This is a genomic window from Algibacter sp. L1A34, assembly GCF_009796805.1.
Classification (GTDB): Bacteria; Bacteroidota; Bacteroidia; order Flavobacteriales; family Flavobacteriaceae; genus Algibacter.
In genome coordinates this window covers 1607229-1664899 of the sequence record NZ_CP047029.1, presented here as the reverse complement: position 1 = coordinate 1664899, position 57671 = coordinate 1607229, and the positions used below count along the sequence as shown (strand labels likewise).

Annotated in this window: 47 protein-coding genes (2 of these 47 cut by a window edge); 23 read left to right on the top strand and 24 right to left on the bottom strand. The window is 33.6% G+C overall.

The genetic code is table 11. The annotated features are described in order from the left end of the window. Positions 1 to 1595 carry the 3' portion of a GNAT family N-acyltransferase gene (locus tag GQR97_RS07120; protein WP_199269916.1) on the top strand. The gene continues 238 nt to the left of window position 1, outside the view, so only the last 1595 of its 1833 coding nucleotides appear in the window; its start codon lies beyond the left edge, outside the window; its stop codon occupies positions 1593 to 1595. A 73-nt stretch (positions 1596 to 1668) separates the two neighbouring features. On the opposite strand, the gene GQR97_RS07115 is transcribed toward GQR97_RS07120, so the two are convergent. The 6 genes from GQR97_RS07115 to dgt form a co-directional block, all read right to left on the bottom strand. Beyond that, entirely contained in the window at positions 1669 to 2067 is a 399-nt protein-coding gene (locus GQR97_RS07115; protein ID WP_158846877.1) for an NINE protein, read from the bottom strand. A gap of 68 nt (positions 2068 to 2135) precedes the next feature. Continuing rightward, entirely contained in the window at positions 2136 to 2900 is a 765-nt protein-coding gene (locus GQR97_RS07110) for a sulfite exporter TauE/SafE family protein (RefSeq protein ID WP_158846875.1), read from the bottom strand. 31 nt (positions 2901 to 2931) lie between these two features. Then, positions 2932 to 3315: a VOC family protein gene (locus tag GQR97_RS07105; RefSeq protein ID WP_158846873.1), complete on the bottom strand. Its 384-nt coding sequence runs from the start codon at positions 3313 to 3315 to the stop codon at positions 2932 to 2934. Between the two features lie 35 nt (positions 3316 to 3350). Further along, positions 3351 to 3806, bottom strand: a complete 456-nt coding sequence (locus GQR97_RS07100; RefSeq protein WP_158846871.1) for a DUF1801 domain-containing protein — start codon at positions 3804 to 3806, stop codon at positions 3351 to 3353. Between the two features lie 24 nt (positions 3807 to 3830). Further along, positions 3831 to 4766: a 2-hydroxyacid dehydrogenase gene (locus GQR97_RS07095; protein WP_158846869.1), complete on the bottom strand. Its 936-nt coding sequence runs from the start codon at positions 4764 to 4766 to the stop codon at positions 3831 to 3833. A 165-nt stretch (positions 4767 to 4931) separates the two neighbouring features. Further along, positions 4932 to 6272: a dGTP triphosphohydrolase gene (gene dgt / locus GQR97_RS07090; protein ID WP_158846867.1), complete on the bottom strand. Its 1341-nt coding sequence runs from the start codon at positions 6270 to 6272 to the stop codon at positions 4932 to 4934. A gap of 166 nt (positions 6273 to 6438) precedes the next feature. Here dgt and GQR97_RS07085 point away from each other — a divergent pair, with 166 nt between their 5' ends. From GQR97_RS07085 to GQR97_RS07075, 3 genes are all read left to right on the top strand, one after another. Then, positions 6439 to 6831 carry a carboxypeptidase-like regulatory domain-containing protein gene (locus GQR97_RS07085; protein WP_158846865.1) on the top strand — a complete coding sequence of 131 codons (393 nt, stop codon included), beginning with the start codon at positions 6439 to 6441 and terminating at the stop codon, positions 6829 to 6831. Between the two features lie 297 nt (positions 6832 to 7128). Then, positions 7129 to 8397 carry a hypothetical protein gene (locus tag GQR97_RS07080; protein ID WP_158846863.1) on the top strand — a complete coding sequence of 423 codons (1269 nt, stop codon included), beginning with the start codon at positions 7129 to 7131 and terminating at the stop codon, positions 8395 to 8397. 79 nt (positions 8398 to 8476) lie between these two features. After that, positions 8477 to 11302 carry a TonB-dependent receptor gene (locus tag GQR97_RS07075; RefSeq protein WP_158846861.1) on the top strand — a complete coding sequence of 942 codons (2826 nt, stop codon included), beginning with the start codon at positions 8477 to 8479 and terminating at the stop codon, positions 11300 to 11302. 77 nt (positions 11303 to 11379) lie between these two features. Here the strand turns inward: GQR97_RS07075 and GQR97_RS07070 are convergent, their stop codons facing one another. Further along, on the bottom strand, positions 11380 to 11694 hold the full coding sequence (locus tag GQR97_RS07070) for a nicotinic acid mononucleotide adenyltransferase (RefSeq protein ID WP_158846859.1): 315 nt from the start codon (positions 11692 to 11694) through the stop codon (positions 11380 to 11382). Between the two features lie 385 nt (positions 11695 to 12079). On the opposite strand from GQR97_RS07070, the gene GQR97_RS07065 reads away from it, so the two are divergent. The 3 genes from GQR97_RS07065 (at position 12080) to GQR97_RS07055 (ending at position 16015) form a co-directional block, all read left to right on the top strand. After that, the gene (locus tag GQR97_RS07065) at positions 12080 to 13270 is read left to right on the top strand and encodes a porin (RefSeq protein ID WP_158846857.1); all 1191 of its coding nucleotides are present in this window, start codon (positions 12080 to 12082) and stop codon (positions 13268 to 13270) included. Between the two features lie 72 nt (positions 13271 to 13342). After that, positions 13343 to 15649, top strand: a complete 2307-nt coding sequence (locus GQR97_RS07060; RefSeq protein ID WP_158851649.1) for an inorganic phosphate transporter — start codon at positions 13343 to 13345, stop codon at positions 15647 to 15649. A gap of 84 nt (positions 15650 to 15733) precedes the next feature. Further along, on the top strand, positions 15734 to 16015 hold the full coding sequence (locus tag GQR97_RS07055) for a pyrimidine/purine nucleoside phosphorylase (protein ID WP_158846855.1): 282 nt from the start codon (positions 15734 to 15736) through the stop codon (positions 16013 to 16015). Positions 16016 to 16102: 87 nt separating this feature from the next. Here the strand turns inward: GQR97_RS07055 and GQR97_RS07050 are convergent, their stop codons facing one another. From GQR97_RS07050 to GQR97_RS07030, 5 genes are all read right to left on the bottom strand, one after another. After that, complete coding sequence (locus GQR97_RS07050) at positions 16103 to 16843, bottom strand: succinate dehydrogenase/fumarate reductase iron-sulfur subunit (protein WP_158846853.1); 741 nt, start codon at positions 16841 to 16843, stop codon at positions 16103 to 16105. A gap of 10 nt (positions 16844 to 16853) precedes the next feature. Next, complete coding sequence (locus tag GQR97_RS07045) at positions 16854 to 18866, bottom strand: fumarate reductase/succinate dehydrogenase flavoprotein subunit (RefSeq protein ID WP_158846851.1); 2013 nt, start codon at positions 18864 to 18866, stop codon at positions 16854 to 16856. 11 nt (positions 18867 to 18877) lie between these two features. Continuing rightward, positions 18878 to 19549, bottom strand: a complete 672-nt coding sequence (locus GQR97_RS07040; protein ID WP_158846849.1) for a succinate dehydrogenase cytochrome b subunit — start codon at positions 19547 to 19549, stop codon at positions 18878 to 18880. A gap of 357 nt (positions 19550 to 19906) precedes the next feature. Then, the gene (locus GQR97_RS07035) at positions 19907 to 21523 is read right to left on the bottom strand and encodes an aspartate:alanine exchanger family transporter (protein WP_158846847.1); all 1617 of its coding nucleotides are present in this window, start codon (positions 21521 to 21523) and stop codon (positions 19907 to 19909) included. A 561-nt stretch (positions 21524 to 22084) separates the two neighbouring features. After that, positions 22085 to 23815 carry a T9SS type A sorting domain-containing protein gene (locus tag GQR97_RS07030; protein ID WP_158846845.1) on the bottom strand — a complete coding sequence of 577 codons (1731 nt, stop codon included), beginning with the start codon at positions 23813 to 23815 and terminating at the stop codon, positions 22085 to 22087. Between the two features lie 151 nt (positions 23816 to 23966). On the opposite strand from GQR97_RS07030, the gene GQR97_RS07025 reads away from it, so the two are divergent. Then, positions 23967 to 25259, top strand: a complete 1293-nt coding sequence (locus GQR97_RS07025) for an aminopeptidase P family protein (protein WP_158846843.1) — start codon at positions 23967 to 23969, stop codon at positions 25257 to 25259. Between the two features lie 131 nt (positions 25260 to 25390). Here the strand turns inward: GQR97_RS07025 and nadD are convergent, their stop codons facing one another. The 3 genes from nadD to GQR97_RS07010 all read right to left on the bottom strand — a co-directional run bounded on the left by nadD (position 25391) and on the right by GQR97_RS07010 (position 27490). After that, on the bottom strand, positions 25391 to 25969 hold the full coding sequence (gene nadD, locus GQR97_RS07020) for a nicotinate (nicotinamide) nucleotide adenylyltransferase (protein ID WP_158846841.1): 579 nt from the start codon (positions 25967 to 25969) through the stop codon (positions 25391 to 25393). Between the two features lie 12 nt (positions 25970 to 25981). Further along, positions 25982 to 26569 carry a guanylate kinase gene (gene gmk, locus GQR97_RS07015; protein ID WP_158846839.1) on the bottom strand — a complete coding sequence of 196 codons (588 nt, stop codon included), beginning with the start codon at positions 26567 to 26569 and terminating at the stop codon, positions 25982 to 25984. 63 nt (positions 26570 to 26632) lie between these two features. After that, entirely contained in the window at positions 26633 to 27490 is an 858-nt protein-coding gene (locus GQR97_RS07010) for a YicC/YloC family endoribonuclease (protein ID WP_158846837.1), read from the bottom strand. Between the two features lie 155 nt (positions 27491 to 27645). Between GQR97_RS07010 and GQR97_RS07005 the strand changes: the two genes are divergently transcribed. Then, positions 27646 to 28761, top strand: a complete 1116-nt coding sequence (locus GQR97_RS07005) for a formylglycine-generating enzyme family protein (RefSeq protein WP_158846835.1) — start codon at positions 27646 to 27648, stop codon at positions 28759 to 28761. A 92-nt stretch (positions 28762 to 28853) separates the two neighbouring features. Here GQR97_RS07005 and dinB read toward each other — a convergent pair whose 3' ends face one another. Next, entirely contained in the window at positions 28854 to 30071 is a 1218-nt protein-coding gene (dinB, locus tag GQR97_RS07000; RefSeq protein ID WP_158846825.1) for a DNA polymerase IV, read from the bottom strand. A gap of 302 nt (positions 30072 to 30373) precedes the next feature. Continuing rightward, positions 30374 to 32731, bottom strand: coding sequence for a S9 family peptidase (locus GQR97_RS06995; protein ID WP_199269915.1), 2358 nt, complete (start codon positions 32729 to 32731; stop codon positions 30374 to 30376). 299 nt (positions 32732 to 33030) lie between these two features. Between GQR97_RS06995 and nhaA the strand changes: the two genes are divergently transcribed. The 8 genes from nhaA (at position 33031) to GQR97_RS06955 (ending at position 42663) form a co-directional block, all read left to right on the top strand. After that, positions 33031 to 34338 (top strand): Na+/H+ antiporter NhaA, encoded by a 1308-nt coding sequence (nhaA, locus tag GQR97_RS06990; protein ID WP_158846823.1) that lies wholly within the window; start codon positions 33031 to 33033, stop codon positions 34336 to 34338. A gap of 162 nt (positions 34339 to 34500) precedes the next feature. Next, a complete protein-coding gene (locus tag GQR97_RS06985) occupies positions 34501 to 35004 on the top strand; it encodes a GbsR/MarR family transcriptional regulator (RefSeq protein WP_158846821.1) in 504 nt (167 codons plus the stop codon). An 11-nt stretch (positions 35005 to 35015) separates the two neighbouring features. Then, complete coding sequence (locus GQR97_RS06980) at positions 35016 to 36149, top strand: efflux RND transporter periplasmic adaptor subunit (RefSeq protein ID WP_158846819.1); 1134 nt, start codon at positions 35016 to 35018, stop codon at positions 36147 to 36149. A gap of 22 nt (positions 36150 to 36171) precedes the next feature. Beyond that, positions 36172 to 39309, top strand: coding sequence for an efflux RND transporter permease subunit (locus GQR97_RS06975; protein ID WP_158846817.1), 3138 nt, complete (start codon positions 36172 to 36174; stop codon positions 39307 to 39309). Between the two features lie 5 nt (positions 39310 to 39314). Then, on the top strand, positions 39315 to 40730 hold the full coding sequence (locus GQR97_RS06970) for an efflux transporter outer membrane subunit (protein WP_158846815.1): 1416 nt from the start codon (positions 39315 to 39317) through the stop codon (positions 40728 to 40730). 6 nt (positions 40731 to 40736) lie between these two features. Further along, positions 40737 to 41330 (top strand): TetR/AcrR family transcriptional regulator, encoded by a 594-nt coding sequence (locus GQR97_RS06965; protein ID WP_158846813.1) that lies wholly within the window; start codon positions 40737 to 40739, stop codon positions 41328 to 41330. 17 nt (positions 41331 to 41347) lie between these two features. After that, positions 41348 to 41743: a hypothetical protein gene (locus GQR97_RS06960; protein WP_158846811.1), complete on the top strand. Its 396-nt coding sequence runs from the start codon at positions 41348 to 41350 to the stop codon at positions 41741 to 41743. A 77-nt stretch (positions 41744 to 41820) separates the two neighbouring features. After that, positions 41821 to 42663 (top strand): DMT family transporter, encoded by an 843-nt coding sequence (locus GQR97_RS06955; protein ID WP_233267621.1) that lies wholly within the window; start codon positions 41821 to 41823, stop codon positions 42661 to 42663. Between the two features lie 170 nt (positions 42664 to 42833). On the opposite strand, the gene GQR97_RS06950 is transcribed toward GQR97_RS06955, so the two are convergent. The 4 genes from GQR97_RS06950 to GQR97_RS06935 form a co-directional block, all read right to left on the bottom strand. Further along, entirely contained in the window at positions 42834 to 43106 is a 273-nt protein-coding gene (locus GQR97_RS06950; RefSeq protein WP_317164134.1) for a GIY-YIG nuclease family protein, read from the bottom strand. Between the two features lie 322 nt (positions 43107 to 43428). Then, a complete protein-coding gene (locus GQR97_RS06945) occupies positions 43429 to 45555 on the bottom strand; it encodes a Tex family protein (protein ID WP_158846809.1) in 2127 nt (708 codons plus the stop codon). Positions 45556 to 45757: 202 nt separating this feature from the next. Next, positions 45758 to 46255 carry a peptidoglycan-binding protein LysM gene (lysM, locus tag GQR97_RS06940; RefSeq protein WP_158846807.1) on the bottom strand — a complete coding sequence of 166 codons (498 nt, stop codon included), beginning with the start codon at positions 46253 to 46255 and terminating at the stop codon, positions 45758 to 45760. A gap of 203 nt (positions 46256 to 46458) precedes the next feature. Then, complete coding sequence (locus GQR97_RS06935) at positions 46459 to 47403, bottom strand: nicotinic acid mononucleotide adenyltransferase (RefSeq protein WP_158846805.1); 945 nt, start codon at positions 47401 to 47403, stop codon at positions 46459 to 46461. 175 nt (positions 47404 to 47578) lie between these two features. Here GQR97_RS06935 and GQR97_RS06930 point away from each other — a divergent pair, with 175 nt between their 5' ends. Both GQR97_RS06930 and GQR97_RS06925 read left to right on the top strand, forming a co-directional pair. Continuing rightward, complete coding sequence (locus GQR97_RS06930; protein WP_158846803.1) at positions 47579 to 48580, top strand: NAD(P)H-dependent glycerol-3-phosphate dehydrogenase; 1002 nt, start codon at positions 47579 to 47581, stop codon at positions 48578 to 48580. 460 nt (positions 48581 to 49040) lie between these two features. After that, the gene (locus tag GQR97_RS06925) at positions 49041 to 49493 is read left to right on the top strand and encodes a DUF1569 domain-containing protein (protein WP_158846801.1); all 453 of its coding nucleotides are present in this window, start codon (positions 49041 to 49043) and stop codon (positions 49491 to 49493) included. Between the two features lie 82 nt (positions 49494 to 49575). Here GQR97_RS06925 and GQR97_RS06920 read toward each other — a convergent pair whose 3' ends face one another. Both GQR97_RS06920 and GQR97_RS06915 read right to left on the bottom strand, forming a co-directional pair. Then, positions 49576 to 49809: a hypothetical protein gene (locus tag GQR97_RS06920; protein ID WP_158846799.1), complete on the bottom strand. Its 234-nt coding sequence runs from the start codon at positions 49807 to 49809 to the stop codon at positions 49576 to 49578. Positions 49810 to 49849: 40 nt separating this feature from the next. Beyond that, entirely contained in the window at positions 49850 to 50884 is a 1035-nt protein-coding gene (locus tag GQR97_RS06915) for an LD-carboxypeptidase (RefSeq protein WP_233267620.1), read from the bottom strand. A gap of 149 nt (positions 50885 to 51033) precedes the next feature. Between GQR97_RS06915 and metG the strand changes: the two genes are divergently transcribed. The 4 genes from metG to GQR97_RS06895 all read left to right on the top strand — a co-directional run bounded on the left by metG (position 51034) and on the right by GQR97_RS06895 (position 55303). Continuing rightward, complete coding sequence (gene metG / locus GQR97_RS06910; protein WP_158846797.1) at positions 51034 to 53100, top strand: methionine--tRNA ligase; 2067 nt, start codon at positions 51034 to 51036, stop codon at positions 53098 to 53100. 37 nt (positions 53101 to 53137) lie between these two features. Further along, entirely contained in the window at positions 53138 to 53656 is a 519-nt protein-coding gene (locus GQR97_RS06905) for a ferritin (RefSeq protein WP_158846789.1), read from the top strand. Between the two features lie 459 nt (positions 53657 to 54115). Next, the gene (locus tag GQR97_RS06900; protein WP_158846787.1) at positions 54116 to 54589 is read left to right on the top strand and encodes a lipocalin family protein; all 474 of its coding nucleotides are present in this window, start codon (positions 54116 to 54118) and stop codon (positions 54587 to 54589) included. Positions 54590 to 54598: 9 nt separating this feature from the next. Beyond that, a complete protein-coding gene (locus tag GQR97_RS06895; protein ID WP_158846785.1) occupies positions 54599 to 55303 on the top strand; it encodes an OmpA family protein in 705 nt (234 codons plus the stop codon). Between the two features lie 76 nt (positions 55304 to 55379). Here the strand turns inward: GQR97_RS06895 and GQR97_RS06890 are convergent, their stop codons facing one another. Further along, on the bottom strand, positions 55380 to 57671 hold the 3' portion of the coding sequence (locus GQR97_RS06890) for a DNA polymerase III subunit alpha (protein WP_158846783.1). It continues 702 nt past the right edge of the window; 2292 of the gene's 2994 nt are visible here — the last part of the coding sequence; the start codon falls outside the window, past its right edge; the stop codon is at positions 55380 to 55382.

Here is a 57671-nt window from a genome sequence, read left to right as displayed (position 1 = left end):
GACTACCTAAAAACGGTGCTTATATAACGGTTTCAAACCACCCATTGGGCGGTATTGATGGCGCTTTACTTTTAAAATTAATGCTTGAACAGCGTGATGATTTTAAAATAATAGCCAATTTTTTATTACATCGTATTCAACCGATGAAACCTTATATGATGCCTGTAAACCCTTTCGAGGATAGGAAAGACATAAAATCGAGTATCGCAGGTTTTAAAAACGCTATTTTACATGTACGTGCCGGCCATCCGTTAGGCTTATTTCCTGCAGGCGAGGTTTCTACTTATAGAGACGGTAAACTAGTAGTCGATAAGCCTTGGGAAGAAGCAGCCATTAAATTAATAAAGCATGCCGAAGTACCGGTGGTTCCCATATACTTTCACGCCAAAAACAGTCAATTATTTTATAAGCTTTCTAAAATTAGCGATATATTCCGAACTGCAAAATTACCGTCTGAGGTTGTTAGCCAAAAACGTCGCATTATAAAAGTTAGAATAGGAAAACCCATCTCGGTTGCCGATCAAAAAGAACATGTTTCGTTAGAGGATTTCTCGAACTTCTTAAGAAAAAAGACTTACATGCTATCTAATTCTTTTGAACATAAATCAAAAATATTAGATAACATCTCTTCGACTCTAAAAACACCAAAAGCACCTAAAAATATTATTACTCCTGTTGATTCTGGAATTATGATTAAAGAGGTAGAAGCTCTTAGAGAGTGCGATTCTAGACTTTTAGAAAGTAAAAATTACGAAGTATTTTTGGCGCAAGCTAAGGATACACCAAATATACTTCGCGAAATTGGCCGTTTACGTGAAATCACCTTTCGGGAGGTAGGTGAAGGCACCAATGAAGCTATTGATTTAGATGACTTCGACCAATATTATCACCATATGTTTTTATGGGATCGTGAGCGCAACATACTCGCCGGTGCTTATAGAATGGGCTTAGGTTCTCAGATATTTGAAAAATATGGGATAGACGGATTTTATCTTCAAGATTTATTTAGATTCGAGCCTGAATTATATAAAATGATGAGCCAATCTATAGAGATGGGGCGTGCTTTCATTATTAAAGAATATCAACAAAAACCAATGCCATTATTTTTACTTTGGAAAGGTATTGTGCACATTACGTTGCGCTTTCCTGAGCATAAATTTTTAATTGGTGGGGTGAGTATAAGTAATCAGTTTTCTAATTTCTCTAAATCATTGATGATTGAGTTTATGAAATCGCATTACTACGATCCATACATCGCGCAATACGTGCACCCTAAAAAAGAATTTAAGGTTAAGTTGAAAGATGCCGATAAAGATTTTGTTTTCGATGAAACGGAAGCCGATTTAAATAAATTTGATAAACTTATTGACGAGATAGAGCCAGGTGCATTACGTATGCCGGTACTGCTTAAAAAGTATATAAAACAGAATGCCAGATTAGTAGCATTTAACGTAGACCCATTATTTAATAATGCTGTAGATGGTTTGATGTATATAAAAATTGCCGATTTACCAGACAGCACCGTTAGACCTGTAATGGAAGAGTTTCAAGCAGAATTGGAACGAAAGTTCACCGAAAACAACGGCGTTTCTTAAAGCTATAATATTTTGAAAACAAAAAAGCTGAAACATAAATGTTTCAGCTTTTTTTATATTTTACTGATTAAAATTAAAACCAGCCTTTTTTACCAACTTGGTAAGTATTGTAAAACTCTTCATCAGATTTAGTTAAATAGATGATTCCTTCTATAAACGGAATAATACTTGCTATACCACAAGTAACAAATGTAGCTACAAGCTGAATAATACCTTCTTTAGTATATCCTAAGATAAATTTATGGATTCCTAAGCTACCAATTAAAATAGCTACAATACCTGCAACTAATTTTTTGTTTTCACCACCTAGCACTTCGTTTGCACCTTTTGCAAAATCTGAAGCTGCTTCTTTAGCTTCTCCTGCAAATTCTCCAGCTTTTTCGTTTACCGTATCGGCTGCTTTTTTTGCACCATCTTTAGCGTCGCCTAACATATCGTTAAGATCGTCGCCCAAATTTTTTTCGTCTGACATTGTTATAAGTTAAAATTTATTAAGTGTTAAAGGTAATAAAAAAATCAATCTGTTTAAATCACTAATAATTAACTAAATAACAATATTACACCACCAACAGCAGTAACAATTAAGATAAAACGTCTATAGTTTACATTAGAAACAAATTTCACGATATAAGTACCGAGGAAAAACCCACCAATAACTACTGGTATTAAAACAGAATCTAACACCAAGGTCTCTTTAGTAACCGTGCCCCAAACAAAGACATGAAATGGAAGCTTAAACACATTTATTATAAAAAACAACCAGGCGGCCGTACCAATAAATTCATTTTTGGGAAATCGCATGGCAAGAAAATAAATATTTGCGACTGGGCCTGCCAAATTACCAATCATAGTTGTAAAACCAGCCATAAAACCCGTTCCTGCCGAAAACCATTTATTATCTGGTACAGTCTCAGATTTTCTACGTTCGGTATAAATCATAATTAAAACCGAGGCTATAATGATTATGGCCATAAGCCTTTTAAAGATTAATTCTGAAATATCATTACCAACCCAAACACCAACGAGAACACCAACAATCATCCATGGAATAAGTTTTTTAACAATATGCCATTGTGCATGTTGATTATAATAAACTACTGCAAAAATATCGGCACAAATAAGCATAGGAACCAAAACACCTGTCGATGCTTTTTCTCCAAATACAAAAGCCATAATAACCACAATAATAATCCCGATACCTTTAATTCCCGATTTAGACATCCCGAGTAAAAACATAGCAGAACCCATGGCAACCCATTGTAAAACTGATAAATTATAAGCCTGAAGAATTTCTAAGTAAGTCAATTAAAATGAAGTTGCAGAGTTTACTGCGAATTTACAAAAAAGCACTATCGTTAGGTTCCCAAAGTTCAATTTTATTACCGTCGTTATCTAAAATCCAGCCAAATTTTCCGTATTCATATTCTTCAACTTTGCCAACGATGGTAACACCTTCTTCTTTTAAAACTTTAAGCAACTCATGCAAATTTTCCACACGGTAATTAAACATGAAATCTTTTTTTGACGGCTCGTAATATTTAGTATCCTCAGCAAATGGACTCCATTGTGTAGAACAATCTTTTCCTTCTTTATCTTTCCACCAAAAGGTACTACCATAATCGTCGGTATTAAAACCTAGATGTTTGCTGTACCAATCTTTTGATGCTTTTGGATCTTTGCTTTTAAAAAACAAACCGCCTATTCCTGTAACTCTTTTCATAGTTCTGCTTTTATTCCCTTGAAGACAGGGATTTATTATTTCTTTATTGAATTCTCATAAAGCTCAATCCATTTCTTGGTAGAAACTTTTGCTGTTAATTCGCCAATAAGCTTAAATGGGATATCTTCCATTTTTTTAAACCGAAGGCAAACTTTACCCATATCCAACTTGTCTTTACTCTGTTTTTTATATTCTGAAACAAACCAATCCATAAGGTCTTTTTTAGCATAAAGCACCATACTATAAACAGCAATGAAGTTTTTTTGAGATGCCAAATTCATGAATGGCAATGGTAGTTTTGGGTTGCAATGATAACCGTTTGGATATACCGTATGCGGAATTACATAACCCAACATACCATAACTTATGGTTTCTTTAACCCCTTCTGGAAGATTTTTTAAAATTTGCTCACGAAGTTTATTTACCGGTACTTTTCGGTGGTCGGGTAATGCATCGAGGTATTGTTCGACTGTTGTAACTTTAGATGCCATGCATGTTATTTTGAAAACCTAAAGTTAACAAAATTTAGCGAGAATTTTATCGACAATAGTTTGAGCCAATTTCTCTTTACTTTCAATGGTCCAACCTGCAACATGAGGTGTTAATAGTACGTTTTCTGAATCTAATAAATATTGAAATGCTTCGGGTAATGTGTTTGAAAACAGATTCTCGAAAGATGCTTTTTCGTATTCTAAAACATCGAGTCCTGCACCTAAGATTTTTCCAGATTTTAGAGCAACCATTAAATCACTTGTCACCACACTTTTTCCGCGTGCTGTATTTATAAGCCAAAATGATTTTTTAATGGCATTTATAAATTCTGAATTTATCATGTTTACAGTAAGCGGCGTTTGCGGCGTGTGCAAGCTCACTACATCTACTTTTTCTTGAAACTCTGCTAATGTTACTTGTTTTGCGTTTGTATCTCCCACATTAGCTTTTATATCGTAACATAAAACCTCAACATCGAAACCTCTAAGTTTTTTCGCAAAGGCTTTCCCCATGTTTCCATAGCCTATTAACCCAACGGTTTTTCCATCTAGCTCAATGCCTCTATTAGCTTCGCGAAACCATTTGCCTTGGCGTACTTCGGCATCGGCTTTATTTAATTTATTGAATAAAGATAATAACATACCTAAACTATGCTCGCCAACGGCATTACGGTTACCTTCTGGTGCGGAAACTAAATACACACCTTTTTGTTCGGCATAATCGCAATCTATATTTTCTAGCCCTGCACCTACTCTACCAATAAACTTAAGGTTTGTTGCGGCATCGAGAAATTGCTTATCTATTGTAAAACGACTACGTAGTACAATACCATCATAATCACCAATTTTGGTTTCTATTTCTGCTTTTGTAGATGTATAATCTTCGTGATTTGTAAATCCTGCTTGTGCTAGTTGCTCAATTAATAATTCGTGATTGGTATCGAGGTGTAGAATTTTCATGAGATAAATTTATAATATTTTAATGACTAAAACTTAAGATTTAGCCGAATTTGCGTTAGGGATTGAACGGCTTGTTTGAGCTCTTTTTGTGTTGTTGCACCTATGCAACACAAAAAAGCGAGTAGTGAAAGCCCGACCCTTTTCGGGTAACGCCCAAACTATGGTTTAAAACCCTATTCCTTTTATTTTTTTGTACTCTAAAATGGCTTTACTATCGGACAGCAACGACACGTAATAACATACGCTAGATAGGCGTTCGTATAGGCTAATGCTCGTGGCGTTGATGTTTTTCGGTAGGCTTTTTAGTATGAGTTTATCGTAATTAGATGCGGTGTTGTTAAACCCATTATTTACTGCCGTGGCATAGGTATTTAGCAGCGTATTTATTACGCCATAACCCGCGATTTCTTTATCGACAACCTCGGTGGATTGGTAAATATTATCGACACTAATTTTAATAATGTCTTTTATTTGAGCTTCGTATTGGCTTTTATCGAGTAATCCGCAATCGAAAGTGCCGTTTAAAATAGCGTCCTCATTTTCCATAAATATGGTTACGGCTTCGTTTATTAGTGAGCCAATGGCCAGGGCGCGTAGATAACCTATGCGGTCTTCTTTAGTTGAAAGCGCATAATAATTTTCTCGTTTTATGTTATGACGAATAATTTTTGAAAGGTATTCTAGCGCATATTCTTCTTGAATGAGCCCAAGGTTTATACCATCTTCAAAATCGATTATGGTGTAACAAATATCATCGGCAGCTTCTACTAAAAACGCTAATGGATGGCGTGAATAACTTAGGTCTGTTTCACTTCGTTTTAGTAAACCAAGTTCGTTTGCTACATCTTGAAAGGCGTCTTTTTCACTTTGGAAAAAACCGTATTTTTTATCGGCTATATGTTTTGTTGGTTTTTTAGGTAACGACTCTTTTGGGTATTTCATGAAAGCACCAAGCGTGGCGTAACAAAGCCTTAATCCTCCTAAACGACCAACTCTATCTTCGGTTAAAATTTTGAATCCGTTAGCATTACCTTCAAAATCGCAAAGATCTTGATATTCTTTATCGGTTAATTGGTTTTGAAAATTCTTGCCTTTACCGGTTATAAAGTATTCGCCTATTGCTTTTTCTCCCGAATGCCCAAAAGGTGGGTTTCCAATATCGTGTGCCAAAGCTGCCGCAGCTACAATAGCGCCAAAATCGTTGGCTTGATAACCTAATGAGCTTTGTAGGTGTGGGTGTTTTTCTAATAATTTTTTACCAACCAAACGGCCAAGCGATCGGCCAACAACACTAACTTCTAAACTGTGCGTAAGTCTGGTGTGTACAAAATCGGTTTCGGATAAAGGGATTACCTGAGTTTTATCTTGTAAACTTCTAAATTCTGATGAAAAAATAACGCGATCATAGTCTACTTCAAAGCCTAAACGAGTTTCGTCTTGCTCTTTTCTAATGCGTTTATTGGTGTCGCCAAAGCGTTTTAAGGATAGTAATTGCTCCCAGTTCATGGTGAAAATTTATATGCAGGCAAGATAACATTTCCTATTAAAAAATAAATAAAAATTCGCTTAACATTAGCGTAACCTTTTAATTACGGTTGTTTAATATTTACATAACATTAATATTACGTTCATGCTTTTATTTTGCAGAGCAAAATTTATTTATTAAAATTCAATGAAACATCTTTTTTTAATTATAGCTTTTTTAACATCAGTAATGTCGTTTGCTCAAGATGACACATCTATTAATGGTAACGTATTAGATTTAGAATCTAATAATGCGCCCTTAGAAATGGCTCGTATCTCTATTAACGAAACGGGAGTTAAAACAATATCTGATGAATACGGTAACTTTAAATTTGAACGTTTAAGTCCTGGAACTTATACAGTATCACTTAGTTTTGTAGGTTACGAAACTAAAACGTTGGAAGTTAAAGTAGCTGCCAACCGTACTACACAAATTAAAGAATCGCTAGGCGCTAACACTTTATCTTTAGAAGATTTAATGTTAACCTTAGCAAGCGCAGATAATAATGAAACGTCCAACATTACTACTACTAGTAACTAAAACGTTTTTTATAAAATATTTTAAAAACAGCCTTCGTTTAACGGAGGCTGTTTTTTTTATGCTTTTATTTTATAGAATAGCTTTGCATATTTTAATTCATCAAAAGCTTTCAATCTAGCAAAATAACTTTTTAATGTTAACTCAATGTAACCAACTATTAACATTTAGAAACACTTAGGTAACGTTTTTATAACACTTTTGTTACGGTTGTTTAATCTTGAATTAACATCATTTTAAGAATGTGGTGGTTTCTTTGCCGAAAGAATAAACTAAAAAAAATATCAAAATTTAAATCTCATGAAAAAAATAATTTTACCTCTTTTAATGGTATCAACTCTAGTATTTACTGGTTGTCTTAAAGATGATGATACACCAATTATAATAGAAGAAGTTACAATTATCCAAAACGGTGATGGCTCTACAAGTACAACTGAAACAGTTGCTGTTACTGGTGCGATTACTGAGGACACAACTTGGACAAACGATAAAATTTACGAATTAAACCAAAAAGTTGTTGTAGATAATGGAGCAACTTTAACTATTGAAGCTGGAACCATTATTAAAGGAACTTCAGGAACAGGTTCTTTAGCTTCTGCTTTAATTATTGCGAGAGGTTCTAAAATAAATGCTGAAGGAACTTCTACTAGCCCAATTATTTTTACTTCTACAAGTGATAATATCGATGCTGGTGAAACTGCTGGTACAAACTTAGACGAAAGCAATAGAGGTCTTTGGGGTGGATTAATTATTTTAGGTAACGCTCCAGGTTCTTTTAAAGGAGATTTAGTTGAAGTACAAATTGAAGGAATTCCTGCTGATGATACTTTTGGTCTATACGGTGGAACTGATGCTGCAGATAACTCTGGCGTTCTTAAATACATCTCTATCCGTCATGGTGGAGCTTTAATTGGTGAAGGAAACGAAATTAACGGTTTAACACTTGGTGGTGTTGGTAACGGAACTGTAATTGAAAATATTGAAGTTCTTGCTAATGTTGATGATGGTGTTGAGTTTTTTGGAGGAACAGTAAACGTAACAAACGTATTAGTTTGGGGACAAGGCGATGATGCTATAGATATCGACCAAGCTTACTCTGGAACTATTGACAATGTTGTAGTTGTTTTAGGAGACGCCTCTGATCATGCTTTTGAAGTTGATGGTCCCGAAGGAACTTCTACAGGTTCTTTTACTTTACAAAATGCAACCATTATTGGAAACAGCGTTACTCCTAACGGTGAATATGCCGATTACAGAAGTGCAGCAATGGGAGCAACAAATAATGTTTACGCTTACGGTTTTAAAGCTGATTCTGATATTGAATTAGATAACGATGGTGTTGCTACAAACTACAACGATACTTTATTAACATTCTCTGCTTGGGAAATTGTGTTACCAGAAGGTGTAACAGATGTTACAACTATTTTTGTAAACAAAGCAGAAACCGTTGATGCTCCAGGTTTTGGATCTGAAGGAACAGCTGTAACTAAAGGGTCTCAAACAGTAGGTGCTACTACTTCTGAGTTTAACTGGACTTACGCTGTAATCGAAGGAGGTTTAGCACTATAAGCTTAATTCAATTCTATTTTAAAAACATAATTTACTACTGCTTGCTTTTATGGCGGGCAGTAGTTTATAAATTATATATATGAAAAATATTTTTATAGTTCTTTCGCTTTTTTTAACTTCATTTTTAAGTTTGAATGCTCAGGGAACTGTTGCTGGAAATGTGCTAGACGGTGAGTACAACAACGAGCCAATGGCCTTTGCCAACATTTTAGTAAAAGGCACTACAACAGGTACAACATCAGACTTTGATGGTAAATACCAATTGTCTTTAGATGCTGGAACTTACACGCTAATCTTTTCTTTCGTTGGATACGAATCCAAAGAAATTAGTGATATTGTTATTAAAAATGGACAAGTATTTGATTTAGATGTTATTTTAAAATCCAATTCTTTAGACGAAATTGTAATTACTACAAGTGCAAAAAGAAATACTGAAAATGCTGTATTAAACATTCAGAAAAAATCGGTTACCCTTTTAGATGGTTTATCTGCACAAAGCATTAAATCTAGTGGAGCAAGTAACATTGCTGCTGCAGTAAAATCTGTTCCTGGTGTTTCTGTAGAAGGTGGTAAATACGTTTATGTACGTGGTCTTGGAGATCGTTACACAAAAACAACTTTAAATGGTGTTGATATTCCGGGTTTAGATCCTGACAGAAACACAATCCAAATGGATGTTTTCCCTACAAGTATTATCGACAATATTATTGTTATAAAATCTGCCGCAGCAGAATTTCCTGCCGATTTTACTGGTGGTGTTGTAGATATTATCACTAAAGATTTCCCAACAAAATTTGAAGCTTCTTTATCTCTTGGTGCTGGTTTTAACCCAAGCATGCACGGTAAAGATAACTTCCTAATAGGAAACTCTAGTAGTACTGATTTTTTTGGATATGATGACAATTCTAGAAGCCGACCAATTCACAGATACCAAAATATTCCTGGAACTTTTGATAATAGAGGTTTATTAACAACCCTTACAGGGCGTTTTGACAGTCAATTAAGAGCGCAAGAAGAGACAAGTAAACCTAACTTTAATTTTGGCTTTACAATAGGCGATCAATTTGAGGTTGGCGAAAATGACAAATTTGGATACTTAGCTTCGTTTTCATACAAAAACAGTACAACATTTTACGAAAACCGTGTAGATGGCGCTTACTCAATAGATGCTAACGATAAATCAAATAACGAGTTAGTTGCAGATAGAACATCTAATGGTCGTGAAGGTATTAACAATGTGCTTGTTAACGGGCTTGTAGGTTTAACCTATAAAACTCAAAATTCAAAATACCGTGTTAATGTACTTCATATTCAAAATGGAGAATCTACTGGTGGCTTCTTTAACCAAGTTGTAGCGCAAGGTGGTTCTGGTTCTGGTTCTGGTTACGAGCCTTTAACAAAAGATGCGATTACTTATACAGAGCGTTCGGTAACTAATATTCTTTTAAACGGAAAACACTCTTTTGGAGCTAAAAACGAATGGGATTTTGAGTGGAAATTATCTCCTACAATCTCTAAAGTTCACGATTTAGACCATAGAGTAACACCTTTACAACAATCACAATCTGGAGATTACTTTATTAGTGCTTCTGCAGCAACTTTCCCAATTAGAATCTGGCGTTTTTTACAAGAAGAAAACTGGGCTGGTAAAATAGATTTAAGTAAAAAATATGAATTATTCGGAAAGCCTGCTAAAGTAAAATTTGGTGGTGGCCATACTTATAAATTTAGAGATTTTAGTGTAGATGATTGGACGTTTGATAATAACGGTACATCTGTTCTAAACGGAAACCCTGATAATATTTTAGCAACAGAAAACCTTTGGAGTAGAGATAACACAAACGGTACATACTTAATTTCTGGTGATATTTTTAACCCAAATGATGCTTATGAAGGTGAGCAACATATTTCTTCAACTTATATTTCTAACGAGTTTAATATTTCTGAAAAATTAAAATCTATTATAGGTTTAAGAGCAGAAATATTTACATCGTATTACACAGGACAAGATGGAACAGATTTATACAACAGATTTAAAGTAATTGATGTGTATGATTTATTTCCATCGGCTAACTTTATTTACGCCGTAACTGATCAATCTAACATTCGTACATCTTATTATAAAACTACGGCTAGACCTTCTTTTAAAGAAGCATCATTATCTCAAATTTTCGATCCTGTTACAGACCGTTTATTCATTGGTAATATCGATTTAAAACCAACGTATGTAAACAACTTCGATTTAAGATTTGAAAACTTTGGAGATGCTGGCGCTATGTTTGCTGTTAGTGCTTTCTTTAAAGATTTTACAGATCCTTTAGAAAAATCTTTCTTTGCTTCTGCTCCAACACAATTAACTATAGGTAACTTAGGTAGTGCTAAGGTTTACGGTGCTGAATTTGAATTTAGAAAAAACCTAGGATTTATTACAGAGAGTTTAGAAGACTTAAAATTCACTTTAAACGTGTCGGTTACTGAGTCCGAATTAACGATGTCTGACGAAGAATTTAACTCTAGAACGGCAAATGCTCGTGACGGACAAACCATAGATCAAAAACGTGAATTACAAGGTCAAGCTCCATATTTAATAAACACGAGTTTAAACTATTCTAATTCGGATTTAGGTTTACAAACAGGTCTGTTTTTTAATATGCAAGGTGAAACTTTAGAAGTTGTTGGTTTAGGTGGTGTTCCTGATGTTTACACTAAACCATTTAAGAGTTTAAACTTTACCTTGAACAAAGCTTTTGGAGAGAACAAAAAATCTTCAATAGATATTAAAGTATCTAACATTTTAGGAAGCAATAGAGAAAGTGTTTATCAATCTTACAAAGCTCAAGACCAAATATTCTCTTTAAGAGAACCTGGTACTGAATTTTCTATTGGTTATGCATACAAATTCTAAAAGAATTATATTATAAAAGTAAAACGCCTAAAACATATTGTTTTAGGCGTTTTTTTATACACTAATAGTATGGCTATCTACAACGTAGCAACGTTATTTTCATAACTCACTACTTTTTTCTTTCCGTCGATAAAGTGAATCCATTTACCAACTTTTTTACCATCTTGATAATACGCAACAGTTGTTTTTTCTCCTGCTTCATCAAAGCTAACCCATTTACCATCTAACTTACCATCTGCAGTAAAGGCACCTGTTTGGCTTACTTCACCATTATCGTGATAATAAATAGCGTCTATTTGGTTAGTTTCTTTATTTAAAGTTAAAGATTTTTCTTTTTGAGCAAAAGTCATTGATGTAAATAATGCTATTGCGATAATTAATATATTTTTCATTTTGTTTGGGTTTATTATTAATACGTCCTACACAAATATAAGAAACATTTTACACTCACACAACATTTACGTAACATTAATTTAACATTAAACCCATAAGTATCTGTTTTTAATTGTTTTATATTTTTAAAACAATAACAGATTCTTAATAATTACTTAATATTAGCATTACATTACAATTAACATAATACAAGACATTTGTGTTTGTCTTCGGACAATTATTAGCAATTCATTTAATCTATTAGTTTTTGTCGACTACATTATAATGATTTCTAATGGGACTGCCTTAACTTAAGGCAGTCTTTTTCGTTTAAACTTAACAATAAGGAAACATTAATTTAACATTAGTATCGGTTCTTTGCAGCGACAAAAACTAATACTACATATGAATTGCAAGCTCCCCCTTCTTGGGGTATTGTTTTTTGTAATAACTTCGCTACAATCTCAAGAGATTAAATCGGGCGAATTCGGCAAAGGACTGTTCAACATTGTTGGAAAAGACAGCTCTTGGACTATGAAAATAGGATTAAGAGTACAACTTCAAGGTGCTTCAACCTGGGCAGATGGTGAAAAAAACGAGGCTAATTTCTTAATAAGACGGTCAAGACTAAAATTTAATGGTTTTGCTTACAGTCCAAAACTTAAGTATAAAATTGAATTAGGCCTTTCTAATAGAGATCAATCTGGCGCTTCAGAATTTACAAGTAATGCGCCTCGGTATATTTTAGACGCCGTTTTAATGTGGAATTTCTACGACAACTTCGAGCTTTGGGTTGGCCAAACAAAACTCCCAGGCAACAGAGAACGCGTTATTTCTTCTGCTAATTTACAACAAGTAGACCGCTCATTACTGAACAGTAGTTTTAATATAGATCGTGATTTTGGACTTCAATTAAGACATCATTTTAATCTTACCAACACTTTCGTTGTTAAAGAAATTTTTTCTCTTGCGCAAGGTGAAGGCAGGAACGTAACTACTGGAAACTTAGGCGGGCACCAATACACAGGACGTCTAGAACTTTTACCTTTTGGAAATTTCACGAGCAAAGGTGACTATAAAGGAGCCGATTTAAAGCGTGAACAAACACCAAAGTTAGCTTTAGGTATAAGTTACGATTATAACAATAATGCGGTAAAAACTAGAAGCAACCAAGGTTCTTACATGGAAACCGATACTGGTTTTTTTGAAACAAACATATCAACACTCTTTATTGATGCCATGTTTAAATACAAAGGCTTCTCATTTATGACTGAATATGCCGATAGAACTGCCGACAATCCTTTTGCAACAAACTCCGATGGTACTTTAACGGGAGATATCGTTCAAGTAGGTAAAGGTTTAAATTTACAATCTGGTTATTTACTTAAAAGCAATTGGGAAGTTTCTGGACGATACACTAACGTAACATTAGATAAAAAAATTACAGGTGAAACTGCAGAAAACCAATACACAATTGGACTTTCAAAATATATTGTTGGTCATAAATTAAAAATTCAAAGCGATTTAACTTACATGGATATTGCTAGCGGAAACAATAAACTCATGTATCGGTTACAATGCGATATACACTTTTAAAGAAATAACATTTACATAACACACTAAATTTATATAGTCATGATATTTGCAACCTTATTTCAACCAGACACTATGGATAATATCTATTTATACATGATTATCGCCCTTGCCATTCTTGCTGTTGCAGATTTGGTAGTTGGCGTTAGTAACGATGCAGTAAATTTTTTAAATTCTGCTATTGGCTCTAAAGCCGTTTCTTTTAAAACTATTATGATTGTTGCTAGTTTAGGCGTCGCCGTAGGTGCCGTGTTTTCTAGTGGAATGATGGAGGTTGCCAGAAAAGGAATTTTTAATCCAAGTGAATTTATGTTTAGTGAAATCATGATCATATTTATGGCCGTGATGATTACAGATATTCTCCTGCTTGATTTTTTCAACTCCGTTGGTATGCCAACATCCACCACAGTATCTATCGTTTTCGAATTATTGGGTGCTGCAGTCGCCATCTCATTAATAAAAATTGGTCATGATGGTGGCGATTTTACTGATGTGGTAAATTACATTAATACCTCCAAAGCCTCCCAGATTATATTCGGTATTCTACTCTCGGTGGTGGTCGCATTCTCTGTTGGTGCATTTGTTCAATGGGTATCAAGATTACTTTTATCTTATAATTTTGAAAGTAAAGCGCCATGGGTTGGTGCTCTATTTGGTGGTTTCGCTTTAACAGCGATTACTTATTTCATTTTTATGAAAGGATTAAAAGGAACATCATACGCTAAAGATTCTTTCGATATTTTAGGAGGACGTACTATGAACGATTTCTTGGAAGCCCAAGTCGCTTTAATAGTTTTAGTCAGTTTTGCATTTTGGTCATTATTATCATTAGCCGTTATTACTTTTCTTAAGGCTAATATTTATAAACTTATTATCTTAGTAGGTACTTTCGCCCTTGCTTTAGCCTTTGCTGGTAACGATTTAGTAAACTTTATTGGAGTACCAATTGCTGCCTATAATGCTTTTTTAGAATGGTCGGCCTCTGGAGTTCCGGCAACTCAATTCCCAATGGATGTTCTAGCAGAGAAAGTACCAACCAATAACTGGTTATTATTTGCTGCAGGAATGATTATGGTATTAACCTTGTGGTTTTCATCTAAAGCTAAAAACGTTGTAAAAACATCGTTAGATTTAGCCAGTCAAAGTGAAACAAAAGAACGCTTTGAGCCAAACTTCTTATCACGAGGTTTTGTTCGTTTAGCTCTTTTAATCTCGCAATTTACCAACCTTATATTACCCAAATCTTTACAAGATAAAATAGATAAACAATTTGAAGTTCCTGTAATAAAAGTTTCAAAAAACAAAACGGTAGAATTACCTGCTTTCGATTTAGTTAGAGCTGCCGTAAACTTAATGATTGCAGCCGTTTTAATTTCAATAGCTACATCTTATAAGTTACCGCTTTCTACAACCTACGTTACTTTTATGGTTGCCATGGGATCTTCACTTGCCGATAGGGCTTGGGGAGCAGAAAGTGCTGTTTACCGTGTTGCAGGTGTAATAAATGTTATTGGTGGATGGTTTTTCACTGCCTTTAGTGCCTTTTCTGCAGCAGCTTTAGTTGCTTACTTATTAAACTTGAACATTACAGTAATGTTTCCAATTTTATTAGTTGCAGCCTTTGCTTTACTTATTAGAAGTTCTATTGTTCATAATAAAAAATCTAAAGAAGTAAGCGCAGAAGACAGCTTAATAAAAGCTGAAAGCAGCTCTGTACAAGGAGTAATTCACGAAAGCGCAGGTAATATTGCAAGCGTTGTTAAACGTGGAAACAAGATCTATACAAATGCTATAAATGGTCTAGCTAAACAAGATTTACAATCTCTTAAAAAGAACCAGAAACAAGTAGCGAAACTATCTGTTGAAGTTGACGATTTACGTAATAACATTTTCTACTTCATTAAGAATTTAGATGAATCGAGTCTTGGAGCAAGTAACTTCTACATTAATGTTTTAGGCTATTTACAAGATATGGCACAATCTTTAGAATACATTTCTAAAGTAAGCTATAAGCATATTAACAACAATCACAAAAAACTTAAATTCAATCAAATTAAGGAATTAAAAGAAGTTGATATAGCGTTAGAGCAATTATTTTTTGACACAAAAACAGCTTTCGATTCTCGTTCATTTGAACAAATAGGAAAAATTTTAAGCAGAAAAGATGAAGTGTTTAATATTGTAACCGAAAAAATCCAGAAGCAAGTAGAACGTACTAGAACTGAAGAATCAAGTCCTAAAAACACGACTTTATACTTTAGTGTATTGTTAGAAACTAAGGATTTACTTAAGGCAACAATGAGCTTACTAGAAGAATATTATAACGCACATGATTCCTCGGTAAAACCGGCCACTATTTCTGGTTCTGAAGAAGAGGAATAATAAAAACGTAAAATTATAGTTCAAAAAAGCACCTAAAATTTAGGTGCTTTTTTATTTTTGTAACTAATTGAAAATTTTAAACATATGATATCTGCAAACGAATACTTTGATGGCAACGTAAAATCTTTAGCCTATTCATCTGCAACAGGAAAATCGACCATAGGTGTTATGGAAGTTGGAACATACGAATTTGGCACATCTACACACGAAACTATGAGTGTTATTGAAGGTGAAATGGAAGTTAAACTACCAAACGCACCTGAATGGAAAATTTATAAAGCCGGTGCATCTTACTCTATTGATGCTAATGAAAAGTTTCAAGTAAAAGTTAGCGTTCAAACTTCATACTTATGCCAATATGTTTAATTTATTTTAAACGACAATTTAAGACATAAAAAAAAGCTTATATCAATTAGATATAAGCTTTTTTTATAAATATAAATTATTTTGAAATTATATAGAAGCTTTCATAAGCTCTCTATTCATTCTTGCAATACTCTCTAAAGTAATTCCTTTAGGACACTCAACTTCACATGCACCTGTATTAGTACAGTTTCCAAAACCTTCTAAATCCATTTGTGCAACCATGTTTTGTACACGATCTGCAGCTTCTACTTGCCCTTGTGGTAATAAAGCATATTGAGATACTTTAGCGCCCACAAATAACATTGCAGAAGAGTTTTTACAAGTAGCTACACAAGCACCACAACCAATACAAGCCGCTGCATCCATAGCTGCATCTGCTGCATGTTTAGAAATAGGAAGTCCATTAGCATCTTGCGTATTACCAGAAGTATTTACAGAAATAAAACCACCTGATTGTTGAATACGCTCAAAAGCCATTCTATCTACAATTAAATCTTTTATTACAGGAAATGCTGATGCTCTAAATGGCTCTATAGTAATAGTGTCTCCATCGTTAAACATACGCATGTGTAACTGACAAGTAGTAATACCTCTATCAGGACCATGAGCTTCACCATTTATGTATAAAGAACACGCACCACAAATACCTTCTCTACAATCATGATCAAAAGCAACAGGTTCTTCACCAGAATTTACTAATTGTTCATTTAAAACATCCATCATTTCTAAGAAAGACATATGTTCTGAAATATCAGTCACTTTATAGTCTACCATTTGACCCTTTGAACCAGCGTCTTTTTGTCTCCAAATTTTAAGTGTTAAATTCATAATGTCTTTATTATTTGTATGAACGTTGTTTTAGTTCTATATCTTTAAATTCTAATTCTTCTTTATGTAAAACTGCATCTGCAGGTTCTCCTTTATATTCCCAAGCAGATACAAAAGCATAATCTTTATCATTACGTTTCGCCTCTCCTTTTTGCTCACCATCTAACTCTACAGATTCTTCTCTAAAGTGTCCACCGCAAGATTCATTTCTTACTAAAGCATCTTTAGCAAATAACTCTCCTAATTCTAAAAAGTCTGCTACACGACCTGCCTTTTCTAATTCAGCATTCATTTCGCTTGCGCTTCCAGGAACCATTACGTCTTTCCAGAATTCTTCACGAATCGCTTTAATTTCTGCCATAGCTTCTTTTAAATCTTTTTCGTTACGAGACATTCCTACTTTATCCCACATTACTTTACCAAGACGTTTGTGGAAATAATCTACACTTTTAGTTCCTTTGTTATTGATAAAGAAATCTATTTTATCTTTTACTTCTTTTTCTGCTTCATCAAACTCTTTTGTATCCGTAGCAATTTCTCCTGTTCTAATATCATCAGATAAATAATCTCCAATAGTATAAGGTAGAACAAAATAACCATCGGCTAAACCTTGCATTAATGCAGAAGCACCTAATCTGTTTGCACCGTGATCAGAGAAGTTTGCTTCACCAATACAATATAAACCTTCAACAGTAGTCATTAAGTTATAATCAACCCAAACACCACCCATTGTATAGTGTGTTGCTGGATATATCATCATTGGAGTTTCATACGGGTTTTCAGCGATGATTTTTTCATACATCTGAAATAAATTTCCATATTTTTCTTCAATAATTTCTTGTCCTAATTTTACAATTTCTTCTTTAGAAGGATTTTTTATTCCTTTTAATTTAGCTTGTTGTTTTCCATAACGCTGAAAAGCAGAAGCAAAATCTAAATACACAGCTTCTCCTGTTGCATTTACACCATAACCAGCATCACAACGTTCTTTTGCAGCTCTAGAAGCTACATCACGAGGTACCAAGTTACCAAATGCAGGATAACGACGCTCTAAATAATAATCTCTATCCTCTTCCGCAATCTGTACTGGCTTTAATGTACCTTGTTGAATTGCTTTTGCATCTTCTATTTTTGCTGGAACCCAAATTCTACCATCATTACGTAATGACTCTGACATTAACGTCAATTTAGATTGGTAATCTCCAGAACGTGGAATACACGTTGGGTGAATTTGTGTAAAACAAGGATTTGCGAAATACGCTCCTTTTTTATGAATTTTCCAAGCAGCAGTTGCGTTAGAACCCATTGCATTGGTAGATAAGAAATAAACGTTTCCATATCCTCCAGTTGCAATTACAACAGCGTGTGCAGAGTGGCGTTCTATTTCTCCTGTAATTAAATTACGAGCAATAATACCTCTTGCTTTACCATCAACTTTTACAACATCTAACATTTCGTGACGATTGAACATTTCAATTTTACCACGAGCAATTTGGCGGTTCATTGCCGAATAACATCCTAATAATAATTGTTGTCCTGTTTGTCCTTTTGCATAAAAAGTTCTTGAAACTAAAACCCCTCCAAAAGAACGATTATCTAACAAACCACCATAATCACGTGCAAAAGGAACCCCTTGTGCTACACATTGATCAATAATATTTGAAGAAACTTCTGCTAACCTGTAAACATTTGCTTCACGAGAACGGTAATCTCCTCCTTTTACAGTATCGTAAAATAATCTGTAATTAGAATCTCCATCTCCCATGTAATTTTTTGCCGCATTAATCCCTCCTTGAGCTGCAATTGAATGCGCTCTACGAGGAGAATCTTGATAAGCAAAAGCTTTTACATTGTATCCTAATTCTGCTAATGTTGCAGCAGCAGAACCACCTGCTAATCCTGTTCCTACAACAATAATATCAATATGACGTTTATTTGCAGGGTTAACAAGATTAATTTTGTCTTTATAATTTGTCCATTTATCTTTAATTGGACCTTCTGGTACTTTTGAATCTAAAGCCATATATAATAAGATTAATGGTTAAAATAATGAGAAATTGCTACTATTATAAACCCTAATGGTATTATAATAGAATATCCTTTCCCTATACTTTGAAGTGTTTTTTTACGTCCTGCCGTTACTCCCATCGATTGGAATGCAGATGTAAATCCGTGTGCTAAATGCAATCCTAAAAGTACAAATGCTACAACGTAAGCAACAACTCTTGCTGGGTTTTGGAATTTCTCCACCAACTCATGATAATATCTAAAATTACCATCATGCATACCAGACATATCACCTACTACGTATTTAGTGTTTAATTCTGGTATCCAGAAATCAATAAAGTGAAGCACAATAAATGCTAATATAGCAAGACCACTGTAAATCATGTTTCTACTCATCCAAGTAGAATTAGCTGCACCATTGTTTTTTGCATAAGCAACTCCATTCGCCTTTTTGTTTTTCAACTCTAATACAAATCCCATTACAAAGTGAAATACAACTCCAAAAATTAATACAGGCTGCAAAGCAAATTGTATTAAAGGATTGGTTCCCATAAAATGAGACATGTCGTTAAAGACCGTTTCACCAAATAAAGAAGTAATATTTACTGCTAAATGTATTATTAAGAAAAACATGAGGAAGAATGCAGAAAGTGCCATAGCAACTTTTCTTCCAATTGAAGATTTAAAAAATCCGCCCATTATTTTAAATTATTTTAGTTGATAACAAATGTACTATTTAGATACTATTTACTGAAATAAAAATCCCTTTTTTTAACTATTTAGAATCGTTATAACAAAGAGTCCGCAACTCAACACATCTCTTTATTCCACAAGCTTTTACGCCTATAAATTTCTCATATAAACGCATGTTTTCACGATTTATGATAGTCGAAAAGCTACATAAAATTAAGATGATTTTTAATAGGCTTCAATTTAATAATAAAGCCAAATCATCAATGTTATTATAATACTCGAGTTACTAAATTCTTAAAAAGTTTAATAACCCATATCACTTAATTTTTAATTACTCCAATTTTATATTTAACCCATAATCATTTATAAGATTGCCATTATTTCAGCAACAATTATTATAAGTACTAATGAAAAAGGATAAACTGCAGCATAGGCAATTTGTGGCGCTTCAGATTCGGTCATTGAATCTGTAGCACTTAACCCAGGAGTAGATGTCATTCCTCCTGTTAACGCACCTAGTATAGATAAAAAATTAATTTTTAGAATGAAACGCCCTGTAAGCACCGTGGTAATCATTGGAATTAAAGTAATTAAAGCTCCAAAAAGAAACAAAACAGCACCGTGTTCTTGAATAGCAGAAACTAGACTTTGTCCTGCGCTTAAACCTACAGGAGTTAGAAACAATAAAAGCCCTAACTGTCGTAATATTTGGTTTGCAGGACCAGGTAAGTTCCAAATTATTGGTCCTACTTTTCCTTTCCAACTTAAAAATATGGAAGCTAAAAGCACCCCACCGGTAAGACCCAGTTTAAGATGTATACCGCCTAAAGGAATAGCAATAGCTCCAACAATGATGCCTATAACAATTCCGAATGCTACTGGTAAAAAACTAGTTTGCCCAATTCTTTTTAGACTATTTCCAAAGAGCTGCGTAACCGCAGAAACATTACCTACAGAGCAAGAAACCAGAATTTTATCACCATATTTTATTTGAGTTGTTGGGTGCGGGGCCAAATCGATACTTGCTCTTCTAATACGTGTAATTGTAGCCGCATAGTTTTCAAGAAGATTTAATTCTCTAATCGTTTTATTTACAACAGCATCATTACTTACTACATACCATTTAACTTCGAAAGTTTCACTGCGAGGAATTTGTATATCTGTAACTTTCCCTAATAAAACTTCTATCCGTTCTAACGCGTTTACAGTTCCCACGGCTTTAATAATATCTCCCGTTTCCAAAACGGTATCTTTTGTTGGAGAGATAGGAAGTTGATTAGGCTTCATTACACGCGAAATATTAGCCTTTGTCATGAAGCGTATTCTCAACTCTTTAATGGTTTTGCCATTAACATTTTCATTAGAGATAATCAAGTTTTTATTAATTATCATCGGAGTGGAAGAATTCGACATTTCTTCAAAGTTTTTTTCTTCTTTTTTTATGTCTACCCTAAATAAGGCCGGCCCTAATTTCACGAATAAGATAACACCTAAAACACCAAAAGGATACGCAATTCCATAACCAATAGATGCCAAAGAAGAATGAGAAGCCTCAATAGACGCAGCTAAACCTGGCGTAGATGTTAATGCTCCTGTCAATAAACCACTCATCATGTTCATATCTACATCATAGATATAAGAGATACATACCGCCGTAATTCCACCCGTAATTACGGTAATTCCTGCTAGAGCTATTAATTTTATGCCTTGTTCTTTAAAAGAACTAAAAAAGGAAGGTCCTGCTTGCATCCCTATGGTATATATAAACATAACCAGCCCCACACTTTGTATAATAGGAGGAATACTAAAAGTAATGCCATACAGATTGTATAAATAGCCGAAAAAAATCGCAACAAAAATAACAGCTGAAGTATCGAAATTAACCCCTTTTATCTTAACATTTCCAAGAGCAATTCCGAAGCCAATAACTAGAAATAACACAAAGTAGTCTTTAGTGAGTAATTCTAAAAAAAGTTCCATGAGTAATAATATTTATTTTATTGTAATATTATGAAAAATTTAGTTTTATCTACCCAGCAAAAATATAATTTTACTAAAATAAGTTTTATGATAATTGTCACCTAAAACTCTTACTAGCATTGATACTCCTTATATTTACACCTCGCAGACACTATGTATGTTGAACGAATACGTTGTAGTAATTTTTTTAATAAAATTGAATATTTTATTTTTCAATTTTAAGACAAACTACCTTTATAAACTAAAAATAAAACCGAAAATTAAAATGACTTTTATAGCTATTCTCACTAACTAGTTGATTCTCAAAAAGAGACTCTTTATTAAAAATCCGTTATACTAACCAAAGACATAACATTTAACGTTAAATGTGTTTTTAAAAAATTTGCTCTTTATTCCATAATAAGTTGAAGATACATAAAAGTAATCACCTTGAATACTTCGAACATGTTTTAATAATCGTTTTATTTTTCCTTTTGAAGGATTATAATCAAAAAAAACTCATCTTATATTTTCTAAATTTAGAAAATATAAGATGAGTTTAATACATTGAAAAAGTAATTATTAGTCTACAATAAGTTTTTTAGTAATTGAAGCTAAATCGGAACTAATATTTACAAAATAAAGTCCTTTAGAAATTCCAGATAAACTTATAGTTTGAAGTCCTGAAGTCTTAGAAACATCATGTTTAGAAATTAAACGACCATTAACATCGTAAATAATTACAAATTCTAGATTAATTGAAGCTGATTTTTTAATAAAAAATTCTGTTTTGGCAGGGTTTGGATATAAATCAACACCACTTTCTAAAACATCTTCTTCAATTCCTAATAGACATGAATATCCACTCATTAACTGATAACTACAAACAGCATTAGTTGTACTATTGGTTACAATAATATTTGCTGCCTCTTTATTTGAATCACTTAATTCATGATTCGCAATAAAACTTTGTATATTAAAATGCATTGGATCACTTTCATCAATTACATGATCTAGTAATTGAGCATGCCCCAACTCGTGCAATGCCACAGTTTCAAAATCAAATCCAAAAACAAAACCATCCTCAGCATAAAACCAGTCTGTTTTACCATCAAATATTATATCTACTTCAGCAACAACCCAATCAGAAGCATTACAAGAATCATAGTACACAGTTGTTGCTCCTAAATACCCTTCAGGTAAATTAGGGCTAAAAGCTATAACATTTTCAGCATCAAGTCCTGCGCTATTCTGAGTTGTTGTATTAGCACTTACTCCCCAATTAATTCCAGTTTCACAACGCCAAGTATCAAATGCTCTCATAAAAGCCAGATTAGCGCTACTATTACTTGAAAGATCAGTACTCATGCTCCAAGTAAGACCTCCATTTCCGTTTGCCCCATAATATTGAACAGGATAAGCCTTACCAGCATTTTCATTAGTTAATAATGCAAAAGACACTGTTAATACCTCTTCCGATACTGATGAATCATTATTTGAATCAACAATAGTTACAAGCCCAGTTCCTGCCAAAGAAGGTATCTCAACAGTAATTCGTTCATCTGTCCAAGTTAAAACTTGTGAGTCTAAAGCATAAGTAACAGATGCTCCTCCATCACTAGAATTAGCAAATCCAACACCACCTTTTACAGAGCCGAATCCAGTTCCATTTATTGTTAAAACAGTTTTTGTTCCTGCGCTAACTGGTTGATCCGTAAAAGAAATACTAGCAGGAGCTAATACTTTTGCACTTTTTGCTGCTTTGCTTGCTTGTTCTGCAACATTATATTTTAAAACCTCAGAAAAATCAGTTTTAGTTTTAGATAGAATTTCAGTATATAATGTTTCAATACCTTCCCTTTTATTAAATGGATTTATTACAACATCTCTATTTAAATCATATTTATAAAAACCTTGAACACCACTATAAGGTCTAAACCCATTACTAGTAACATTAACATCGCTAGCCAAAGTAAATATACCAACATCATTGGCATTTAAATTTAAACTGGGTGAAACTTTTTGTGACATATTCCCTACTGTACCTCCTGTAGTTATAACTTGTACTATTTCTACTGGATTTCCTTTAAAAATCTTGTAAACCTCAACGGTATTAATAGTATAAATATTAGTTTGATCTGCATTCCAAAAAGATTCTTTTGAAATTACTTTTCCTTCAACAACTAAGCCTGAAGATTCAATTTGCTGACTTAGAGGTATTTCTTTCAGCATAACCTGCGCATTAAAACTAGCCACACCGAATAAGCTAGCTAGTACCGAGAGAAGTACTTTTCGCGTATTTGTTCTTTTCATAATAACAATTTTAGATAATTCAATGAGGATTAATTAATTAGAGGTGCAATTTACCATATTTTGGCTATATCCCAATATTTTTTTTATGCTAACTTATCTTTGAATAAAACATTATTTTTGTATTTTAAATACATATTTTAAATACATCATCATGAAATACCATCAAATAAACGCTAATCTATTCGTAAAAAACAGAAGAAATTTTGCCAATAAAATGACTTCTAAAAGCTTAGCTGTTTTCAATTCGAACGACACTTATCCAATAAGCGCAGATAGCACGATGCCATTTGAACAGCATCGTGATATTTTTTACTTAAGTGGAGTTGACCAAGAAGAAAGTATTTTAGTATTATTTCCTGATTGCCCAAAGGAAAAACACCGAGAAATTCTTTTTTTAAAAGAAACCAATGAGCATATAGCGATTTGGGAAGGCGAAAAACTAACTAAAGAAAAAGCCTTTGAAACAAGTGGCATAAAAACGGTATACTGGTTGCAAGACATGGAAAAAATCATGTTTGAAATCATGACGCAATGTGATACTGTTTACATTAACACCAACGAACATTACCGCGCTAATGTAGAAACAGAAACTCGTGAAGATCGCTTTACAAAATGGATAAAAGATAAATATCCTGCACATAGCGTGGCAAAAAGTAACCCCATTTTACAACGGTTACGCTCTGTAAAAGACCCTATTGAGTTAGATTTAATTCAGCAAGCTTGTGATATTACAGAAAAAGGCTTTCGTAGAATTTTATCCTTTGTTAAACCAGACGTTTGGGAATTCGAAATTGAAGCCGAATTTATGCATGAGTTTTTAAGAAATAGATCGAAAAAATTTGCATATACACCTATTGTCGCTTCGGGAAACAATGCTAATGTACTTCATTACATAGAAAACAATCAACAATGTAAAGCAGGCGATTTAATATTATTAGATGTTGGCGCAGAATACGCGAACTACTCTAGTGACATGACAAGAACAATACCTGTATCTGGTCGTTTTACAGACAGACAAAAAGCAGTTTACAACGCTGTTTTAAATGTTAAAAATGAAGCAACAAAAATGCTTATTCCGGGTACTGACTGGGCTGAATACCACGCTGAAGTTGGAAAAATAATGACAAGCGAACTTTTAAACCTAGGCTTACTTAATAAAGCTGACGTACAAAATGAAGACTCAGAATGGCCTGCTTATAAAAAATATTTTATGCATGGAACAAGTCACCACATGGGGTTAGACACACACGATTATGGTATTTTAACAGAGCCTATGCAAGAAAACATGGTGTTTACCGTAGAACCTGCTATTTATATCCCAAAAGAAGGTTTTGGTATTCGTTTAGAAGATGATGTTGTTATCCAAAAAACAGGAGTACCTTTTAATTTAATGAAAAACATTCCTTTAGAGGCTGATGAAATTGAAGATTTAATGAATTCTTAAATTATAAATTATGATAATAAGTGGCCTTACAACGCTACTTATTATCATAATTATTAAATACACTCTCGTTCGTTCTAAAATAAAAAACTCTTTGGATAATTACAATTGAACCCATACTGAATAAAATAAAACTACTTATAAAAATTCATTTCATCTAAATACTCCCAAACATTTTCTGGCAACATGGGTTTTACATTTTTACCAGTTTTAATACCATTCCTAATAAACGTAGAAGACAACTCCATTACAGGTGCATTAATAACATGTATTTTATCATGACCAGTAAATCGAGTATCTACAGTATCTTTAGAAATACGCGGATACACATAAATATCATGGTTTTCCAAAATAACATCGTAGTTTTTCCATTTATGGAAACTCTTCAAGTTATCTTCCCCCATAATTAAAGAAAACTCATGGTTTGGATATTTTTCTTGAACATGAACTAAAGTGTTTATAGTGTAATTTGGCTGCGGTAAATTAAATTCTATATCACTAGGTTCAAGCTTATCGTAATCTTTAGTAGCTAAATACACCAACTCTAAACGTTGGTAATTATCAAGCAAAGTTGTTTTCTTTTTAAACGGATTATGTGGTGTTACCACAAACCAGACCTGATCTAGATCACTATGTTCCGCCATATGGTTTGCTATCACTAAATGCCCAATATGAATAGGATTAAACGACCCAAAATACAATCCAATCTTCATTGATAACTTATTTTAAGAATTTACAAAGTTGCTTACTAAAGTTTCAGCTTCTTCTAGCGCATGTTCCAATGTATCATTTACAACAATAACATCAAAAAGTGGTGCAGTTGCTAACTCGGCAGACGCCTTGGCTACTCGCATATTTATTTTATCGGCACTTTCGGTTTTACGTTTTTTAAGTCGAATTTTAAGCTCATCGATACTTGGTGGTTTTACAAAAATAGCCAAGGTTTCTTCTGGGAATTTTCGTTTAATTCGTAACCCACCAGAAACATCAATATCAAAAATCACATTTTTACCTTTTGCCCAAATACGTTCCACTTCAGTTTTTAAAGTTCCATAGAAATTATCGCGATAAACCTCTTCCCACTCCAAAAACTCATCATTCTTAATTTTAGATTTGAATTCACTAGTTGAAAGAAAATAATAATCGGTGCCATCGATTTCTGTACCTCTAGCCTCCCGAGATGCTGCCGAGATTGAAAATTCTAAATTCAACTTATCTAAGCCTAATAAATGCCTCACTATAGTTGTTTTACCAGAACCCGAAGGTGCAGAAAACACTATAAGTTTACCTTGTTTTTTATTTGTTGCTGCCATAATCTATAATACTATTTTACTGCCACTGGCAACTGAGCATTGCCACTATGAAACGCGACTTTTTTAAAGCACATTCAATAACTGTTCCTTAATTTTCTCTAGTTCATCTTTCATTTGCACTACCAATTGTTGCATAGGTGCATAATTACTTTTTGAGCCAATTGTGTTTATTTCACGCCCCATTTCCTGACTAATAAACCCTAATTTTTTACCGTTAGATTCTTCCGAATTTATCGATTCTATAAAATAATTTAAGTGATTTTTTAATCGAACTTTTTCTTCAGTAATATCAAATTTCTCAATATAATACACCAATTCTTGTTCAAAACGGTTTTCGTCGTATTTCTCTTTAAGCTCCGCAACACCTTTATGTAAACGTTCTCGAACACCTTCAACACGTTCAGGATCCATTTTAATAACTTGTTCTAAAACAGCATCAATAGAATTTACGCGATTAATAAAATCTTGCTCAAGCACCTTTCCTTCATTTAATCGGTAACTATTTAAATCGACAACAGCAGTATTTATTTCACCTGAAATTGTTTTCCACTCATTTTCGTCAATTTCTTCACGAACCGTATTTAACGCATCGGGGAATTTAACTGCCATTTTCAATAATTCAAGCTCGTTTCCATCAACAACTTGTCGTAACTGCTCCATATATTGTTTAACAACGGGTGTGTTAATTTGGGTTGATGTATCTTCAGCCGTAGCTTCAACGTAAATAGAAAAATCTACTTTACCACGTACCAATTTATCGGCAAGAAGTTTTCGAATAGAAAGCTCCTTTTCTCTATAAATAGAAGGCATTCTCGCATTTAAATCTAAACTTTTACTGTTTAAAGATTTTAGTTCTATTGTTATTTTTTTTGTAGGTAATTGTAATACAGATTTTCCGTAACCCGTCATTGAATAAATCATACACCAAATTATATAAGTTGCGCAAAGGTAATTAAAACCAAACGGATAGGAAACCGTTTATTAAATGTTAAAATAGATTCTTTAATATAAACATAGCAACCTATTGAATATATTATCGATATTTTTGTTTTCCTTAAAAATTTAAAACCAATTAAATGAAACTACACAAACATTACCTTTTAGCGTTCTTTATAATTACTACTGTTTTTGGGTGTAAAAATAAAAACACAGAAGAAATTGAAGTTTCTACAAAAACAGAAGAAATTATAGCTAAAAAAATAATAAATGATAGCATAACCAACAACCCACCAAAAGGTATGGTTTGGATTCCTGGTGGCTCTTTTTTACAAGGTGCTGTGCCGCAAGATCAAGCAGCCATGAAACATGAAAGACCTCAGCACCCAGTATCTGTCGATGGTTTTTTTATGGATATTACCGAAGTTACTAATGCCGAATTTGCTAAATTTATTAAAGCTACCGGTTATGTAACTATGGCGGAACGTGAAATTGATTGGAACGAAATGAAGAAACAACTTCATGAAGGCACTCCAAAACCTCACGATTCTGTTTTACAACCCGGCTCTTTAATGTTTAAAAAAACAAAATCATCGGTTCCTAATCTATACGATTTCTCACAATGGTGGCGCTGGTCTATTGGTACAAACTGGAAACACCCAAGTGGACCAGATAGCAATATAGAAGGTAAAGATAACCATCCTGTTGTACACGTTTGTTATGAAGATACTGAAGCTTACTGCGTTTGGGCAGGACGCCGCTTACCTACAGAAGCCGAATGGGAATTTGCTGCTAGAGCAAACCAAGAAAACGCAACGTATTCTTGGGGCGACGATCTCTCCATTTTATCAAAACAAGCAAATAGCTGGGAAGGCGAATTTCCTGTAAACAACACTTTAAAAGATGGTTTTGAACTCACAGCACCTGTAAAAACATATCCTGCAAATAATTTTGGATTGTACGATATGGCTGGAAATGTTTGGGAAATGACTTCCGATTGGTATAACCTAAATTATTACGACGAACTTGCTGCTTTAAACACCTCTATTGATAACCCAAAAGGTGCCGCTAAAGCATACAACCCAAACGCCCCATACATTCAAGAAAAAATTATTAAAGGTGGTTCTTTTTTATGTAGCGACTCGTATTGTGCAAGCTACAGAGTATCATCCCGCATGGGTACAAGTTTAGATTCTTCTGCAGAGCATGTTGGTTTTAGAACCGTTGCTACTCCAGATATGTTAGTTAAAAAGTAAAAAAATCAACTTAATAAAAATCTTCATTTTAATGCTCTAAAGCTATTAAAATGGAGGTTTTTCGTTTTAGGTAAGTTTCAGAAGATAAAAAACTAGCGCCTCCTATTTGGTAAAAGTGGCGGTGGCTCACCATTAAAAGGGTTCCACCTACTAATACTTTTAGCATCCATACCTGCAGCACTCACAATAGCACGATCTCCATAACGCTGACGCATTTTATCGATAGCTTCGGTTAAATGAATTTGCTTTTCGTTATCTTCAAATAAGTTAACTTGATGACCGCCCTCTACTAAATGGCTAAACTTCACTCCAATTAAACGCACCAACAATCGGCGATTATACAGCTTTCTGTATAAATCTAAAACGACCGGAATAATATTATGATCCATGGCACTGTACGGAATACGCTGTTGTTGGGTATACGTTTGAAAATCGGAATACCTAATTTTAAAAGTAACGCAAGCCGTTAATTTATTACCTCGCCGTAATTGATAAGCCAAATTCTCGGTCATGGCCACAATAATACTTTTTAGTTTAGAAACATCTGTGGTATCTTTATTAAAGGTACGCTCGGTTGAAATGGATTTTCGTTCTTGATATTGCACTACAGGACTAAGATCAATACCATTTGCTTTTTTCCAAATACTTAACCCATTTTTACCAAGTACTTTATGCATTAAATCCATTGGCATCTCTTGCACGGTTTGGATGCGTTTTACACCCAAATCGCAAAGTGATTTATATGTAACCTCGCCAACCATCGGTATTTTCCGAACAGAAAGCGGTGCTAAAAAAGGTTTTTCATTACCCGATAAAATTCTTATTTCATTATTAGGCTTAGCTTCTCCTGTCGCTATTTTAGAAACCGTTTTATTAATAGATAGCCCAAAAGAAATAGGCAGTCCCGTTTCCTTCATAATACGTTGTCGTAATTCCGAAGCTAGTTTATGGCAACCAAAAAACTTATCCATACCTGTTAAGTCGATATAAAATTCGTCGATAGATGATTTCTCATAAACTGGAACACTTTCCTTTATAACATCGGTAACATCTTTAGAAAAATTACTATAAATTCCAGAATTCCCTCGTAAAACAACAGCCTCTGGACAAAGTGATTTTGCCAAACGCATAGGCATTGCAGAATGAATACCAAATTTTCGAGCCTCGTAACTGCAAGACGCCACAACACCACGGTCTGATGTACCACCAATAAGCACAGGCTTTCCTATTAAACGACTATCAAGTAGGCGCTCGCAAGACACAAAAAATGTATCTAAATCCATGTGAACAATAGATCGGTTTTTACTCATTTTGGGGTGATTTATGGACGCAAAGCCATGATGATAATTCTGCATTAAAATTACCATAAAATAAAATACAAACGTCAATTATTTTACTCGAAAACCGAATATAGACTTAAATAAAAAGGCGAAATACGCTACCCGATTGACTGATAATAATTTGAATTTTTCAATAATTACTGCTGCTCTCAGAAGATTAATTATGGCAAAATAATCAAAGATTTATTGTTAATAAATAATTACTACATGCGTGATATATTTCAAACTTCATCTAAAACAATTCTCTCTTTCAAACGAAACAAAATAATTAATTAATTAAGCGTCTCCTGAAAGAGTTTAAATATGCGTCGGTATTCATCGGACCAGCTTGAAGCTTCAATAAACCCATGACTCTCCAATGGAAAAACAGCGAGTTCCCAGTTCTCTTTTTTCAGCTCAATTAATCTTTGAGATAAACGCACCACATCTTGAAAATGAACATTGGTATCAATCATACCATGAAGTATTAATAAGTTCCCTTTTAAACCTTCAGCAAAATACAAAGGCGAACTTTGTTTGTAAGCTTTAGGATCTTCAAAAGGCGTGTTTAAAATAGGTGCTGTATAGCCGTGGTTGTAATGTGCCCAATCTGTGACAGAGCGAAGTGCTGCACCACTTTTAAAAGTATCAGGCGCATTAAACATAGCCATTAAGGTAATAAACCCACCGTAAGATCCGCCGTAAATACCGAGTCTATCTTTATCGATACCTTGATTTTCAATAAGGTATTTAGCCCCATCTACTTGGTCGTCTAAATCCTGCCCACCCATATGGCGGTAAATTGCGGTTCGCCAATCGCGACCATAACCTTTACTAGCTCTATAATCTATAGCCAAAACCGTGTAACCATTATCTACCAAAATATTATGAAACATATATTCTCTAAAATAGCCCGGCCACCAGCGGTGTACATTTTGTAAATAACCTGCGCCATGAACAAATATTACAGCCGCACCATTTTTTTTAGCTTCGGTAGGTTTGTAAAGTGTTGCTGGAACTTTTTCGCCATCGCGAGCAGTGAAGTTTATAATTTCGGAATCTATCCATTTATAAGATTTAAAAGCATCGGTGGTCGATTCTGTTAACTGCGTCATTTTCGCGCCAGCTTTGTTAGACATCACATATAATTCCCAAGGCTTATTGGTGTAAGAATAACGAATCGCCAGCTTAGTTTCATCTGGAGAAATGGTGACTTCATGTCCACCTTGGCGCGATGTAATTTGTAACATTTTACCTCCTTTTGCAGGTAAGTGATAAAAGTGCTGTTCGTGCGGACTCACTTTATTGCTTGTTATAAAAAAGGTTTTATGATCTTTTGATAAGCTAACCTCCTGAATTTCGAATTCTCCTTGAGTTAACGCTTTTATTTTACCAGAATTTATGTTGGCTGTATACAAGTGTGAATAGCCTGTTTTTTCGGACTGAAACCAAACGTTACTTTCATCTATCCAGCCCATTTCGGCACGAGAAAACCAACCGACTCCAGGGCCACCAATCCATGCATCGTCATGCTGTTTATCAATCTGTTTTAAACTTCCATCTTCTAGATTCACCAGCATAATCCAGCGGTCTTTATTATCTTGAGATGTGATATTTACTAATGCTTTTCCATTACCAGAAAACACAGGACTACCTATTTCCACACCTCTCGGGTCATCAAAAGTATCTTTATATTCTGATGGATTTTCAGCATATTCTTTTAAGTATTTTGGTTTGTCTTTAATACCGCTTAGCTCATCGGTTTTAATTTGATAGGCTTCTCCGGTTTTAATATTTAAAATCCAAGATTCGTAGCTATTTGGAGTAACCCCAACTTTAGGTCTAGCATTTAAATTTTCGGTATAACCGCTTTCGGTAACATAACTAGGTACGTTAGTGTTTTTATGTTTTTGAGGAATACTTAAGCTATAAATTACAAAGTTTAAATCGGCAGAAATATCAAAATCAACCAAATTTTTATCTTCTAAAAATATAGGTTTAGGATGATTAGAAACCAATTGTTCGTTTCTATATGTTCTGGCGTCAGTTTCGTTTTTACGCTTTTCGAGGATATTAAAATATTGTAATTGATCGTCTTCTAGCCATTGGTCTTTGGTGCTAAGCTTGGGCTCCTCCTTTTCACTTCCCGCTTTAAAATTAGTGAGTTGCGTGATGCTGCCATCGATAATATCCCATTGAAATAAATTATTATCTCGCTTATAAACAATCGATTTTTCATCACCAGAAAATACAGGATTAGATTCTCGATCAATAGTATTTGTAATTTGTTTTTTAGAATAGTTACTGGTATTCATTAAAAACAAATCGCCATCTTTTTGGTAAACCATCCATTGTCCGTTTTTGGAATATTCACCTAAATTTGATTTTTCCTTAAGCGTTTCAAACGATGATTTACTTATTTTTTTTGATTTAATATCCACTTGATAAGTAGACGGAATGGTATCGTTATCCGGATTCCAACTAAAATAAATAGCTTTACTATTATCTGCCCATTTAACACTTGTTGGTAAATAGCCTACAAAATCTTCACCTTGCATAATTTCATCGATACTAAGAGCCGAATCGTTATTAACCTGCCCGAAAGTAAATGCTGTAAAAGCAAGACATAAAAGTGCTATAAGTTGTTTCATATTGAAATTTTAAGATTTTGAAGTAAACCAATTGTTATGTTACGAATTTAGCGGTTTTAGATTGAAGAATGAAATACCTTTTTAAAGTAGTTTAATGAATTTGCATTGCAATTACATATCGTAGTTTGTTTTTCTGAAAAAACCGTCGTAAAAACTAAATAAAAGGCATTAGCTAAAGGGCTGTTTTTCAGTGTGTTTTTAATGTTAAATATTCTTTAAAGTCAACAATAGCGTGAGGTTTTTATGACTTCGGAATCTTATATTTGAAGTTAACATTTATTTATAAAAATCTTATTTATATGATTAAAAGAGTTTTACTTACACCCTTTCAAAAATTTGTGAAAATTGAAAGTTTCAGTGGTATTCTACTCATGTTTGCTACGCTTCTTGCTTTGGTTTGGGCAAACTCTCCTTATGGAGATAGTTATAGAGAACTTTGGCAATACGATTTAGGAATTGTAACAGAAACTTTTGAGTTTAAGAAGCCTTTAATTTTATGGATTAACGATGGGTTGATGGCTATATTTTTCCTTTTAATTGGGTTAGAAATAAAACGAGAGTTATTAATTGGCGAACTTAATACACCTAAAAAAATAGCCTTTCCGTTGGTTGGTGCTTTAGGAGGTATGTTGGTACCGGTAATCTTCTTTTTAGTTTTAAATCAAAACCCCGAAACCACAAAAGGCTGGGGTATACCCATGGCTACGGACATTGCGTTTTCATTAGCTATTCTAAACGTACTTGGTAAACGCGTGCCTTTAAGTCTTAAAATATTTTTAACCGCATTTGCTATTGTAGATGATATAGGAGCTGTTTTAGTTATTGCAATTTTTTATAGTGGAAACATCAATATCACTTTATTGTTGATTGCACTAGCTATGCTTGCCATTTTATACTTCCTATCTTATAAAGGGATTTATTCTAAATTTATCATGTTTTTCTTCGGAATTGTTATTTGGTTTTTATTCTTAAAATCTGGTATTCACCCAACCATAGCCGGTATTTTATTAGCTTTTTCCGTACCAATTAGACAAAAAATTGATACTTCTAAATTTTTAGTAGAACTAGAAAATGTATATAATAATATTAGAACCGCTAGTGTGTTAAAAAACCCCATTCTCTCGCATGAGCAAATTGGCCATGTAGATAATTTAAACGATTGGTCGGCTAAATTTCAATCGCCATTACAGTATTTAGAGCATAGCTTACACGGCTGGGTGGCCTATTTTATCATTCCTGTTTTTGCGCTTGCCAACGCAGGTGTGTTAATTTCTGGTTCGGATAATTTAGATATCGCTTTAGTCATTAATATAATAATATGTTTAGTTTTAGGAAAAGCTATAGGAATTACTTCTATTGTATTTATTGCTCAAAAATTAAAATGGATAGAAGTACCTAGCGATATTAGTTTCAAACAAATTATAGGCGTTGCTTTTTTAGCTGGTATTGGTTTCACAATGGCGATATTTATTGCTAGTTTGGCATTTTTTTCAACGCCAGAATTTATCGATTCTGCTAAAATAGGCATCCTTATTGGGTCTTTTATTTCCGCAATTATTGGGTATCTCATACTTCGTGTGGGATCTAGTAAAACATCCAAAAATTAGCCTATTCTTCTTTTAAATTTAAAAAAAGTCTACGGGCTTTTTTATTTAACAATAAATTAACTTCGATTAGTTCGGTTTGTTCCGAACTAAAAAATATATTTGCAGAGAATTTTCTGAAAATAAATAATTCGTTTTCAGAAAATAGAAACAAAATAATTAAAAATGAAAAATAATATCTGTCAAAAAAAAATGGGCTTAGTTGAGAAACTAGGGGTGCATTTAGAAGCCAGAGAGCAATTAGCCCCAGTTGCTGCACGTATATTGGCGTACATAATTCTTACGGGAAAAAGAGGTGCCACTTTCGAAGATATGGTATCCATTCTTTGTGCTAGTAAAAGCACGATTTCAACCCATCTTAATCATTTACAAGATTTAAATAAAATTGAATATTTCACAAAAACGGGCGATCGTAAAAAGTATTTCATAATCAATAAAAACACCATTATCCAACATGTGGATAGAATGATAAGCCACTGGGACCAAGAGCGCGCTATTCATTTAGAAATTAAAGATTATAAAGAAACTCAAAATGAGATAAAAATTGAAAACAACGACGAGAAGTTCGATTTAACATTTCACAACGATTACGTCAAATTTGTAGATGAAGCTACAGCTTCAGTTAAAGAATTAAGAGATAAATTAATAAACAACCAATTCCATATTTAAAGTTAACAACAATGAAAAAGAATAACTTATACTCCATATTAACGCTAAGTCTTATTTTAGTCGTTTTTAGCTGCGGCAATAAAACCGAACAAGCCGCCGCAACTCAACAAGCTCCTCCTCCCGCTTTTCCTGTAACTGCAATACAGCAAAAAACAGTTACTGGCTACCAAGAATACCCAACAAACATTGAAGGTATTGTAAATAGTGATGTTAGAGCTAAGGTTTCTGGATATATACAAAACGTATTAGTAGATGAAGGTCAAAAAGTACGCAAAGGGCAAGCTTTATTTAGATTAGAAACACAGTCTTTAAGTCAAGATGCGGGTGCAGCAAAAGCACGTGTTAATGTGGCACAAGTTGAAGTTGATAAATTAATTCCTCTTGTAGAGAAAAATATAATTAGTGCGGTACAACTAGAAACTGCAAAAGCTAATTTAGCACAAGCCAAAGCCACTTTAAGTGGAGTTTCGGCTAATATTGGTTATGCCACTATTAAAAGCCCTGTAGACGGTTATGTTGGTGCCATTAACTTTAGAGAAGGTGCATTAATTAGCCCTAGCGACAGCAGCCCATTAACAACGGTTAGTGATATTAGCCAAGTTTATGCCTTTTTTAGTTTTAATGAAGCACAATACATAGACCACTTACAAAGGTTTGAAGGACAAAACAAAGCAGAGCGTATTAAAAACTCACCAGATCTAAGTTTAGTTTTAGCTAATGGAAAAATTTATTCTGAAACTGGACGTATTCAAACCAGTACAGGTCAAATTAACGAAAGTACAGGGACTATAAAAATTAGAGCTGCTTTTGATAATCCAAACGAGATTTTAACCAATGGTAACAGTGGTAAAATTAGACTTCCAATAGAATACAAAGACGCTATTGTGGTACCACAATCAGCAACGTTTGAACAGCAAAAAGATATCATGGTTTTTACTGTTGATCAAGATAATAAAGTAAAATCTAATATTATAAAAGTACAAGGTACTGTAGGTAACTTATATGTTGTAAAATCTGGACTTAAAGTAGGTGATAAACTTATTGTTTCTGGAGTAGGAAAATTAAGAGCAGGAATGCCTATTACTCCACAAGACACACCTTTTGAGGAGGCTATTAAGCCCGTAGCTGTATTATTTAAAAATTAGAAAACCATAAACTTATTTAGTTATGTTAAAAACATTTATTGAAAGACCGGTTCTTTCAACGGTAATTTCTATTATCATAGTAGTACTTGGTGTTATTAGTATATCGAGTCTGCCTATAGAAGAGTATCCAGATATTGCACCACCAACAATTAAAGTAACGGCATCTTATGCAGGAGCCAATGCAGAAACTGTTTTAGAGAGTGTAATTATACCTATAGAAGAACAAATTAATGGTGTGGAAGGTATGAGTTACATTACCTCTACAGCATCTAATACAGGTACAGCAGAAATCACCGTTTACTTTAATCAAGAAGTAGATGCAGATATTGCTGCAGTTAACGTTCAAAACCGTGTGTCACGTGCAAGTGCTTTATTACCTCAAGAGGTTATTCAAACTGGTGTAATAACACAAAAGCAAGAAACGAGTGCTTTAATGTTTATTTCAATGTATTCTGAAAATGAAGATTATGACGCTACATTTATTCAGAATTACTTAAAAATAAACGTAGTACCTGCTATGCAACGTATTAGTGGTGTTGGAGATGTTAGTTTATTCTCCCAACAAGATTATGCTATGCGTATTTGGTTAAAACCTGACAAACTAGCAACCTATGGTTTAATACCTTCAGATATTACAGCAGCATTAGCAGAACAAAATTTAGAAGCAGCTGCAGGTTCTTTAGGTCAGAATAATGGTGAAGCGTTTTCATACACATTAACTTATGGAGGACGTTTTAAAAATGAACAACAATATGCAGACATCGTTATTAAAGCCTTAGGTGATGGAGAGTTTCTACGTCTAAACGATGTGGCAACTATAGAGTTAGACGCACAATCTTATGCAGCTAACGCTATGAGTATGGGTAATCCAGCGGTTTTTATGGGTATTTTCCAAACCAAAGGATCGAATGCAAGAGAAATTATTGAAAACATTAAAGTGACTTTAGAGTCGGTTAAAAAGGACCTTCCAGAAGGATTAGACGTTTTTGTACCTTACGATACGAGTTTATTCTTAAATGCTTCTATCGAAAAGGTAATTAGTACTTTATTAGAAGCCTTCTTATTGGTGTTCTTAGTAGTGTTTATCTTCTTGCAAGATTTTAGATCTACATTAATTCCAGCAATTGCCGTTCCGGTTTCTATTATTGGTACGTTCTTTTTCTTGAATATTTTCGGGTATTCAATTAACTTGTTAACGTTATTCGCGCTAGTACTTGCCATTGGTATTGTAGTAGATGATGCTATTGTGGTTGTGGAAGCTGTACATGCTAAATTAGACCAAGGCGAAAAGAACCCTAAAAAGGCGACGCTTACTGCCATGAACGAAATATCTGGAGCTATTATATCTATTACTTTGGTAATGGCAGCGGTATTTATTCCGGTAACGTTTGTAACTGGTCCTACAGGTGTATTTTACGAGCAATTTGGTGTTACTTTAATTATTGCTATTTTAATTTCAGCAGTAAACGCATTGACTTTAAGTCCGGCATTATGTGCCTTATTATTAAAGGCACATAAAGATGATGAAGAGCTAAAAGGAAAGAGTCCATTAAAGCGTTTTTATAAACTTTTTAATCGTGGTTTTAATGCTACAATTGACCGATATGGGAAATCACTTCATTTTTTATACAAAGTAAAATGGGTATCGCCTTTATTATTAATTTTAGCTGTTGCTGGAATCTTTTGGGCATCTAACACAACACCTACTGGATTTGTACCAAATGAAGATAGAGGTATTATTTTCGCAAATATTGCATTACCAGAAGGTTCTTCTTTAGATAGAACAGATGCTGTTTCTAGAGATTTATACGGTAAAATAAAAGATATTGAAGGTATTGTTGCCGTAAACTTTATTAAAGGTAGAAGTTTAATTAACGGAACAGGTAGTAATTATGGTTTTGGTATTATAAAATTAGCAGATTGGGCCGACCGTGAAGATGTTTCAACTTCCGTACAAGCCATTACAGGTAAGTTATTTGGAGTTGCTGCAGGAATAAAAGATGCAAATATTATTTTCTTTTCACCACCAAGTATTCGTGGTTTTGGTAATTCAGCTGGTTTTGAGGTGAATTTATTAGATAAGTTTGGTGGCGAGTTTTCAGACTTAGATAAAGCGAATAAAGATTTCGCGATGGCTTTAATGGCACATCCAGAAATTAAATACGCACAATCCTCTTTCAGTACAAACTATCCACAGTACGAAATGGAAGTTAATGTACCGTTAGCAAAAGAAAAAGGTGTACCGATTAACAGCATATTCTCAACATTACAAGGTTATATTGGTGGAATTTACGCTTCAGATTTCTCTCGATTTGGGAAACAATTTAGAGTGTATATTCAAGCTTTGCCAGACGACAGAGCAAATGTAGATGATTTAAATAGCATGTATGTACGTACAGATTCTGGTGAAATGACGCCAATTACACAGTTTGTAAAATTAGAGCGTGTTTATGGACCACAATCGGTAACACGTTTTAACTTATTTAATTCTACATCTATAACTGGTGCTACAAACGCAGGTTTTAGTACGGGTGATGCGATTAGAGTTATTGAGGAAGAAGTAGCGAAGTTACCAAACAATTATACCGTTGCTTATTCTGGTTTAACACGAGAAGAAGTAAGTGCAGGTAACCAAACTATATTCATTTTCGCATTAAGTATTCTATTTGTTTACTTCTTGTTAAGTGCGCAGTACGAAAGTTACCTATTACCGTTTGCCGTAGTGTTATCACTACCATTTGGGGTATTTGGAGCCTATATTAGTACTAAGTTCTTTGGCTTAGAAAATAATATTTATTTCCAAATTGCCTTAATCATGCTTATTGGTCTACTCGCCAAAAACGCCATACTTATTGTAGAGTTCGCTCTACAAAGACGTAAAAACGGAGAAAGCATTGTAGATGCAGCAATCCATGGTGCAAAAGCACGTTTACGTCCAATTTTAATGACATCGTTTGCCTTTATTCTAGGTTTAATGCCATTAGTATTAGCAAAAGGTGTTGGAGCAGAAGGAAATAACTCTATCGGTACAGGTGCCGCAGGAGGAATGTTAATCGGAACCATGTTAGGAGTATTCGTAATTCCTATTCTATTTATATTATTTCAATGGTTACAAGAAAAAGTTTCTAGTAAACCAGCAGTACAAACAATTGAAGAATAAAAACTATGAAATCAATTATAAACCATAAAAACTTCACTAAAACCATGCTATTAGGCTTGGTTTTAGTGACCTTACAAAGTTGCTTTGTTGCAAAAGATTACGACCGACCAGAATTAATTGCTAACGAAGCGCTATATCGTACCGATAATTTGCCAACCGATAGTATTTCTATGGCCGATGTATCTTGGAAAACTATTTTTACCGATTCGTTTTTAAATGAATACATAGCCGAAGGTCTTGAAAACAATATGGATGTCCGTATTGCAATTCAGCAAATGGCAGCAGCGAATGCTTATGCCAAACAAGGTAAAGCCGGCTATTTTCCAACATTAAGCGTTGGGCCTAATTATACACACCAAGAATATTCAGAAAACAGTCAATTTGGCTCTATATTTAGTGGCGGTTTAGACACTTACGACGTTACCGCAAACCTATCATGGGAAGCCGATATCTGGGGAAAAATAAGAAGTAACAAACGCGCTACTCAAGCCGCATACTTACAAAGTGTTTCTGGTCATCAAGCAGTAAAAACACAATTAATTTCTAGTATTGCGAACACGTATTACAACCTGTTAGCTTTAGATGCACAATTAGAAGTGACTAAAGAAACTATTGAAACTAGAAAAAGTGGTGTAGAAACTATAAAAGCACTTAAAGATGCGGGACAAGTCACTCAAGTTGCTGTAGACCAAAATATAGCACAGTACAACAGCGCCAGAGCTTTACAAGTAGATTTAGAAACAGCCATTTTTAAAACTGAAAACACACTAAGTATTTTATTAGGCAGAACGGCTCAACATTTTGAACGTAGCAATTTAGACACTCAAAAAATACAGCAAGATATTGCGCTTGGTGTTCCTGCAACATTATTAAACAACAGACCAGATGTTATGGCGGCCGAGTACGGCTTAATTAATGCTTTTGAGTTAACCAATGTGGCAAACAGTAATTTTTACCCATCATTAACATTAACGGCATCTGGTGGTTTACAAAGTTTAGAGTTAGATAACTTGTTTAATGCAAACTCATTATTTGCAACAATAGTTGGTGGTTTAACACAACCTTTATTAAATCAAAGAAAACTTAAAACTCAAAAAGAAGTCGCTCTTGCAAATCAAGAAAGCGCTTTATTAAACTTTAAGAAAACACTATTGATTGCTGGAAATGAAGTTTCTAACGCTCTATATACTTATAAAGCTGAAACCGAAAAATTTCAATTTAGAACTAATGAAGTTGAAGCATTACGCACCGCCGAAGCAAACTCCGAAGAGTTACTTAAAAATGGTTATGCAAATTATCTGGATTTATTAACAGCTAGACAAAGTGCTTTAAGCGCAGAGCTTAACGTAATAGACACTAAATTACAACAATTAGTTTCTATTGTAGATTTATACGAAGCACTTGGTGGCGGATGGAAATAAAATGAAATGATTACTAAAAAAGAATTGCTAAGTTGTGCTATCAACAAGTTTACTCAACTAGGTAGTAAACATGTTTCACTAGATGAAATAGCGCAAACTTTAGGCATTTCTAAAAAAACAATTTATACTTTCTTTAAAAATAAAGAAGATTTAGTAAGCGCTAGTTTAGAGAGTTTATTAAATGAGTATAAAGAAAAAATAAATGGGATTGTTGCTTGCAACGGTAACGATCCTGTTTTTTGTGTTGTTTTAATTTACGAAAAAGGGTTTGAGTATTTAAAATACTTCAAGCCCTCTTTCATTTTTGGCTTAGAAAAGTACTACCCCAAAGCATACAAATTATTTCAGGATTTCACTGAAGAACTAGCCTTTACCACCGTTTACAATTTACTTAAAGACGCACAAAAAAACGGGCACATTAAGCCCGATGTAAATTTAAGATTAGCTGTAAAAATTTACTTTTTAAGAATTGACAACGTGGCTTTCAAAAAAAAGAACCTCTTCGATTTATACGGAAAAGACACTTTATTTAAACACATGGTTGTTTATAATTTAAAAGGTATTATTTCAAACACATATTCTAATCCTTATTTTGAATAGATTTGTATTTTTGCCAAATGAAAGAAGATATTAAAATCCCCAAAGTTGAAGATGTTTACGTTGCTATAGTTAACGAATACAACGATATTTATAAAACTCAAGACTGGAATGCCTACATTATAAACGATAAAGATGTTGATTTAGAAATGGTCTTGATTGTTACTGGTGGTTATTCTGAAAAAAAAACAACTTCTGTTTTTAGAAAAAAACTAGACAAGCTTCCTAAAAAAAGTTACGCAAAAATAGAATTGATGCACGAAGATTTATTCGCGATAAACAACACTTTTAAAGTCTCTTTTTTCGAAGGCAATAAAATGTTCGACAAAACATATTTACTCCTTGAAAACACTGTTAATTTGAAAGCCTTACAAGCCTTACCGCTTATGCAAGTAAAAGGTGTTTTAATAAAGTAAAACTTTTTTTAATTAGAAGAAGAGAAGTTTATGTTTAATCCTATTTTCGTCTAATATTTACCAGAAACAAGTTTTTTATGAAAAGCTCAACAGCTATTTTTTATATGATTTTGAGTGTTATTGCATTTTCATTAATGAATGCCGTAGTAAAATGCCTTAGTGGTTTTGGTGCTTATCAAATAGTATTTTTTAGATCTATAGGAACTTTATTATTTACAGTGCCGTTAATTGTAAAAGCTAAGATTCCTATTCTAGGAAATAATAAAAAACTATTGTTTTTAAGAGGTCTTTTTGGTGTTATTTCTTTAACATGTTTTTTTCAATCATTAAACTATCTTTCGTTGGGTACAGCGGCTTCATTGCGATATACATCACCAATTTTTGCAGCAATTTTTGCGTTATTTTACCTAAAAGAGAAAATAAAACCAATACAATGGATTTTGTTTGTAATCGCTTTTTTAGGTGTTTTAGTTATTAAAGGATTTGGGGCAGATGTTAATTCTTTGGGGGTGATTTTTGCAATATTATCAGCCATTTTTTTAGGACTCATATTTATTGTAATCCGAAAATTAGGAGATTCAGAACACCCATTAATCATCATAAATTATTTTATGGTTTTAGCTTTTTTGTTTGGAGGGATAATGTCTATAAAATACTGGAAAACACCTAATTTAACAGAGTGGCTACTTTTATTAAGTTTAGGAGTTTTTGGATATGTTGGCCAGATATTTATGACGAAATCTTTGCAGGCAAGTGAAACCAATATAGTGGTGCCATTAAAATATTTAGAAGTTGTATTTATGATTATAATTGGTGCGTTTTGGTTTGATGAAATTTATACTTTGTGGACCTTATTTGGGGTCTTTTTAATAATGTTCGGGTTGCTTTATAATATTTATTTAAAGAGAAAGCGGGATTGATTTTTGTTAATCTTTTTTGGTATCGTTGTTTAACTAAAGGCTCAGAGAGCATACCCATCAAATTTTTGTCACTTCGACTTTACGAGAAGTCCCATAACAGTGAGCATACAAACCAGAGTTTTTTTATGAGATTTCTCCCTTTGGTCGAAAGGACAAAACTGTGTTGAAATCTATTCAAACTCACTATTTAAAAAAGTAAAAGAAGGCTTCATTTCTTTTATAAGTGCTAATTTCTTCTCACGTCTCCATTTTTTTAGTTCCTTTTCTCTTACAATGGCTAGTTGAATCCAAGTATGTTTTTCGTAATAAACTAAAAATTCAATATTATATTTTGCTGCAAATGTTTTCTTCTTTTCAATGATGTTTGTTTTATGTTGTTGTAAACGTTCTTTTAAGTTATTGGTTACTCCAACATAAAATGTAGAACGGTATCTATTTGTAATTATGTAAACATAATAAGTGTGAAATCCTTTTTATGGGTTTAGCATTTTGTTTTAAAGGTAAGAAAAAATATTTGTATAAATTGGTACTTCAAACTTAGTGAGAATGCAAATCATGAGCTTGTTTATGAGATTTCTCCTATCGTCGAAATGACAAGCTCTATGAAAAAAAACACTAACCTTTGTCACTTCGACTATAAGATAATTCATACAAAGTAGCTCAAACAACCAAAAATATTATGTGATTTGTCTCTTCGATCGAAATGACAAACAAGGAAATAGCCAAATGGTTAAAACAATAAACTGCACGTAAAAAATAGTATTATTATTTATGCAATTTAAGCTGTATACGCTTTCGCGGAACATCGACTTCTAAAACCTTTACAATAATTTGTTGATGTAAACTTACGTGCTCATTAACATCTTTCACAAAACTATCGGAAAGGTTTGATACGTGTATCAAGCCACTTTCCTTGATACCAACATCAACAAAACACCCAAAGTTGGTGATGTTGTTTACAATACCTGGAAGCAGTTGGCCTTCGTGCAAATCGTTAATGGTTTTTATATTTTGATTAAAGGTAAATACCTTAGCCTGCTCACGAATATCTAAACCTGGTTTTTCCAGTTCTTTTACAATATCTTCCAGCGTTAATAAACCAACAGTTTCGGTGCAATAGTTTTTTAAATTTATAGTTTGAAGAAGGTCTTTATTGCTAATCAACTCTTCTACCGATGTTTTTAAATCTTTCGCCATTTTAGCAACAATAGCATAACTTTCCGGATGCACTGCAGAATCGTCTAACGGGTTTGCAGCATCTTTAATTCTTAAAAAAGCAGCACCTTGCTCAAAAGCTTTTCCGCCTAAGCGTGGCACTTTTTTAATAGCCGCTCTAGATTTAAAAACACCGTTTTCATTTCGGTAATTAAAAATATTTTCGGCTAATTTTGGACCAATTCCAGATACATAACTCAGTAAACTTTTACTGGCCGAATTAATATTTACACCTACAGCATTTACACAATTCTCCACAACAACATCCAATTGTTTTTGTAGTTTATTTTGATCTACATCGTGTTGATATTGACCAACACCAATAGATTTGGCATCTATTTTAACCAACTCCGCCAATGGATCTTGTAAACGGCGCCCAATAGAAACCGATCCACGCACCGTAACATCGTAATCTGGAAATTCCTCTCGCGCAATTTTAGAGGCCGAATAAATACTCGCTCCAGCTTCGCTAACTACAAAAACCTGCATATCGTTTTTAAAATGTACTTTACGCACCAAAGCTTCGGTTTCTCGAGATGCCGTACCGTTACCAATGGCAATGGCTTCAATTTTATAAGCATCGCAAAGCGAACTTATTTTTTTCATAGCACCAATACTATCACTTTTTGGTGGATGTGGATATATTGTTTCGTTATATTTTAATTGTCCTTGTGCATCTAAACACACCAATTTACAACCCGATCTAAAACCTGGATCTATTGCTAAAACACGTTTTTCACCCAATGGAGAACCTAATAAAAGTTGTTTTAAGTTCTTAGCAAAAACAGTAATTGCAGCTTCATCGGCTTTATCTTTTGCTATTTGCATCGCCTCGTTGCTTAAAGACGGTAATAATAAACGCTTGTAAGCATCTTTAATGGCAATCTGGATTTCTTCCGCGCAAGCGTTATTACTTTTAATAATACGACGTTCTATGTTATCGAAAGCACGGTCGTGATCTATTTCAACTTTCACGCGAATAAAACCTTCTTTTTCTGCGCGTAAAATGGCTAATAATCTATGTGATGGAATTCTACTCAGACTTTCTTCCCAATCGAAATAATCACGGAATTTTTGAGCATCCTCATCTTTAGCTTTTGTTTTTACCACTTTCGTGGAAATCATAGCGAAACGTTCTAACTGACGACGAATGTTATTTCTAATATCGGCACGCTCATTGATCCATTCTGCTATAATATGCCTTGCACCTTCCAAAGCTTCTTCAACCGATGACACCTCGCCTTTTACATATTTAAAAGCAATAGATTCTACATCACTGGCATTCTGGCTCATTATTATTTTTGCCAAAGGCTCTAAACCGTTAAGTCGCGCTTTTTCAGCTTTAGTTTTTCTGCTTTTCTTAAAAGGCAAGTATAAATCTTCAAGAGCTGTTAAATCTTGCGTAATTTCAATTTTTTGTTTTAATTCCGTAGTTAAAACACCCTGTTCTTCTAAAGCCTTTAAAACTGCTTTTTTCCGTTTCTCTAAAGCTTCAAATTGTTCTTTAAATTTTACGATGTCTCCAATTTGGACCTCATCTAAATTTCCGGTACGCTCTTTTCTGTATCGCGAAATAAAGGGAATGGTACAATCTTCATTTAATAAATCGACCGTATTTTTAACCGATTGCTCAGATAAACTGGTATTTGAAATGATGTAGGAAACAAGTGATTTCATAAGTTTAAAAAATATAAAAGCGAATGTAATAAAGTTCTATAAAATGTAGTGACTAGCCTAGCGCTTTTCTTTTAAACAGAAATACTTTAAGCATTAAAAAACCTTAAAAGTTAAGGCTATATATTTAAGGAAAGTCTTTAACAAAAAAACCAACCCGAAAAGGTTGGTTTTTTACTTATAACATAAATTTTGTAGGTAATTTTTAGTCTAAGGCAGGTATACGTAATACTTGTCCTGGGTAAATTTTATCAGGGTCAGTAAGCATAGGCTTATTGGCTTCAAAAATAACCGGGTACTTCATAGCATTTCCGTAATAATTTTTTGCAATCTTTCCTAATGTGTCACCACTTGCTACGGTATGGAACTGCGCTTCTGGCTCTACGTTTTCAACCGTCATTTGGTCGTCTACAGTAGCAATACCATTCGAGTTACCTACTACTAAAATAACTTTTTCTTTAGTAGCTTGATCGTAAGCTGCACCAGTAATGGTAGCGGCATCATCATCAATAAATATCTTTAAATTTTCAACTTGTAATTTCAAGTTTGAAACAGTTTCTTGTAAATTTCTTGCTGCAGCTTCTTCTAATTTAAGTTCTGCTGCCGCCGCTTCTGTTGCAACTTCTACTGCTTCTTCTGCATCTGTTTTACCAATTCCAAATACTTTGGCTCCGGCATTCTTAATAAATGAAAATAATCCCATATTTAGTTTATTGTTTTAGGTTTAATATTTGGTTTGAAAGCAATTTAATAAATTATTAAACACCTTCTATAATTAAGACACTAAATCTTCCGAAGGGTCACATGTTTTATGAAAAAAATAGACTAAAAGCACATTAAAACAAAAAACCCACTTAAAACTCTCATTTCAAGTAGATTCTAAACTAAATAACTAATTCAATTATTTTATATTCTTTTATTTTCTCTTGGGTTTTCAACACGTTCCTTTTTAAACTTACGCATTTTATCACTATTAGTATCTGTTGTTGTTACCTTAGATTTTGCAGATCTTAAATACTGGATATATCCACGACCTTCAAACTCATATGTAGTTCCAGATGCTGCGTGATACAATTCTATTTTACCATCGTTAATTACGCTTAACTCAAATTGTTCGTTATCAAAATAATCGTAATCCAAGGTTAGGGTTTTTAAATACACATCATTACTAACATCACCTACCCCGTAAACCCCTGTATAATCCCAATATAAATTGTTTATATTTTTACCGCTATCATCTTGTGAACTTTTAAATTCCGAGTCATTTCCTCCGGCTAAAAACTGTAAATAGTTTTCGTTATCAAAATCGTTAAGAGCTCCCTGGTTACTTGTATAAACTTTTTCCCAAGCATTATATTCTTGTAAAAAATAATGAATATTATCGTAGAACACAAAATCGTAATCAAACGTATTACGTTCATAACCATCTAAAAAATAAGAGGTATCGTTATTTGGGTTATACAATTCAATGGTATTATAATCAACTTGATATACATCAAACGTATTAAAACCATCGGCATCATGCTCCACATCCAAAATCATTTCGTAGGTATTATAAGTGGCCACATCTATACCAAAACCATTTCCGGTATCGCCAAGACCAACAATATTATTATTCGCATACATAACCCCATTTTTAAACGATATAGTAAAAGCCTTTTGTAAAAAAGCCGTTTCACCAAAACCTTTAGTCGCATTAATATCAACATACCACAACTCGTATGAGTTTAGTAATTGATTAACCGATATTGTAGGCTCATCAATATAATCGTCTACTATAACTTCGGTATAGCAAGACGTAAAAAGTGTCGCGATTAGAGCAAAGCTCGAAAGTAATTTTATAGTTTTCATATTGTAATATTTTAGTAAAAATGGCTATGTTCTATAATCCTGAAAACAAGCATTTTTAATGTTTCTAATTAATAGGTTTCAAAACGCGTGCCAAAAAATAATTTCATTATCCTTAATCTACTTATATAAGACTAAAATTTTCCGTATTTTTGATATATAAATTTGATTCAATATCATGGATAAACCTTTAAAATACGCGGTTTTTGGCGCAGGAAGCTGGGCTACAGCTATTGTAAAAATGCTTAGCGAAAATCTTGACGAAATTGGTTGGTATATGCGTAGTGTTTACACCAAAGAACATTTATTACGCGAGCAACACAACCCTAATTATTTAAGTTCGGTAGAGTTTCATTTAGACCAACTTAAAATTAGTAACAACATAAACGAAATTGCAGAATATGCCGATGTGCTCATTTTTGTAATTCCCTCTGCATTTATACACAGTGAATTAGAAAAACTTAATGTTAACATAGAAAATAAAACTATAGTATCGGCCGTAAAAGGTATTATGCCCGAAACCGGACTATTGGTCGGTCAGCATTTTCACGACATCTACAACGTACCTTACGATAATATAGCCGTAATAGCTGGTCCATGCCATGCCGAAGAGGTTGCCCTAGAGCGCCTTTCTTACTTAACTATTTCGTGTTCAGATCAAGTTAAAGCCAAACAAATTGCCGATAATTTATCTTCAGATTATATAAAAACAAAAATTAGCGACGATATTATCGGTATAGAATATGCCGTAATGCTTAAAAATATTTATGCTATAGCAGCCGGAATAGCACATGGTTTGGGTTATGGCGATAATTTCCAAAGTGTACTTATGAGTAATTCCATTCGTGAAATGAAACGTTTTATCAAGAAAATGCATAAAATGAAACGTAACATCAATAATTCCGCTTATTTAGGCGATTTATTAGTTACCGGTTACTCTGTTTTTTCCCGAAACCGTATGTTTGGAAACATGATTGGTAAAGGCTACACCGTAAAATCTGCACAGATGGAAATGAACATGGTGGCCGAAGGCTATTACGCCACAAAATCGGCACATTTATTAAACGTAAAAAACACCAAAAAGACGCAATTACCCATAATAAATGCCGTTTACGAGATATTATACGAAAACAAAAACCCGAAAAAAATATTTAAAAAACTGACCGATAAGTTAGATTAAAACTTACTTTTGGGCGTTACCCGAAAAAGGGTCGGGCTTTCACTACTCGCTCCCTTCCTTTGGTCGGGGAGCTCAAACAAACCGTTCAATCCCTAACGCAAAACTAAATACTGAGGCTGATTTAAGATTTTAAATATGTGATATTATTGCTTATCATTATAATATTAAGCTTCAAGAAGATTTAACCTATAATGGATTTTAATTAGAAAAAAATAAGTAAAACTCAAGACCTCTTTCTTTTGAAAAAACACTCTCTGAACTAGAAATAAAGCACACATATATTAAACCATATAAACATCAAACAAACGGTATAATAGAACGCTTCTTTTATTAAAATTTCAAACTTTAACACCATTCTATAGATACCATTTCCGGAGGAAGTATTTTCATCTAAAACATTTGTTTCTAAGTGCATTAATTGATAAATTTAGTCCATTAAACTATTTCAAAATTTTGGCTTATGAAAAACATGTTCAATGAGAAAGAAATACTGACTGTTGTTGATAGAATTAAAAAACTACACAAGGAAGCGGAACCTCTTTGGGGAAAAATGAGTGTTGATCAAATGCTAGCACATTGCAACGTAACTTACGAAATGGTTTATGATAAAAAGCACCCAAAACCAAACGCGTTTAAACGCTGGATGCTTAAAGCTATTGTAAAACCAGTAGTTATTGGAGACAAACCTTACAAAAAGAATAGCCGTACAGCTCCCGAATTTATAATTAAGGGTACTAAAAACTTCGATTTAGAAAAAAACCGACTGGTAGATTTTATTAATAGAACACAACGCTTAGGTTCCGGTCATTTTGAAAACAAAGCATCACACTCTTTCGGGAACTTAACTAATAAAGAATGGAATACTATGTTTTACAAACATTTAGACCATCATCTAAATCAGTTTGGTGTTTAAAACTCATAAAAAAAGCCAACTATTAAATAGCTGGCTTTTACTTTTTAAATTAACTTGATTTAAGTCAATTGTGTAATGGTAATTATTTATCGGTATAGACCTTAGAGTCTTCCCCTTTACCAAATATCATAACTAACTTGTCTTGGGCATTCATGTACACTGCATCTAGTTTCCAACCTTCATTTTTTGAAGCTTCGATTAAACACTTTCTAACATCAGGATTAAATAAATTTAATTCAGACTTAATTGTATCTGCTTTTACATTAATTGAAAACAAAAGCATTGCTACTACGCTAATTAATTGTAACTTTTTCATTAGAGTATATTTTAAATTATATACTATATTACGATATAATTTAATCATTCTTAAATATAATAGTTGACTGTATTTTATTAACGTTTAAATCAATAACTCTACCCAAAATCAAAGCGCGATTATCTTTTTCGTGACCAGCAGGAACATTAAATGCAATAGGAAAATCGTAGTCTGATAAAGCGTCTAAAAACAATTGTTCAATAGATGTGCCCCAAGGAGTTGTATTCTTTCTAACCCGACTAATACCTCCAATAATAACACCTTTACAATTATCAAAATACCCAGCACGTTTTAAACTTTGCAACATTCTATCTATATGGTATTTGTACTCGCCTACTTCTTCTATAAAAAGAATTTTTCCATCGGTATCAATACTTGTTTTAGAACCCAACATAGTATGTAATAACGTTAAATTCCCACCAACTAATGGAGCTGTAACAGTTCCTGGTCGGTTATATTTAGAACCCTCAAGTGTATAACTTAATGGTTTTCCAAAAATAGCCGCTTTAAATGTCGCAATAGGTTTTTCTATGGTACTCATTTCATCGGGTAAACTTAAACACATAATACCATGAATACTCTCAATACCTTCATTATTAAATTGATTATGCAATGCCGTAATATCACTATAACCAATAAGCCATTTTGGATGTTGTTTAAACTTGGTGTAATCTAATTTATCCAAAATTCTAACCGTACCATAACCACCTCGAGCACACCAAATAGCGCTAACCGTGGAATCATCTAGAGCATTCTGAAAATCGGCACAACGTTCATCATCCGTACCTGCAAAATGATCCGCTTTACTAAATACATGCTCACCAACAATAGCATGTAAACCCCAACTTTTAAGTAACGCTTTGGCTTCTTCAATTACTTTTACACCGTTTTTTAGTACGCCCGAAGGAGCAACAATGGCAACGGTGTCACCTGCTTTTAAGTATGGAGGCTGTATCAATTTAGTAGATTTTTTTAATGATGTGTCTTGCGCTAATAATGTTGTTTTCCCGAAGAAAAAAATGGAACAAAATAAAATTGTAATATATGTAATTCGTGTCATAATGTAAATGTACATTTTTTTTCTAAATAGGCCTTAAATTGATTACTTTTACGGCTTCAAATACACTTGTATTCCCGAGTAAAATAGATATATTTTTTAATATCAGCAATTAATTTTAATCTAGCTAATACTCGAAATACATTCAAAATATAATTTTTAAATTGATGAACACACCAAAAAGATACACCATAACAGCTGCTTTACCATACACCAATGGCTCAATACACATCGGACATTTAGCTGGTGTTTATGTACCTGCAGATATTTATGCACGATATTTACGCCTAACCGGAAATGATGTATTATTTATTGGCGGAAGTGATGAACATGGTGTACCAATTACCATTAAAGCTAAAAACGAAGGTGTAACACCGCAAGATATTGTAGATAAATATCACGCGATTATTAAAAAATCGTTTGTTGATTTTGGAATAACTTACGATAATTATTCTCGTACATCTGCTCCAATTCATCATGAAACAGCTTCGGAGTTTTTCAAAACTTTAGATGCAAAAGGTGAGTTTATTGAAGAAACATCAGAACAACTTTACGATGCTGAAGCTAATCAATTTTTGGCCGATAGATTCGTGATTGGAACTTGTCCTAAATGTGGTAATGAAGAAAGTTATGGTGACCAGTGTGAAAACTGTGGAACTAGCCATAATGCTACAGATTTAATAAATCCTAAATCGGCTATAACAGGTAATGTACCAACATTAAAACAAACAAAACATTGGTATTTACCATTAGATAAACACGAAGCTTTTTTAAGAGAATGGATTCTTGAAGGGCATAAAAAAGATTGGAAGCCCAACGTTTACGGACAATGTAAATCTTGGATAGACGATGGTTTACGACCAAGAGCAGTAACTCGAGATTTAGACTGGGGAATTCCTGTTCCTGCCGAAGGCGGTGAGGGCAAAGTACTTTATGTTTGGTTCGATGCTCCTATTGGTTATATATCATCTACCAAAGAATGGGCTGCTCGCGAAGGCAAAGATTGGGAGCCATATTGGAAAGATAAAGACACTAAATTAGTACACTTTATAGGTAAAGATAATATTGTGTTTCACTGTATTATTTTCCCTGCAATGTTAAAAGCTGAAGGCTCTTATATTTTACCGGATAATGTACCTGCAAACGAGTTTTTAAATTTAGAAGGCAACAAATTATCAACCTCTAAAAATTGGGCGGTTTGGTTACCAGAATATTTAGAAGATTTCCCAGGGCAACAAGATGTTTTACGTTACGTATTAACAGCAAACGCACCAGAAACTAAGGATAACGATTTTACTTGGAAAGATTTTCAGGCAAGAAATAATAATGAATTGGTAGCTATATTCGGAAACTTTATTAACCGTGTAGTTGTTTTAACCAATAAATATTATGAAGGTATTGTGCCAAGTCCTTCTGAATTTTTGCAAGTAGATGAAGAAACTTTGGCCGCTATAAAAGCTTATCCAGATGTTATTGCTAGTTCTATAGAGCGTTATCGTTTTAGAGAAGCCAGTCAAGAATTAATGAATTTAGCGCGTTTAGGAAATAAATACCTAGCCGATGCTGAACCTTGGAAGGTTATTAAAGTAGATGCAGAACGCACAAAAACCATTATGTATGTGGCGTTACAAATTGCTTCTGCATTAGCAACTTTAAGCGAACCTTTTTTACCGTTTACTTCAACTAAATTAAAAAATATACTAAATCATTCTGCGCTTGACGCTGATACGACTTGGAAAGAAGTTACCACAAAAAGTGTGTTACTTCCTGCAGGACATAAAATTGGAGTAGCAGAATTATTATTCTCTAAAGTTGAAGATGAAACTATTCAAAAACAACTTGATAAATTAGCCGCTAGTAAAAAAGCAAACGAAGCCGCTAATAAAGTGGTAGAACCTCAAAAAGAGACTATAAATTTTGATGATTTCACCAAATTAGATATGCGTGTTGGTACTATTATTGAAGCCGAAAAAATGCCGAAAGCTAAAAAACTTCTAGTTTTAAAAGTAGATACAGGTATTGATGTGCGTACTATTGTTTCTGGCATTGCAGAGAGTTTTAAACCAGAAGATGTGGTTGGGAAACGTGTTACCGTTTTAGTAAATTTAGCGCCAAGAGCTTTACGTGGAGTTGAAAGTGAAGGTATGATTTTAATGACTGAAAGTGAAGATGGAAAATTGGTGTTTGTAAATCCAGATACCGATAATGTTGCAAATGGATTAACAATAAGTTAAACAGAATTTACTAACTTTATAAAAAAACCCAAACATCATGTTATCAAAAGCTATAGAAACCGCATTAAACAATCAAATAAAAATAGAAGCAGAATCGTCTCAAATTTATTTAGCCATGGCTTGTTGGGCTGAAGTTAAAGGGTTAGAAGGCGTTGCCAGTTTTATGTATGCACAATCGGATGAAGAACGTGAACACATGCTAAAGCTTGTAAAATTCGTAAATGAGCGTGGCGGACATGCCAAAATCTCCGAATTATCAGCACCTAACGTAACTTTTACATCATTTAAAGAAATGTTTGAGACATTATTTGAACATGAAGTTTTCGTTTCACAAAGCATTAACGATTTGGTTCATATTAGCCTAGAAGAAAGAGACTATGCATCGCATAACTTTTTGCAATGGTATGTTGCCGAGCAAATTGAAGAAGAAGCCGTAGCACGTACTATTTTAGATAAAATAAATCTTATTGGAGATGATAAAGGCGGACTGTACCTTTTTGATAGAGATATCCAAAACCTAACTGTAACTTCCGCATCTGCAGAAGGTTTGCAATAATTTTAACATTTAATCTTATTTAGATTTAATAAAAATAGCTATTTTTGCCCAAGATAAATTTTATATCTATTCTGTTTTGGGCAAAAAAAAGCAAAAAAAGGCAATTAAAATGTTACGCAAATCGGGAATAAATCTTCCTGACAAAGTAAAAAGTAGTTGCTGTAAAAAATTTAAAAAAGGAGAAAATAAGCGGTGTAAAAAGTGCCCTTGTTTTGATTTACTTAAAAAAGTTGCCTAATTTTCCTTAAAAAAACATCTAATATACTTCGTAACAAAAACCATCCGTGTTTTGTTAGTTATAAAAAAACCCGATAACGTTAAAAAAATAATTTATAGTGACTCCTTCTCTCGAATAGGAGTCTTAACTTGCGTACAAAAGGTTGTCATTTTATACAAAAAATACAAACCAAATAATTAATGATTTTCAAACCCAAATATTAACCTAATTATTCCATGCAAATGAAAAAAATAGCAATTTTATTAGTATTAGCCTTGGTTCTAGTATCCTGCGGCTCATCAAAAGTAGTACGTACTTCAAAAAAAGTGATGAAAGGAAATTGGACGTTAAGCACCATTTCTTATAGTGAAAAAGGAACTTATAATGTCTCGCTACTTGATGATGCTCCAAAAGCTTGTTTTGAAGGTAGTGAGTGGCAATTTATTCCGAATAATAATACAGGAATCTACACCATTAATAACGCAGAATGTAGTATTGGCGCTCGTAATTTCATCTTCACGATTCAAGAAGTTGATCCTACAACAGATTTGTATGACTTTTTATTAAAGCCAACAGATGAAAAAGGAAAATCGCCAACAAATTACGGCTACAGAATGCAACTTTCTCAACTTACCGAGTATACAATGCAATGGCAACAAACGGTTAACGTAGAGGGTAAACCGTTTACAATTACAATGAATTTTACAAAAAATTAAAACTTACTCATGAAAACAATTTATAATAAAATCGGATTAATTCTTTTAGCATTAGTACTTACAGCAAATGTAACAAGCTGCAAATCGGTACAAAATGCAAACAACAAACAGAAAGGTGGCGCCATTGGTGCTGCTGGTGGTGCTCTTTTAGGTGCTATTATTGGTAACAATGTTGGCAAAGGTGGAAATGGAGAGTTAGGTGCTGTTATTGGCGGTGTACTTGGCGGAGGCGCTGGTGTACTTATTGGTAACAAAATGGATAAACAGGCTCAACAAATTGAAAACGAAATTCCTGGCGCCACAGTAGAGCGTGTAGACAATGGGATTGTAGTAACTTTCGATGAAAATAGTGGTGTATACTTTAAGACTGCAAAATACGATGTAAATACAACTTCTCAAGAAACTTTAAATAAATTAATTGCTGTTTTTAAAGAATATCCAGAGACCAATATATTAGTTGTAGGCCATACCGATAGTGTTGGTAGCGAAGATTCGAACATGACGTTATCTAAGAACAGAGCTAACGCTGTTACTAATTATTTTTTAAGTAAAGGCTTAAGCAGTGGTCGTTTTACAACCAATTGGTACGGAGAAGAACAACCTACGAACGATAATACAACGGCAGAAGGTCGTGCAAAAAACAGAAGGGTAAATATTGCTATTTTACCAAATGAAAAAATGATTGAAGATGCTAAAACTGAAGCTGGACAATAAGCTTATTTTTTAGATTCATTCATATAATATTAAGGCTATTCTTTTTGTAGGATAGCCTTTTTTTGGTTTGAAGAAACTAGCTTATACTTAATTTTGTATTAGTTACAAATTTTGGTGATGGGTCACTGTAACGAGGATCTTGGATAATTGCCAGTTTTTCCATAGTGATAACTTCAATAGTTATACAATCAAATTCCTCGATAACCTTTCCTGTAATGGTATAAATTCCTTTTCCTCTAAACGGATATTTACTGGCTACTGGAGGAAAATGAACCGTGTCAAGAAAATCACCATCATAATCTAAAAATGTTCCAAAATGCATGTATTTACCACTAGATGTTATGGTGTTTTTAGTGGTTACCAAATAGCCTTCAATAGAAATATTACGGTTCTTAAACTTTGGAAGCTGGGCTGCACGTAAAGGCTGTACAGCCGTTTGCTCTAACAAGCAAAACGGGTTACATAAGGTGAAACCTAAAAGTTCCATAGCATCAAAAGCATCTTCTAATGTTGTGCTTGATAATTCTGGTGTTTTATAATCAACACACTCAGTTTCAAATAAATTAATAACATGTTCTTGAACCACTGTTTTACTTGTTTTTAAATGCGCTTCCCAAAGCAATTCACGTTTGTTAATCCCTGTAAATCGAAATGCATTTATTTTTATAAGAATGGCCGTTTGTTCGACTGATATAGTCATGCGTTGAATAAAATTATCTAAACAATTGAAAGCACCATTTTCTGTACGCTCTAAAAGTAATTTTTTAATAGTTTTAACTTCTAAACCATGTAAAAACATAAACCCTAAATAAATATTTTTACCCATGATAATGGTTTCATTAAAACTTCTATTAACACAAGGTGCTTCAATAATACCACCATGCATTCGGGCTTCGTGCACATAAAGCTCTGTACTATAAAAACCGCCAAAATTATTAATAGTTGCTACCATATATTCCAACGGGAAATAGGCTTTTAGAAAAAGGCTTTGATAACTTTCTACAGCATAAGAAGCCGAGTGCCCTTTTGCAAATGCATAGCCAGCAAAACTTTCAATTTGTTTCCAAATTTCTTCAACTACATCATGAGGTTCTCCTTTTTGCCTACAATTATTAAAAAAGAGCTCTTTTACAGATAAAAACTCATCGCGCGATCTAAATTTACCAGACATGCCACGGCGCAACTTATCAGCTTCAGCTAAAGTTAAACCTCCAAAATAATGCGCTACTTTTATCACATCTTCTTGATACACCATAACACCATAAGTTTCAGGCATAATCTTGAGTAAAACAGGGTGTGCCTTTTTGCAACGTTCGGGATCTCGATAACGCAGAATGTATTCACGCATCATACCAGATTTTGCAACACCCGGACGAATAATAGAACTCGCAGCCACTAAACCTAAATAATTATCGACTTGTAATTTTTTCAACAACATACGCATAGCAGGCGATTCCACATAAAAACAACCAATAGCTTGAGCATGTCGCAAAATGTGCTTTATTTTTTCGTCTATTTTAAAACCTTTAATATCATGAATATCAATAGGCGGTTTTTCTGGATGATTATATTTTACAATATCTACTGTATCTTTAATTTTCCCTAAACCACGCTGACTCAAAATATCAAATTTATAAAGCCCAATATCTTCAGCAACTACCATATCAAAATGTGTAGTAGCAAAGCCTTTCGGCGGAAAAAATGTTGCCGTATAGCAATGTATAGGTTTTTCTGAAATGATAATGCCGCTAGCATGAATACCCAAATAATTAGGAAAACCCTGAATATACTCACTGTAAATAATCACTAATTGAGACAATTTATCTAAGGTTTTTACATTATATCTCCCCTTACTCAGCATATCAATTTCAGCTTTTGGTAATCCAAAAACCTTTCCTAACTCCCTCACCGAAGCTTTAAATTTAAACGTATTATAAACTGCTAAAAGCGCCGTATTTTTAAAAGTTTTAAAAATGAATTGCGTAATATCATCACGATCGGTCCACGAAAAATCGATATCAAAATCTGGTGGATTTTTACGGTAAAGGTTTATAAAACGTTCAAAATATAAATCAAGTTCTACGGGGTCTACATCTGTAATCCTTAATAAATACGCTACAATACTATTGGCTCCACTACCTCTACCTACATAATAATAATTTTTACTTCTCGCATATTTTAAAATTTTCCAATTCATTAAAAAATAAGACACAAACTTCTTCTCTTTAATAATACTTAATTCTTTATTTATACGATTAAAAACAACGGCATCAGGCTTTTGATAGCGATATGATAAACCATCATAAGTAAGCTTTTTTAGTAATTTATAGTCTAAATCTTCACTTTTGGTATATGCTTTTTGATTGTT

Bases quoted from the DNA above. Each gene is read 5' to 3' on its own strand.
- GQR97_RS07115 (WP_158846877.1), bottom strand. From the start codon at position 2,067: ATGTCAGACGAAAAAAATTTGGGCGACGATCTTAACGATATGTTAGGC.
- GQR97_RS07105 (WP_158846873.1), bottom strand. From the start codon at position 3,315: ATGAAAAGAGTTACAGGAATAGGCGGTTTGTTTTTTAAAAGCAAAGAT.
- GQR97_RS07100 (WP_158846871.1), bottom strand. From the start codon at position 3,806: ATGGCATCTAAAGTTACAACAGTCGAACAATACCTCGATGCATTACCC.
- GQR97_RS07095 (WP_158846869.1), bottom strand. From the start codon at position 4,766: ATGAAAATTCTACACCTCGATACCAATCACGAATTATTAATTGAGCAA.
- dgt (WP_158846867.1), bottom strand. From the start codon at position 6,272: ATGAACTGGGAGCAATTACTATCCTTAAAACGCTTTGGCGACACCAAT.
- GQR97_RS07085 (WP_158846865.1), top strand. From the start codon at position 6,439: ATGAAACATCTTTTTTTAATTATAGCTTTTTTAACATCAGTAATGTCG.
- GQR97_RS07080 (WP_158846863.1), top strand. From the start codon at position 7,129: ATGAAAAAAATAATTTTACCTCTTTTAATGGTATCAACTCTAGTATTT.
- GQR97_RS07075 (WP_158846861.1), top strand. From the start codon at position 8,477: ATGAAAAATATTTTTATAGTTCTTTCGCTTTTTTTAACTTCATTTTTA.
- GQR97_RS07070 (WP_158846859.1), bottom strand. From the start codon at position 11,694: ATGAAAAATATATTAATTATCGCAATAGCATTATTTACATCAATGACT.
- GQR97_RS07065 (WP_158846857.1), top strand. From the start codon at position 12,080: ATGAATTGCAAGCTCCCCCTTCTTGGGGTATTGTTTTTTGTAATAACT.
- GQR97_RS07060 (WP_158851649.1), top strand. From the start codon at position 13,343: ATGGATAATATCTATTTATACATGATTATCGCCCTTGCCATTCTTGCT.
- GQR97_RS07055 (WP_158846855.1), top strand. From the start codon at position 15,734: ATGATATCTGCAAACGAATACTTTGATGGCAACGTAAAATCTTTAGCC.
- GQR97_RS07050 (WP_158846853.1), bottom strand. From the start codon at position 16,843: ATGAATTTAACACTTAAAATTTGGAGACAAAAAGACGCTGGTTCAAAG.
- GQR97_RS07045 (WP_158846851.1), bottom strand. From the start codon at position 18,866: ATGGCTTTAGATTCAAAAGTACCAGAAGGTCCAATTAAAGATAAATGG.
- GQR97_RS07040 (WP_158846849.1), bottom strand. From the start codon at position 19,549: ATGGGCGGATTTTTTAAATCTTCAATTGGAAGAAAAGTTGCTATGGCA.
- GQR97_RS07035 (WP_158846847.1), bottom strand. From the start codon at position 21,523: ATGGAACTTTTTTTAGAATTACTCACTAAAGACTACTTTGTGTTATTT.
- GQR97_RS07030 (WP_158846845.1), bottom strand. From the start codon at position 23,815: ATGAAAAGAACAAATACGCGAAAAGTACTTCTCTCGGTACTAGCTAGC.
- GQR97_RS07025 (WP_158846843.1), top strand. From the start codon at position 23,967: ATGAAATACCATCAAATAAACGCTAATCTATTCGTAAAAAACAGAAGA.
- nadD (WP_158846841.1), bottom strand. From the start codon at position 25,969: ATGAAGATTGGATTGTATTTTGGGTCGTTTAATCCTATTCATATTGGG.
- gmk (WP_158846839.1), bottom strand. From the start codon at position 26,569: ATGGCAGCAACAAATAAAAAACAAGGTAAACTTATAGTGTTTTCTGCA.
- GQR97_RS07010 (WP_158846837.1), bottom strand. From the start codon at position 27,490: ATGATTTATTCAATGACGGGTTACGGAAAATCTGTATTACAATTACCT.
- GQR97_RS07005 (WP_158846835.1), top strand. From the start codon at position 27,646: ATGAAACTACACAAACATTACCTTTTAGCGTTCTTTATAATTACTACT.
- dinB (WP_158846825.1), bottom strand. From the start codon at position 30,071: ATGAGTAAAAACCGATCTATTGTTCACATGGATTTAGATACATTTTTT.
- GQR97_RS06995 (WP_199269915.1), bottom strand. From the start codon at position 32,731: ATGAAACAACTTATAGCACTTTTATGTCTTGCTTTTACAGCATTTACT.
- nhaA (WP_158846823.1), top strand. From the start codon at position 33,031: ATGATTAAAAGAGTTTTACTTACACCCTTTCAAAAATTTGTGAAAATT.
- GQR97_RS06985 (WP_158846821.1), top strand. From the start codon at position 34,501: ATGAAAAATAATATCTGTCAAAAAAAAATGGGCTTAGTTGAGAAACTA.
- GQR97_RS06980 (WP_158846819.1), top strand. From the start codon at position 35,016: ATGAAAAAGAATAACTTATACTCCATATTAACGCTAAGTCTTATTTTA.
- GQR97_RS06975 (WP_158846817.1), top strand. From the start codon at position 36,172: ATGTTAAAAACATTTATTGAAAGACCGGTTCTTTCAACGGTAATTTCT.
- GQR97_RS06970 (WP_158846815.1), top strand. From the start codon at position 39,315: ATGAAATCAATTATAAACCATAAAAACTTCACTAAAACCATGCTATTA.
- GQR97_RS06965 (WP_158846813.1), top strand. From the start codon at position 40,737: ATGATTACTAAAAAAGAATTGCTAAGTTGTGCTATCAACAAGTTTACT.
- GQR97_RS06960 (WP_158846811.1), top strand. From the start codon at position 41,348: ATGAAAGAAGATATTAAAATCCCCAAAGTTGAAGATGTTTACGTTGCT.
- GQR97_RS06955 (WP_233267621.1), top strand. From the start codon at position 41,821: ATGAAAAGCTCAACAGCTATTTTTTATATGATTTTGAGTGTTATTGCA.
- GQR97_RS06945 (WP_158846809.1), bottom strand. From the start codon at position 45,555: ATGAAATCACTTGTTTCCTACATCATTTCAAATACCAGTTTATCTGAG.
- lysM (WP_158846807.1), bottom strand. From the start codon at position 46,255: ATGGGATTATTTTCATTTATTAAGAATGCCGGAGCCAAAGTATTTGGA.
- GQR97_RS06935 (WP_158846805.1), bottom strand. From the start codon at position 47,403: ATGAAAACTATAAAATTACTTTCGAGCTTTGCTCTAATCGCGACACTT.
- GQR97_RS06930 (WP_158846803.1), top strand. From the start codon at position 47,579: ATGGATAAACCTTTAAAATACGCGGTTTTTGGCGCAGGAAGCTGGGCT.
- GQR97_RS06925 (WP_158846801.1), top strand. From the start codon at position 49,041: ATGAAAAACATGTTCAATGAGAAAGAAATACTGACTGTTGTTGATAGA.
- GQR97_RS06920 (WP_158846799.1), bottom strand. From the start codon at position 49,809: ATGAAAAAGTTACAATTAATTAGCGTAGTAGCAATGCTTTTGTTTTCA.
- GQR97_RS06915 (WP_233267620.1), bottom strand. From the start codon at position 50,884: ATGTACATTTACATTATGACACGAATTACATATATTACAATTTTATTT.
- metG (WP_158846797.1), top strand. From the start codon at position 51,034: ATGAACACACCAAAAAGATACACCATAACAGCTGCTTTACCATACACC.
- GQR97_RS06905 (WP_158846789.1), top strand. From the start codon at position 53,138: ATGTTATCAAAAGCTATAGAAACCGCATTAAACAATCAAATAAAAATA.
- GQR97_RS06900 (WP_158846787.1), top strand. From the start codon at position 54,116: ATGAAAAAAATAGCAATTTTATTAGTATTAGCCTTGGTTCTAGTATCC.
- GQR97_RS06895 (WP_158846785.1), top strand. From the start codon at position 54,599: ATGAAAACAATTTATAATAAAATCGGATTAATTCTTTTAGCATTAGTA.